54 protein-coding genes (2 of these 54 running past the window's edge) are annotated in these 57,671 nt (G+C 39.8%); 27 read left to right on the top strand and 27 right to left on the bottom strand.

Features of this window, described 5'->3' with window-relative positions; genetic code table 11:
• On the top strand, positions 1–304 hold the final stretch of the coding sequence (locus B1202_RS01080) for a phosphodiester glycosidase family protein (protein WP_228145116.1). It extends 473 nt beyond the left edge of the window; the window shows 304 of its 777 coding nt (coding positions 474–777); its start codon lies beyond the left edge, outside the window; it ends in the stop codon at positions 302–304.
• Between the two features lie 56 nt (positions 305–360).
• On the opposite strand, the gene B1202_RS01075 is transcribed toward B1202_RS01080, so the two are convergent.
• The 4 genes from B1202_RS01075 to putA form a co-directional block, all read right to left on the bottom strand.
• Positions 361–609 (bottom strand): hypothetical protein, encoded by a 249-nt coding sequence (locus tag B1202_RS01075; RefSeq protein ID WP_078188680.1) that lies wholly within the window; start codon positions 607–609, stop codon positions 361–363.
• A gap of 263 nt (positions 610–872) precedes the next feature.
• On the bottom strand, positions 873–1,097 hold the full coding sequence (locus B1202_RS01070) for a hypothetical protein (RefSeq protein ID WP_078188679.1): 225 nt from the start codon (positions 1,095–1,097) through the stop codon (positions 873–875).
• A 252-nt stretch (positions 1,098–1,349) separates the two neighbouring features.
• On the bottom strand, positions 1,350–2,432 hold the full coding sequence (trmA, locus tag B1202_RS01065; protein ID WP_078188678.1) for a tRNA (uridine(54)-C5)-methyltransferase TrmA: 1,083 nt from the start codon (positions 2,430–2,432) through the stop codon (positions 1,350–1,352).
• Between the two features lie 229 nt (positions 2,433–2,661).
• Positions 2,662–6,393 carry a trifunctional transcriptional regulator/proline dehydrogenase/L-glutamate gamma-semialdehyde dehydrogenase gene (gene putA / locus B1202_RS01060; protein WP_078188677.1) on the bottom strand — a complete coding sequence of 1,244 codons (3,732 nt, stop codon included), beginning with the start codon at positions 6,391–6,393 and terminating at the stop codon, positions 2,662–2,664.
• A gap of 133 nt (positions 6,394–6,526) precedes the next feature.
• Here putA and B1202_RS01055 point away from each other — a divergent pair, with 133 nt between their 5' ends.
• Positions 6,527–7,021 carry an Lrp/AsnC ligand binding domain-containing protein gene (locus B1202_RS01055; protein ID WP_078188676.1) on the top strand — a complete coding sequence of 165 codons (495 nt, stop codon included), beginning with the start codon at positions 6,527–6,529 and terminating at the stop codon, positions 7,019–7,021.
• Positions 7,022–7,084: 63 nt separating this feature from the next.
• Here the strand turns inward: B1202_RS01055 and putP are convergent, their stop codons facing one another.
• Positions 7,085–8,587 (bottom strand): sodium/proline symporter PutP, encoded by a 1,503-nt coding sequence (gene putP, locus B1202_RS01050; protein ID WP_078188675.1) that lies wholly within the window; start codon positions 8,585–8,587, stop codon positions 7,085–7,087.
• Positions 8,588–9,010: 423 nt separating this feature from the next.
• Between putP and aspA the strand changes: the two genes are divergently transcribed.
• From aspA to B1202_RS01025, 5 genes are all read left to right on the top strand, one after another.
• Positions 9,011–10,459, top strand: a complete 1,449-nt coding sequence (aspA, locus tag B1202_RS01045; protein WP_078188674.1) for an aspartate ammonia-lyase — start codon at positions 9,011–9,013, stop codon at positions 10,457–10,459.
• Positions 10,460–10,792: 333 nt separating this feature from the next.
• Positions 10,793–11,149 (top strand): hypothetical protein, encoded by a 357-nt coding sequence (locus tag B1202_RS01040; RefSeq protein WP_078188673.1) that lies wholly within the window; start codon positions 10,793–10,795, stop codon positions 11,147–11,149.
• Between the two features lie 179 nt (positions 11,150–11,328).
• On the top strand, positions 11,329–14,796 hold the full coding sequence (mfd, locus tag B1202_RS01035) for a transcription-repair coupling factor (RefSeq protein WP_078189200.1): 3,468 nt from the start codon (positions 11,329–11,331) through the stop codon (positions 14,794–14,796).
• Between the two features lie 223 nt (positions 14,797–15,019).
• Entirely contained in the window at positions 15,020–15,454 is a 435-nt protein-coding gene (locus B1202_RS01030; RefSeq protein ID WP_067762788.1) for an HIT domain-containing protein, read from the top strand.
• A gap of 61 nt (positions 15,455–15,515) precedes the next feature.
• On the top strand, positions 15,516–16,982 hold the full coding sequence (locus tag B1202_RS01025) for an adenylate/guanylate cyclase domain-containing protein (protein WP_078188672.1): 1,467 nt from the start codon (positions 15,516–15,518) through the stop codon (positions 16,980–16,982).
• A gap of 173 nt (positions 16,983–17,155) precedes the next feature.
• On the opposite strand, the gene fdx is transcribed toward B1202_RS01025, so the two are convergent.
• From fdx to B1202_RS00985, 8 genes are all read right to left on the bottom strand, one after another.
• The gene (gene fdx / locus B1202_RS01020; RefSeq protein ID WP_078188671.1) at positions 17,156–17,494 is read right to left on the bottom strand and encodes an ISC system 2Fe-2S type ferredoxin; all 339 of its coding nucleotides are present in this window, start codon (positions 17,492–17,494) and stop codon (positions 17,156–17,158) included.
• Between the two features lie 16 nt (positions 17,495–17,510).
• Positions 17,511–19,370: a Fe-S protein assembly chaperone HscA gene (gene hscA / locus B1202_RS01015; RefSeq protein ID WP_078188670.1), complete on the bottom strand. Its 1,860-nt coding sequence runs from the start codon at positions 19,368–19,370 to the stop codon at positions 17,511–17,513.
• A gap of 39 nt (positions 19,371–19,409) precedes the next feature.
• The gene (hscB, locus tag B1202_RS01010; protein WP_078188669.1) at positions 19,410–19,925 is read right to left on the bottom strand and encodes a Fe-S protein assembly co-chaperone HscB; all 516 of its coding nucleotides are present in this window, start codon (positions 19,923–19,925) and stop codon (positions 19,410–19,412) included.
• Between the two features lie 104 nt (positions 19,926–20,029).
• The gene (gene iscA, locus B1202_RS01005) at positions 20,030–20,350 is read right to left on the bottom strand and encodes an iron-sulfur cluster assembly protein IscA (protein WP_078188668.1); all 321 of its coding nucleotides are present in this window, start codon (positions 20,348–20,350) and stop codon (positions 20,030–20,032) included.
• A gap of 37 nt (positions 20,351–20,387) precedes the next feature.
• Positions 20,388–20,774: a Fe-S cluster assembly scaffold IscU gene (gene iscU / locus B1202_RS01000; protein WP_078188667.1), complete on the bottom strand. Its 387-nt coding sequence runs from the start codon at positions 20,772–20,774 to the stop codon at positions 20,388–20,390.
• A gap of 104 nt (positions 20,775–20,878) precedes the next feature.
• Positions 20,879–22,096 carry an IscS subfamily cysteine desulfurase gene (locus B1202_RS00995; protein WP_078188666.1) on the bottom strand — a complete coding sequence of 406 codons (1,218 nt, stop codon included), beginning with the start codon at positions 22,094–22,096 and terminating at the stop codon, positions 20,879–20,881.
• 1 nt (position 22,097) lies between these two features.
• On the bottom strand, positions 22,098–22,571 hold the full coding sequence (locus B1202_RS00990) for an Rrf2 family transcriptional regulator (protein ID WP_078188665.1): 474 nt from the start codon (positions 22,569–22,571) through the stop codon (positions 22,098–22,100).
• A 112-nt stretch (positions 22,572–22,683) separates the two neighbouring features.
• A complete protein-coding gene (locus B1202_RS00985; RefSeq protein ID WP_078188664.1) occupies positions 22,684–23,331 on the bottom strand; it encodes a hypothetical protein in 648 nt (215 codons plus the stop codon).
• Between the two features lie 207 nt (positions 23,332–23,538).
• On the opposite strand from B1202_RS00985, the gene B1202_RS00980 reads away from it, so the two are divergent.
• From B1202_RS00980 to B1202_RS00960, 5 genes are all read left to right on the top strand, one after another.
• Positions 23,539–24,009 carry a phasin family protein gene (locus tag B1202_RS00980; protein ID WP_078188663.1) on the top strand — a complete coding sequence of 157 codons (471 nt, stop codon included), beginning with the start codon at positions 23,539–23,541 and terminating at the stop codon, positions 24,007–24,009.
• 166 nt (positions 24,010–24,175) lie between these two features.
• Complete coding sequence (locus tag B1202_RS00975; protein WP_078188662.1) at positions 24,176–24,448, top strand: HU family DNA-binding protein; 273 nt, start codon at positions 24,176–24,178, stop codon at positions 24,446–24,448.
• A 132-nt stretch (positions 24,449–24,580) separates the two neighbouring features.
• Positions 24,581–26,446: a SurA N-terminal domain-containing protein gene (locus tag B1202_RS00970; protein WP_078188661.1), complete on the top strand. Its 1,866-nt coding sequence runs from the start codon at positions 24,581–24,583 to the stop codon at positions 26,444–26,446.
• 186 nt (positions 26,447–26,632) lie between these two features.
• A complete protein-coding gene (locus B1202_RS00965) occupies positions 26,633–27,970 on the top strand; it encodes an Ig-like domain-containing protein (RefSeq protein WP_078188660.1) in 1,338 nt (445 codons plus the stop codon).
• A 251-nt stretch (positions 27,971–28,221) separates the two neighbouring features.
• Positions 28,222–29,139, top strand: coding sequence for an alpha/beta fold hydrolase (locus B1202_RS00960; protein WP_228145115.1), 918 nt, complete (start codon positions 28,222–28,224; stop codon positions 29,137–29,139).
• 78 nt (positions 29,140–29,217) lie between these two features.
• On the opposite strand, the gene B1202_RS00955 is transcribed toward B1202_RS00960, so the two are convergent.
• Positions 29,218–30,087, bottom strand: coding sequence for a DUF2797 domain-containing protein (locus tag B1202_RS00955; protein WP_078189198.1), 870 nt, complete (start codon positions 30,085–30,087; stop codon positions 29,218–29,220).
• 34 nt (positions 30,088–30,121) lie between these two features.
• Here B1202_RS00955 and B1202_RS00950 point away from each other — a divergent pair, with 34 nt between their 5' ends.
• Positions 30,122–30,592, top strand: coding sequence for a DUF6231 family protein (locus B1202_RS00950; RefSeq protein ID WP_078188659.1), 471 nt, complete (start codon positions 30,122–30,124; stop codon positions 30,590–30,592).
• Positions 30,593–30,704: 112 nt separating this feature from the next.
• Entirely contained in the window at positions 30,705–31,331 is a 627-nt protein-coding gene (locus B1202_RS00945; protein WP_078188658.1) for a YidB family protein, read from the top strand.
• A gap of 98 nt (positions 31,332–31,429) precedes the next feature.
• Here B1202_RS00945 and B1202_RS00940 read toward each other — a convergent pair whose 3' ends face one another.
• The 3 genes from B1202_RS00940 to B1202_RS00930 are packed head-to-tail and all read right to left on the bottom strand — an operon-like array spanning position 31,430 to position 33,385.
• The gene (locus tag B1202_RS00940; RefSeq protein ID WP_078188657.1) at positions 31,430–32,038 is read right to left on the bottom strand and encodes an OB-fold-containig protein; all 609 of its coding nucleotides are present in this window, start codon (positions 32,036–32,038) and stop codon (positions 31,430–31,432) included.
• A 16-nt stretch (positions 32,039–32,054) separates the two neighbouring features.
• Positions 32,055–32,381 carry a Rieske (2Fe-2S) protein gene (locus B1202_RS00935; RefSeq protein ID WP_078188656.1) on the bottom strand — a complete coding sequence of 109 codons (327 nt, stop codon included), beginning with the start codon at positions 32,379–32,381 and terminating at the stop codon, positions 32,055–32,057.
• Entirely contained in the window at positions 32,381–33,385 is a 1,005-nt protein-coding gene (locus tag B1202_RS00930) for an adenosine kinase (RefSeq protein ID WP_078188655.1), read from the bottom strand. Before B1202_RS00930 ends, B1202_RS00935 begins: the two co-directional genes overlap by 1 nt.
• A 274-nt stretch (positions 33,386–33,659) precedes the next feature.
• Here B1202_RS00930 and B1202_RS00925 point away from each other — a divergent pair, with 274 nt between their 5' ends.
• The 4 genes from B1202_RS00925 to B1202_RS00910 all read left to right on the top strand — a co-directional run bounded on the left by B1202_RS00925 (position 33,660) and on the right by B1202_RS00910 (position 39,307).
• On the top strand, positions 33,660–34,109 hold the full coding sequence (locus B1202_RS00925; RefSeq protein ID WP_078188654.1) for a GNAT family N-acetyltransferase: 450 nt from the start codon (positions 33,660–33,662) through the stop codon (positions 34,107–34,109).
• 167 nt (positions 34,110–34,276) lie between these two features.
• The gene (locus tag B1202_RS00920) at positions 34,277–35,050 is read left to right on the top strand and encodes a hypothetical protein (RefSeq protein ID WP_078188653.1); all 774 of its coding nucleotides are present in this window, start codon (positions 34,277–34,279) and stop codon (positions 35,048–35,050) included.
• Positions 35,051–35,191: 141 nt separating this feature from the next.
• On the top strand, positions 35,192–38,131 hold the full coding sequence (locus B1202_RS00915) for an insulinase family protein (protein WP_078188652.1): 2,940 nt from the start codon (positions 35,192–35,194) through the stop codon (positions 38,129–38,131).
• Positions 38,132–38,149: 18 nt separating this feature from the next.
• Positions 38,150–39,307: a phospholipase A gene (locus tag B1202_RS00910; RefSeq protein ID WP_078188651.1), complete on the top strand. Its 1,158-nt coding sequence runs from the start codon at positions 38,150–38,152 to the stop codon at positions 39,305–39,307.
• A 376-nt stretch (positions 39,308–39,683) separates the two neighbouring features.
• On the opposite strand, the gene B1202_RS00905 is transcribed toward B1202_RS00910, so the two are convergent.
• From B1202_RS00905 to ilvA, 4 genes are all read right to left on the bottom strand, one after another.
• A complete protein-coding gene (locus tag B1202_RS00905) occupies positions 39,684–41,021 on the bottom strand; it encodes a TrkH family potassium uptake protein (protein ID WP_078188650.1) in 1,338 nt (445 codons plus the stop codon).
• A gap of 52 nt (positions 41,022–41,073) precedes the next feature.
• Positions 41,074–41,733: a potassium channel family protein gene (locus B1202_RS00900; RefSeq protein WP_078188649.1), complete on the bottom strand. Its 660-nt coding sequence runs from the start codon at positions 41,731–41,733 to the stop codon at positions 41,074–41,076.
• A gap of 104 nt (positions 41,734–41,837) precedes the next feature.
• Positions 41,838–42,326 (bottom strand): hypothetical protein, encoded by a 489-nt coding sequence (locus B1202_RS00895; protein WP_078188648.1) that lies wholly within the window; start codon positions 42,324–42,326, stop codon positions 41,838–41,840.
• A 173-nt stretch (positions 42,327–42,499) separates the two neighbouring features.
• Positions 42,500–44,038: a threonine ammonia-lyase, biosynthetic gene (gene ilvA / locus B1202_RS00890; protein ID WP_078188647.1), complete on the bottom strand. Its 1,539-nt coding sequence runs from the start codon at positions 44,036–44,038 to the stop codon at positions 42,500–42,502.
• 107 nt (positions 44,039–44,145) lie between these two features.
• Here ilvA and rpiA point away from each other — a divergent pair, with 107 nt between their 5' ends.
• A complete protein-coding gene (gene rpiA / locus B1202_RS00885) occupies positions 44,146–44,817 on the top strand; it encodes a ribose-5-phosphate isomerase RpiA (protein WP_078188646.1) in 672 nt (223 codons plus the stop codon).
• Between the two features lie 170 nt (positions 44,818–44,987).
• Positions 44,988–45,668 (top strand): SprT family zinc-dependent metalloprotease, encoded by a 681-nt coding sequence (locus tag B1202_RS00880; protein ID WP_078188645.1) that lies wholly within the window; start codon positions 44,988–44,990, stop codon positions 45,666–45,668.
• Between the two features lie 73 nt (positions 45,669–45,741).
• On the opposite strand, the gene B1202_RS00875 is transcribed toward B1202_RS00880, so the two are convergent.
• On the bottom strand, positions 45,742–46,065 hold the full coding sequence (locus B1202_RS00875; protein ID WP_078188644.1) for a ribonuclease E inhibitor RraB: 324 nt from the start codon (positions 46,063–46,065) through the stop codon (positions 45,742–45,744).
• A 215-nt stretch (positions 46,066–46,280) separates the two neighbouring features.
• Here B1202_RS00875 and argC point away from each other — a divergent pair, with 215 nt between their 5' ends.
• From argC to B1202_RS00850, 5 genes are all read left to right on the top strand, one after another.
• The gene (gene argC / locus B1202_RS00870) at positions 46,281–47,327 is read left to right on the top strand and encodes an N-acetyl-gamma-glutamyl-phosphate reductase (RefSeq protein ID WP_078188643.1); all 1,047 of its coding nucleotides are present in this window, start codon (positions 46,281–46,283) and stop codon (positions 47,325–47,327) included.
• Between the two features lie 79 nt (positions 47,328–47,406).
• Positions 47,407–48,156, top strand: coding sequence for a hypothetical protein (locus B1202_RS00865; protein ID WP_078188642.1), 750 nt, complete (start codon positions 47,407–47,409; stop codon positions 48,154–48,156).
• Between the two features lie 18 nt (positions 48,157–48,174).
• Complete coding sequence (gene clpS / locus B1202_RS00860) at positions 48,175–48,588, top strand: ATP-dependent Clp protease adapter ClpS (RefSeq protein WP_078188641.1); 414 nt, start codon at positions 48,175–48,177, stop codon at positions 48,586–48,588.
• A 12-nt stretch (positions 48,589–48,600) separates the two neighbouring features.
• Positions 48,601–50,877 (top strand): ATP-dependent Clp protease ATP-binding subunit ClpA, encoded by a 2,277-nt coding sequence (gene clpA, locus B1202_RS00855; protein ID WP_078188640.1) that lies wholly within the window; start codon positions 48,601–48,603, stop codon positions 50,875–50,877.
• A 76-nt stretch (positions 50,878–50,953) separates the two neighbouring features.
• Positions 50,954–51,307, top strand: coding sequence for a YnfA family protein (locus B1202_RS00850; protein WP_078189197.1), 354 nt, complete (start codon positions 50,954–50,956; stop codon positions 51,305–51,307).
• 52 nt (positions 51,308–51,359) lie between these two features.
• Here B1202_RS00850 and B1202_RS00845 read toward each other — a convergent pair whose 3' ends face one another.
• The 3 genes from B1202_RS00845 to B1202_RS00835 all read right to left on the bottom strand — a co-directional run bounded on the left by B1202_RS00845 (position 51,360) and on the right by B1202_RS00835 (position 53,614).
• Positions 51,360–51,836 carry a hypothetical protein gene (locus B1202_RS00845; RefSeq protein ID WP_078188639.1) on the bottom strand — a complete coding sequence of 159 codons (477 nt, stop codon included), beginning with the start codon at positions 51,834–51,836 and terminating at the stop codon, positions 51,360–51,362.
• Between the two features lie 91 nt (positions 51,837–51,927).
• Complete coding sequence (gene argF, locus B1202_RS00840; protein ID WP_078188638.1) at positions 51,928–52,848, bottom strand: ornithine carbamoyltransferase; 921 nt, start codon at positions 52,846–52,848, stop codon at positions 51,928–51,930.
• Between the two features lie 112 nt (positions 52,849–52,960).
• Positions 52,961–53,614 carry a TetR/AcrR family transcriptional regulator gene (locus tag B1202_RS00835; protein ID WP_078188637.1) on the bottom strand — a complete coding sequence of 218 codons (654 nt, stop codon included), beginning with the start codon at positions 53,612–53,614 and terminating at the stop codon, positions 52,961–52,963.
• Between the two features lie 239 nt (positions 53,615–53,853).
• Between B1202_RS00835 and prpB the strand changes: the two genes are divergently transcribed.
• Positions 53,854–54,738, top strand: a complete 885-nt coding sequence (gene prpB, locus B1202_RS00830; protein WP_078188636.1) for a methylisocitrate lyase — start codon at positions 53,854–53,856, stop codon at positions 54,736–54,738.
• A 3-nt stretch (positions 54,739–54,741) separates the two neighbouring features.
• Entirely contained in the window at positions 54,742–55,878 is a 1,137-nt protein-coding gene (gene prpC / locus B1202_RS00825) for a 2-methylcitrate synthase (RefSeq protein ID WP_078188635.1), read from the top strand.
• A 701-nt stretch (positions 55,879–56,579) separates the two neighbouring features.
• Here the strand turns inward: prpC and B1202_RS00820 are convergent.
• Complete coding sequence (locus B1202_RS00820; RefSeq protein ID WP_078188634.1) at positions 56,580–56,873, bottom strand: hypothetical protein; 294 nt, start codon at positions 56,871–56,873, stop codon at positions 56,580–56,582.
• 115 nt (positions 56,874–56,988) lie between these two features.
• Positions 56,989–57,671: the 3' portion of a fimbrial protein gene (locus B1202_RS00815; protein ID WP_078188633.1), read on the bottom strand. It continues 340 nt past the right edge of the window; only the last 683 of its 1,023 coding nucleotides appear in the window; the start codon falls outside the window, past its right edge; the stop codon is at positions 56,989–56,991.

The raw sequence follows: 57,671 nt of genomic DNA, 5'->3' as shown, positions 1-57,671 counted from the left end.
AGGCCCGATGCTGGTGGTAGATGGAAAAATCAATTCAAACTTTATCCCACAGTCAGATTCATTGAAAATCCGCAATGGCGTGGGGATCAAGAACGGCAAGTTGTATTTTGTGATCAGTCGTGAAGGCGTGTCGTTTTATGCATTTGCACAATATTTCAAGCAGCAATTATCGATTAACAATGCCTTGTATTTAGATGGATCTGTGTCTAGTGCAGATATCCAAGTGTTAAATAGACATGATTCGAGTTTGAAACCTTTAGGGCCAATTGTAGCGTATACAACAGCATCTCGATGCAAACAATAAAAGCCCGAATAATCTGGCTTCATCTGTACAGTGTTTAGATTGATAGAGACTACTGTTTATTTGCCGACTAAACCTAAAAAGGTACTTTGGGTTTGGCACATTTGAATGGCTTGTTCTTTAGATTGTTTTTTAATACTTTCTTCAAACTGTTTTTTCTGTTCTTTGATTTGCTCTTCGTTTAAGCCCATTTGTTTCGATAGGGCTTCGAGTTTATCCCAAGATTCTTCGCATTCTTTGGGGATTTGGCTACAAGCACTTAGACTAAGTATGCAGCAGGCAATAAGGCAACTTGTTAATTTATTCATGTTCATTCCTTTATTTTTTTATATCAATGCTGTTTAGAGGTCATCTGCCTCTTATTTGATGCAATATTAGGTTTTATTGTCGTGTGTTTAAAAATTAGACATCACTGAGATGCCTTGGAGCATAGCATAAAAGCTGTAAATAGCGATGTGGCCAATCCACAAAACCTGATCTGTAAATAAGCGGCATACTTTTGATTAGACTAAAAATGAAAAAGGCACTCTGTAAAACAGAATGCCTTGTTTGAACATTGAATGTTCAGACTCTACTGTAGAGGTAGATGCTGGATTTCATTTAATTCCTTACGGCTATAACCGCGCGAAGCGAGTACTTTTTTAATACCGAGGATAACATCTTCATCCGTTGCCTTTGTAAGAGCAGCAATAAGCTGTTCATTGGTTTTACAAGAGCAATCATTTTCAACACAGGCAATTTGATTCTTATGCCCGTTTTGCTGTTCTTTAGCGAACAACTTATGCCAAAAACTCATAGAGCCTTCATTTGCGACCTAACATAGGACGAAATATAACCAATCCAATAAATAAAGCAAGACTACTAAAGTGATATTTTAGCCAGTTGAATGATCATTTTTTCGATTGGACTTTTAGAATCTTTGCCTAATTGATATAGCAAGGCATCAATTGCACTGCATGTGGCGAAAAAATATAGCTTTTTTAGCATATAAAAAAGGAGCTTTTAGAAAGCTCCTTTTATGACAGTAACATGACTTGAAATAATTTGTTTAAATCTTCTCAAGAAACACGCCAGACTCTACATGGTGTGTATAAGGGAACTGATCAAACAAGGCAAATTTGCTGATTTTATGCGTTTGTGAAAGCAGTTTGAGATTGTCATGCAAAGTATCTGGGTTGCATGAAATATAGATAATGCGTTCAAAACGTTGTAACAGTTTTAATGTTTCATCATCGATACCTGCACGCGGTGGATCGACGAATACCGTATCGAAGTTATAGCTTGAAATTTCAATTTCAGCTTCTTCAAGGCGGCGGAATGTACGTTCAGCATTGTAGGCTTGGGTGAACTCTTCAGCAGATAGACGAGCGACTTGGATATTATCAATGCCATTTTGCTCAATATTCCACTGTGCGGCATAGACTGAAGACTTGGCTAATTCTGTTGCCAAAACGCGATTAAAGCGTGTTGAAAGAGGCAGCGTGAAATTACCATTACCACAGTAAAGCTCAAGTAAGTCTTGGTCTGAGTGATCGGCAGCCTGACATGCCCATTCCAGCATTTTTTGACATACACCGGCATTTGGCTGTGTGAAGCTACTTTCGATTTGCTTGTACTGATATTTACGGTCAAACACTTGGAGTTCTTCAACCACATAGTCATCAGTTAAAATCACGCGCTGACCACGACTACGACCATAAATCTTGATATTGAGCTTTTCAGATAGGGCTTTGGCAGCAACTTCCCATTCAGCATTGAGTGGGCAGCGGTAAACCAATGAAACCAGCATTTCACCTTTCAGCGTCGCTAAGAAATGAACCTCAAATAGACGGCTCGATAAGATCTCTTGCGCCTTGAGTTCATTTAATAATACGGGCATTAAATCATTAATGCTTTTATCTGCAATAGGGAAATCTTTAATTTCTACAACTTGTTTTTCATTGTCTGCATTGCGTTCAAACATTGCATAGAACATATCATTTTCAGTATGCCAAATTCGGAATTCCGCTCGCATACGAAAGTTTTGTTCAGCAGAAGGAAAAACTTCTAAAGAGGGAGGGTTGTATTCTGAAAATTGAGCCGTAATGCGGGCAACTTTGGCATCAAGTTGTTGCTGATAAGTTGAAGTCATATGCAGTAAAAAATCGCAAACATATTAAAAAAAGTCATGTTAGCAAAATTCACCTTATAAGACTAAATTAATTCCACTTTTGGCTGTATTTATCTGTAGAGAAGATGAGTCTGAATGCGCTAAACAGAACTTTTATATAGGGGAAGTTAAAAAAACGCTCAATCTTTATGGAACATTCATAAAGATTGAGCTAAGTGAGGAACTGATTAGTTGGAGTTCAATTCAGTGTTTAATTCATTGTCATTAAGCTGGCATTACCACCGGCTGCCGCTGTATTGACACTGATTGCCCGCTCAATCACGAAACGTTCTACAGGGATGTCATATTGGCCTGAAGCTAAATGTGTAATGCCAATAATTGCACCTTCACGAGACGCGATGACTTGTTGAATTTTTAATAACTCAGCTTTTTCACCATGATGTAAAACCGCATCAAAATTGCCATGATAAAGATCCGTGATCACTTTAAATTGGTCTACGAGGACTTTTGGCATGCTATTTAAGTGTTTCAACACAAAAGTATTGTCTGCAAGTACCACGGGCTGACTACCCACCGATAAAATCGCAGCAATTTGATGCAGTTGATCTGTATCATTATTAGCCAATGAAAGCACACCCTTGCGTGCCAAAATGGCATATTGGTTGTTTTCACCAGTTGGGCCTTGTAGCTCAAAACTTTGTCCAGCGGCTATGGCCTGCGGTGCTTGAATAGCAGTGCCTGAAAAATGCTGCTTCGCCCAAGTGTTAAAAGCCTCATATGCAGGGAAGTGTGCAGCTTGCGTTTCTGCCTGAGCTGCATACGGTGAAGCTAGTTTTTTCTCAGAAACTTGATGCATTAAACGGTACAGATATAAAGGACCGCCCGCTTTTGGACCTGTACCCGATAAGCCTTCGCCGCCAAAAGGTTGTACACCGACTACTGCACCTACAATATTACGGTTAATGTACAGGTTGCCGACTTCTGCATGACCGATAACTTTTTGAATCGTGTCATCAATACGTGTATGCAAGCCCATGGTTAAACCATAACCTTTGGCATTAATTTGCGTTAATAGGTTTTCAATCTCACCATATTTGTAGGTGATTAAATGCAATACTGGCCCAAAAACTTCACGTTCTAAATCATTTAAATTTGGCAGTTCAATCAAAGTTGGTGCAACAAAAGTTCCCGTACTTAACGCATTGCCATCAGCATTAAACATGATTTGATGTACGGGATAGCCTTTGCTACGCATCTTTTCAATATGTTTTTCAATATTTTGCTGTGCTTCAAGGTCGATCACTGGGCCAATGTCAGTTGCTAAAAGTGCAGGATTTCCGACACGAAGTTGCTTCATCGCACCTTGTAACATGGTACGGACTACGTCCAAATTATCTTCTTGCACACAGAGAATACGCAGGGCAGAACAGCGTTGACCTGCACTGTCATAGGCAGAGTTAACGACATCCAATACCACTTGTTCTGTCAATGCTGATGAGTCAACAATCATGGCATTTTGACCACCAGTTTCAGCAATCAAAACCACACTTTCGCCAAATTGGTTTAAACGCTGTGCCACGGTCTTTTGCAAGATACGTGCGACTTCAGTGGAGCCTGTAAACATGATGCCTTGGACACGTGAGTCCGCGCTGAGTTTGGCCCCAATGGTTTCGCCACGGCCAGGGAGAAGTTGCAATACATCAAACGGAACACCTGCTTCCCATAAAATATGTACAGCTTGAGCAGCAATCAGAGGCGTTTGTTCAGCAGGCTTGGCAATCACGGTATTACCTGCAACCAAGGCTGCAGCAATTTGACCTGTGAAAATAGCAAGCGGGAAGTTCCATGGGCTAATGCACAGCACAGTACCTAGGGGTTCAATTTGCGTATTCTCTGCTAGATCAATCATTTGAGCTGCATAATAACGCAGGAAATCTACCGCTTCACGGACTTCAGCAATAGCATTGGCATAAGTTTTACCACTTTCACGTGATAACAACACCATGAGAGATTGCAATTGTGCTTCCATCAAATCCGCCGCACGGTTTAAGCATGCTGCACGCTGATCTTTGGCTAAAGCTTTCCATGAACCTTGGGCATTTACCGCATTATTGAGAGCGATTTCCGCTTGTTCTAAACTGGCTTCGCTGACACTGCCGACCACATCACTACGGTTTGCAGGGTTTGTAATGTTGATACTTGCAGTATGAATTTCTTCTAAATTAGCACCCATTGCACTAGCATGCCACTGGGTATGTGCATGCTGTACTGCCGTGGTGTTGAGCTGAGATAAGTCTCGATCATTGGCTAAATCGAGTCCTTTTGAGTTGCGACGTTCTGTGCCATACAAATCTTGCGGAAATGGGATAGAGGGATGCTTAGCGCCAGTGATACCTTCTTTTTCTGCTGTCGCTAATATCGTCTGTCTTGGATTTTCAATTAAATCTTCAATTTTTAAATTTTTATCTGCAATACGGTTAACGAAAGAGGTATTCGCACCATTTTCTAGTAAACGTCGTACCAAATAGGCCAACAAGGTTTCATGGTTACCCACTGGTGCATAAATACGACATGGCACACCCAGTTTGTTGTCAGACTTCGAACCCACCACTTGTTCATAGAGGGGTTCACCCATGCCGTGAAGGCACTGGAATTCATACTGGCCTGGATAGTAAAGCTCTGGCTGTGCTAATTGGTAGATCGTAGCAACGGTTTGCGCATTGTGTGTTGCAAACTGAGGATAAATTTGCTCAGGCGCTGCCAAGAGTTTTTTAGCACATGCAATATAAGATAGGTCGGTATGAACTTTGCGCGTAAATACAGGATAGTCACTCATACCTTCAATTTGCGCTTTCTTAATTTCGCTGTCCCAGTATGCACCTTTCACTAAGCGGATCATTAAACGTTTTTGGCTACGCTTTGCGAGGTCAATAATATGGTCGACCACATAGAAACAGCGTTTTTGGTAGGCTTGAATCACAAATCCAATACCTTTCCAGTCCGCTAATTTAGGCTCAAAACACAGGCGTTCAAGTAGTTCCAAAGAAATTTCTAAACGGTCAGTTTCTTCAGCATCAATGTTTAGACCAATATTGTAATGCTTGGCTAATACAGCAAGTTCAAGCACTTTGCCATAAAGTTCGTTATGTACACGGTCGATCTGTGAGCGTTGGTAGCGTGGGTGTAGGGCAGATAATTTGATCGAAATGCCTGCGCCGTTATAAACATCCTTACCTTCAGAAGCTTGACCAATCGCGTGGATCGCATCGGTATAGTCTTGATAATAACGTTCTGCATCAGGTTCAGTTAATGCTGCTTCACCTAACATGTCATATGAATAGCGGAAGCCTTTATCTTCTAATACTTCTGCATGTTTAAGCGCTTCATTGATGGTTTCACCTGTTACAAACTGTTCACCCATCATACGCATAGCCACGTCTACAGCTTTACGGATAATGCCACGACCACTGCGTGCTAAAATACCCGTCAATAGGCTAGACAGACTTTTTTGTTGAGGGGTTTCCATCAGTTTGCCCGTCAGCATTAAGCCCCAAGCAGCAGCATTTACGAACATGAGGCTACTTTGGCCAACATGATCTTTCCAGTTACCTTGGTTGATTTTATCTTTGATCAGTAAATCACGTGTTGCTTTGTCTGGAATACGGAGTAGCGCTTCAGCTAAACACATGAGCGCGATGCCTTCCTGAGAAGACAATGAAAACTCTTGTAGCAAGCCTTGTACAATGCCTGCTTTACCTGTACCGCTTTTACGTTCACGTAATGAATGGGCTAAGTCAAAAGCCAATTGTTGAATTTGATCGCTGATCGGGGAAGGGATTTCACTGTGTGCTAATAAGTTTTCAATGCACTCAGTTTCAGCACGACGCCATGCTGTATTAATCGATTGTTCAAAGCTATTCTTGTCTTTAAATTCAGTGATGTAGTCATCGCTTCCCGTGACTTCAAATACTTTTCCATTCATGTTTCAATTTTCCATGTCAAAGTTCTATGACGAGCAAATAAATCTTGAGCTTGATCCTTTATTTAATTTATCATCACAGAATATTTAGCGAATAACTCACTATAGTTTTAATAATATTTAGAGAAAAATTCAGATGACTAGCCCATATTTGAGCTTAGACCGTATAGATATTCGTATTTTAGAGCTTCTGCAAGAAGACGGAAAATTGTCCAATATTAAGCTTGCGGAAATGGTAAATTTATCACCCACTGCGGCGTTGGCACGTGTGCAAAAATTATCTAAAGAAGGCTTTATTTTAGGCTATGAAGCACGTTTAAATCCGGTCTTACTCAACAATGGATTTGTAGTTTTTGTAGAGATTTTACTAGATAAAACCACGCCCAATGTATTGGAAGATTTTTCAGATGCAGTGCGTCAAATTCCAGAAATCGTAGAATGTCATATGATCAGCGGTGGTTTTGATTTTGTAGTGAAAATACGCTGTGCAAATATGGAAGAATTTAGAAAAATTTCAGGGCAGGTGCTTTGGCAACTGCCTGGCATCAAGGAAACGCGTAGTTATCCTGTGATGGAAGTGATCAAAGAAAGTATGCAAATTAAACTGAAACCTGCGGCTAGGCCGAAGTAGCTAATCATCAATAGTCGAGTATAAAAAAAGGGGCATTTAGCCCCTTTTTAGTGTCAAAAATTTTTAGATTTCAGACATTTCTTTCTGATATTGCGCTTCGGCTTTTTCAAAGCGTTCAACCACATCCGCGTCTGGTGCTTTGCCCAATAAGCTCACGACAACGATACTGATCGCAGAGAAAATAAAGCCTGGAATGATTTCGTATAAACCAAGGTGGCCTAAGTAGTTTTTCCACACGATGACAGTCACAGCACCCACGATCATGCCAATGATTGCTCCGTTAAGCGTCATACGTTTCCACAGCAATGAAAGAATAATCAGTGGGCCAAATGCAGCACCGAAACCTGCCCATGCATAAGCCACTAAGCCTAAAACTTTACTTGCAGGGTTCATTGCAAAGGTGATTGCAAATACAGCAATTGCCAAGACCATCGCACGTCCAATCCAAACCAATTCTTTTTGCGATGCGTTTTTACGAATAAATCCTTTGTACAAATCTTCCGTCAAGGTTGTTGAACATACCAATAACTGACAGCTAAGTGTGCTCATCACCGCAGCTAAAATTGCGGCTAAAATAATCCCTGCAATCCACGGATTGAATAGAATTTTAGTCAATTCCATAAATACCGTTTCAGGGTTGGCATTAACGACGCTTGCTAGTTCTGGGTGAACTTGGAAGTAAGCAATGCCGATATAACCCGCAGCTACAGCACCACCTAGACACAGGATCATCCATGTCATACCAATGCGACGTGCATTCGGAATGGATTTAACAGAATCGGCTGCCATAAAGCGAACCAAAATATGCGGCTGACCAAAATAGCCTAAGCCCCACGCCATGCTGGATAAAATCGCAACTGTGCTTAAACCTTCAAATAAATTGGAAGCTTGCGGGCGAGCTGTTTCTAAAATAGCAGCAAGATTTTGACTGTTATCACCTAAAGCAAGGTAGGCGATGATCGGTGTAATCAGCAGTGCAAAGATCATCAGACCCGCTTGGAAAGTATCGGTCCAACTAATCGCTAAAAATCCACCAATACAGACATAACTGATGGTTGCAATGGCACCAATCCACAGTGCTGTTGTGTAGTTCCAACCGAATAAACTTTCGAAAAGTCGTGCGCCAGCCACCATGCCAGAAGCACAGTAAATCGCAAAGAAAACTAAAATCACTACAGCTGAAATGATACGTAAAATCTTTTTACGGTCTGCAAAACGGCTTGTGAAATAATCGGGCAGGGTCAGGGCATTATTTTGATATTCGGTATGAACACGCAAGCGACCTGCAACGATCAGCCAGTTCAACCAAGCACCGATAATTAAGCCGATTGCAATCCAAGCTTCAGAAAGACCAGATAGATAAATTGCACCAGGGAGACCCATGAGTAACCAACCACTCATGTCGGATGCACCTGCTGAAAGTGCAGTCACAACACTTCCTAAACTTCGTCCACCTAAAATGTATTCGTCAAAGTTATGCGTAGCTTTGTAGGCATACAAACCAATGGCAAGCATTGCAAGAATATAAAAAATAAAGGTGACTAATGTCGGGTTTAAATGGCTCATAGGCGGTTCGTCCTTAATGAAAGCAAATCATCTCTGTCCTAGATGAAAATTTGTACTTCTGTCGTAAGTCGCAGATTCAAGCACGATTTAAAAATTACACTCTGTAACCTTTAAGCATATTTTATGTATATTTTGTGTAAATACTATTTTTTCTTATTACAAATCGAATTTTTTATTGTGCTGCTGAAATGTTGTCCAGAAGGGAATTTAAATTTTGGTAAGTCAATCTGCCTAAGACTTCTCATCACAAAAAGAGAACTGATGAAATTAGGCAAAAATTACACAATGTTACATAATGAACAAGAAATGTGCATTTGAAATATTTGGTTGCAAATGTGCATCACATCATCTGTAGTGAGATGATTTGAACAGGTTGAATATGAGGTATGCACAGTCTTGGTGCGTAATTAGAGGGAATGCGCAGTGACAACGGTTCAAATGGAAAAAACGAGAATAGAGCATGATTTATTGGGGGATAAAGCAGTCCCGCAGTCATGTTATTACGGCATACATACATTGCGTGCCATCGAAAACTTTCAAATATCAAAGCAGCATGTCGGACAAAATTTAAACTTTGTACGCGCTATTGCTCAGGTAAAAAAAGCGTCAGCAGAAACCAATTACCAATTTAACTTAATACAAGATGATATTCGCCAAGCGATTCAGCAGGCGTGTGATGCATTGATTGATCATCCAGAACAATGGGCAGATTCATTTCCAATTGATATTTATCAAGGGGGAGCTGGTACATCGATCAATATGAATGCCAATGAAGTCATTGCCAATATTGCCCTTGAGTCGCTCGGAGATGCAAAAGGCAGTTATCAACGGATTCATCCAAACGACCATGTCAATAAGTCACAATCCACCAATGATGTTTATCCAACAGCACTACGTCTAGCGACATATAGTGCTTTTGATGCTTTATTTGTGGTGTTAAATCAACTTATTGGAAGTTTACATCTAAAATCTGATGAGTTTAAACATGTCATCAAAATGGGGCGTACACAGTTACAAGATGCAGTTCCGATGACTTTGGGGCAAGAATTTCGAGCATTTGCAACATTATTAAAAGAAGATTTGAAGTTGATTGAGCAAAATCGACAGCTTTTATTGGAAATTAATTTAGGTGCGACGGCAATTGGTACTGGCGTGAATTCTCCTGCGGGTTATGCAGCGAAGGCCGTTGAAAATCTAGCTCATTTGACTGGTTTAAAATTGCAAGGTGCAGAAGACTATGTCGAAGCAACCAGCGATTGTGGCGTATTTATTTTATTATCGAGTTGCTTAAAACGTTTAGCTGTCAAACTTTCTAAAATTTGTAATGACTTACGTCTTTTAAGTTCGGGGCCACGAACAGGTTTAGCGGAAATTCGTTTACCTGAGTTACAAGCAGGTTCGTCGATCATGCCTGCAAAGGTCAATCCTGTGATCCCTGAAGTGGTCAACCAAATTGCATTTCGAGTAATGGGGAATGATTTAACCATCACTTTAGCCGCAGAAGCAGGGCAATTACAATTAAATGTCATGGAGCCGGTGATTGCATTGTCCATGAATGAATCGATTGAGCTATTGGTGAATGCGGTGAAAACATTAGACAGCAAATGCATACAAGGGATTCTGGCAAATGAGCAAGCATGTTTTGATGCTGTCATGCGTAGTGTAGGAATCGTGACCTTACTCGATCCATATTTAGGTCATGCAAAATGTGATGAAATCGGTAAGCAATGTATTGCGGAAAATAAAACCATTCGCCAAGTGGTGTTAGAGCAAGAGCTGTTAACTGAAAGTCAATTGGATGAAATTTTCTCTATTGAAAATTTAGTTTCTGAAGTGACACCATTTAGTATGCCATTGGCTCAAGTGAGTTAAATGCTTATTTAGGACTTTTAAATAGCTAAATGATGGGTAAATGACGAAGGTTAATCCTTCGTTTTTTATTTGAAGAAATCTGTGGTAAAGCTAGAGAACTAATCTGATGGCAGTGATGTGTTAATTCTCTAATAGGAACTTAATTTCTAAAAGTAAGTATTGGTTGAGAATAGGACGCTATATTTGCTTAGGATAGTAATTATAGTTCTATATATAGTCATGAAGGTTTGGATGAAAAATTTAGTGCATAGATAAAGTCAGAAAAGCTTTAACTTGCCCAAAAAAGGACGTAATCGAAGTACAATAGGTTTTTATCGTGTTGTAGATAGTCTGATGTTTAATAAATTAGTCGATTTATTCAAAGGTGCTAAAGAGTCGCCTGAGCAACTTTACTTAGAACAACACCACATTCAATATGATGAAACTCAGGGCTATGTCATTGAAGGCGTGGTTTTAAATACTTTGTCTGAACGTATGGAATATTTGTCGAATAGAAAAATGACGAATTTCGATGATTTAAAACAGCTTTATGCGACTGCAATGATTATCAATGAAAAAATAGACTTGGAAATTGCAAATCAACGCTTTGTTGCACGATTAGGCAATACTGAAGAAAATCTGTTGAAATTTAAACACTATGTCAAACTATTGAATGATTATTATCGTCAATTCATCCGTGATCGTAAGTAAGTGAATGTACTGCAGTGTTTGAGTTTGATGTGTGTGTTAAGGGTACTCATCAATAGAAAATACAATCGCAAATCCATATTGGTTAAAACACTGTATATAGTTGCTTAAATCTCGGAATGTAAAAAGCATCGTGTTAATATGATCACCAAGTGATTAAAACATTAAAAGCTATTTACATCATGTTCCAGCAAGAAATTTCACAACTCAATCTTAAACAGCTTAAAGCTGGCGAAAAGCGGTGGGTCGGAAACTTACAAGGCTCATCTGCTGCATTATTATTTAAAGAAATTAGCAAACAATCCAAACAGTTGTTTGTGATTGTTGCTCGTAATAATCAGCATCTCGGGCAGTTAGAAAGTGAGCTGGAATTTTACGGAATTAAGCCAACTATTTTCCCAGATTGGGAAATTTTACCTTATGACCGACTGTCGCCACATCAAGACATCGTTTCTGAACGCTTGGCGATTTTGTCTAATATGCCACAGCAAGGCGTGTTGTTGGTTTCGGCAACAACCTTAGCGCAGCGAGTTGCACCGGCATCTTGGGTGTTGGGTGAGCACTTTGATATTAAAGTGGGTCAAAAATTTGATATCGAACAACAAAAATTAAGATTAGTACAAGCGGGCTATCACTTGGTGGATACCGTTTATGATCATGGTGAATTTGCAGTGCGCGGCAGCATCATGGATATTTACGCTTCGGGACAAAGTTCACCGATTCGTATTGACTTATTTGATGATGAAATCGATACCCTCAAATTCTTTGATCCTGAAACGCAGCGAACAACCCAAAACTTAGATCATTTTACGGTTTTACCTGCAAAAGAATTTCCATTAAAAGAAGCGCGGTCACTGTTTCGTGATCGATATGCGGAAAATTTTCCGACGGCAAATCCAAAGAAAAATCCAATTTATCAGGATGTACAAGATGGCATAGCTTCACCGGGTATTGAGTTTTATTTTCCGTTGTTCTTCTCTGAACAAGCCATGAGAGAGCAAAGTACGCTATTTTCGTACTTACCTGATAATGGCATTGTAATTACAGATAGAGCCATAGATGACACATTGATTCAGTTTTGGTCAGACATTGTGCGTCGTTATGAAGACCGTCGTCATAATGTCGACCAACCGATTTTGCCGCCAGAGCAGATTTTCCTACAACCAAATCAAGTGTTAGAACAATTAAATCTCTGCCGTCGTATTGTGGCTTCGCCTGAGGCTTTTGATGAACGCAATGGCGTGATCAATCTTGCAGCTGAGATTCCACCCCGATTACCTGTCGATCCAAAACGTGAAAAGCCATTTTCTGCTGTTAAGCAATATATTGATGCGGCAAATTATCCAGTGCTTTTAGTGGCTGAAAGCGCTGGTCGACGTGAAACTTTAAAAGATGCATTGCGTCCAAGTTTGGGTGATATCCCAACGGTCGAAAGTTTTGATGATTTTATGCATTCTATGCATGCGATTGCGATCACCAATGCGCCCTTAGATCGTGGTTTATTGCTAACTGACAAACTCAGTGTAATTTCTGAAAATCAGCTATATGAACACCGTGTGGTTCAACGTCGTCGTAAACGCCAACAGGAAGTATCAGAAGAGTTCCTTGTTCGCAGTTTAACCGAGCTCAGTATTGGCGCACCAGTGGTTCATATTGATTATGGTGTGGGGCGATATGCAGGTTTAATTACCTTGAGTATCGATGACCAAGACCATGAATTTTTGCAGTTAGACTATGCCGATGCAGCCAAGGTGTATGTCCCTGTGACAAATCTGCATTTAATTAGCCGATATAGTGGTGGTGACCCAGATCTAGCACCATTACATAAATTGGGCACAGATGCATGGTCTAAAGCCAAACGCAAAGCTTTAGAGCAGATCCATGATGTGGCGGCAGAACTTTTACATATTCAAGCACGTCGTCACTCGAAGCCGGGTTATGGATTTGAACTGGATCAAAGTCTCTATATGCAGTTTGCCAGTGGCTTCGCCTATGAGGAAACCCTAGATCAAGCCAATGCTATTGAAGCGACACTGTATGACATGCAACAAGCGAAGCCGATGGATCGCTTGGTTTGTGGTGATGTCGGTTTTGGTAAAACAGAAGTGGCCATGCGTGCTGCATTTGTGGCAGTACAAAATAACAAACAAGTGGCTGTACTTGTTCCAACCACGTTGTTGGCGCAGCAGCACTACGAGTCTTTCAAAGATCGCTTTGCGGACTGGCCTGTACGTATTGAAGTCCTTTCACGCTTTGGTTCATCAAAATCACATACCAAAACCATTGAAGACCTCGCAGAAGGCAAAGTGGATATCGTGATTGGCACACATAAAATCTTGCAGGAAAGTGTGCAATTTAAAAATCTCGGTCTAATGATCGTGGATGAAGAGCACCGTTTTGGTGTGCGTGATAAAGAGCGAATTAAAGCTTTACGCGCCGATGTCGATATGCTGACGCTAACTGCAACGCCTATTCCACGTACGCTGAATATGGCTTTTAGTGGTATGCGTGATCTATCTATTATTGCAACGCCACCTGCACGTCGTCTTGCTGTGAAAACCTTTGTGCAAGAACACACTGGAGATTCGATCAAAGAAGCCATCTTGCGTGAACTGTTACGTGGTGGGCAAGTGTATTTCTTGCATAATGAAGTGGAGACCATTGAACGTACGGCAGAAACTCTACGTGAATTGGTTCCTGAAGCCCGAGTTGCGGTAGCACATGGTCAAATGCGTGAGCGTGAGCTAGAGCAAATCATGCAGCAGTTCTATCATAAAGAATATAACGTGCTGGTGTGTTCAACCATTATTGAAACTGGGATTGACGTGCCAAACGCCAATACCATTTTGATTGAGCGTGCAGATAAACTGGGACTAGCACAGTTGCATCAATTACGTGGTCGTGTCGGCCGATCGCACCATCAAGCCTATGCATATTTACTTGTGCCTTCGCTTAAAGGTTTAAAAGGTGATGCTGAAAAACGCCTAGATGCCATTTCTCGTGCATCGACTTTGGGTGCGGGCTTCATGTTGGCTACAGAAGACTTAGAAATTCGTGGCGCAGGTGAGTTGCTGGGTGAACAGCAAAGTGGCTCAATGCAAACCATCGGTTATAGCCTGTATATGGAAATGCTTGAAAAAGCCACCAAAGCCATTCAAAAAGGTAAAACGCCTAACTTTGACTCTCCATTGTCATTAACGGCTGAAATTAGCATGCATATGCCAGCCTTAATTCCAGATGATTATTTGGGCGATGTACATCAACGGTTATTGTTCTACAAACGCATTAGTAATACGGATACTCAAGAGAAACTCGATAACATTCGTATGGAGTTAATTGATCGTTTCGGCTTGCCGCCGCAAGCAGTCAAGCAGTTATTCTCTGTCCATCAGTTGCGTTTAAAAGCGGAACAATTGGGTATCACAAAAATTGATATAAGCTCACATGGCGGCAGTATTGAATTCTCACCAGATACACCAGTTCAAGCCATATCCATCATCCAAATGATGCAAAAGCATCCGACTTTCTTCCGAATGGAAGGTGGACAGCGTTTAAAAGTGATGGTCATGCTCGAAGAATATGACAAACGGATTCAATTTATAAATGACTTATTAGACTGTTTGCTGAAGGAATTGGCGCCAAATCAATAGATTTGGCGTATAAATTGCTTGTTTATAATGAGTAGATTTTCATGAGTGTTTTTTATATAGAAGAAACGCTTGATTTTTTTGAAAAATTTATTAGAGTCATAAGCACGCAACGTTTTATTCAAATGCAGTTTATTTGTAATGAAACGTTCTGTACAGAATATTCACACCCATAAGGATGTGATAGTATTAGCCATCATTCTAATTTTGCATCATTTATAAAGATATGTTTAGTTTACATCCACAACTTGCTCAAGATACGTTTTATGTAGGCGACTTTCCTCTGTCAACATGTCGTTTGATGAATGATATGCAATTCCCGTGGCTTATTTTGATTCCACGTGTTCCGGGAATTACAGAGCTTTATGAATTAAGTCAGGCAGACCAAGAACAGTTTTTACGTGAATCAAGCTGGTTATCAAGCCAATTGTCACGTGTATTCCGTGCAGACAAAATGAATGTAGCTGCATTGGGTAATATGGTTCCACAATTACATTTTCATCATGTAGTACGCTATCAAAATGATGTGGCTTGGCCGAAACCAGTTTGGGGTACGCCAGCAGTTCCTTATAACAATGATGTCTTGGCACACATGCGCCAAACACTAATGCTTGCACTACGTGGTCAAGGCGATATGCCTTTTGATTGGCGTATGGACTAATCCCGATTTACGGACAATATCAGGATAGTAGAAGAATGAGTGTCCGTATGGGGGCGATCGAGTGCCGTTAGACAATTTAATCAGCAAAGAGCCTAAACAGTTTGAATATTTTCATCGTTTGATGGGATATATTATGCTGTCTTTGGTGATTGTTGTCTATCACTACACTCAACCAGATACGCATTATCAAATCTACATTCCTGCATTTTTATTTTTTCTGATTTTAGTTGTTCCCAAGTTTTCTCATTGGCTAATTTATCGATATAGTAATCAAGTTAAACGCAATGTACTTTTTCTGATCGATATCATCGTTATTGCTGTACTGATGTCTGCAGTACATTTAAGCCTTGTTTTAACTTTTCTTGCGGTCTTTGCGCTGCTATATACAACCATTTATAACAAAATCAATTTCTTAATGATGTCCTTGGCAGGGATTGTAGGCGTCACTGTATTTTATTTGTGTAATATTTATGTCTTTGGTTTTCAAGAGTATTTTGAGTCAACCAGCAGTGAATTAACCGTTCTTGGCTTTTTATGCCTCATTACCTATTTCAGTGTGGGGACTTTTTATCAACATACCCAAGTTCAGTCTTTAAGCAATAAAAAGAACCATTATTATGATCAGATGAATCGTTATATGGAATTCGCCAATCAATTGAGTCGTTATGCGCCAATGCAACTTTGGCAATCGATAATGAAAGGTGAGTCTGAAGCTAAAATCGAATATAAACGTAAAAAACTCACGATTTTCTTTTCAGATATCCAAGGGTTCACAGAACTTTCTGAAACATTAATCCCAGACGATTTAGCATTTCTACTCAATGACTATTTGAGCCATATGACTGAGATTGCCAAACAGTATGAAGCGACTGTCGATAAATTTATGGGGGATGCAATTCTAATTTTCTTTGGTGATCCACATAGCCAAGGCGTAGAGCAGGATGCAAAAACTTGTTTAGAGATGGCAATGGTCATGCGTCAGCAAATGAAGTTGCTGCGTGAACGTTGGATTAAAATGGGTTATCCGCCGCTACACATTCGTATGGGTATTTCTACAGGGTATTGTCACGTTGGGAACTATGGTGCGGCTCACCGTATGGCTTATACCATCGTTGGTCGTGATGCGAACTTGGCTGCACGATTGCAAAGTGCGGCTGAAGTCGACGAAATTTTGATTTCAGACGATACGCATCATTTAGTGAAAAATGACTATTTATGTGCACCCAAAGCACCGATCTTCTTAAAAGGTATCAAAGGCCCAGTACGTACTTGGCAAGTGATGGAAAAATACACCTCACAGAAAACAGATTATCAACGTTGGTTCGACTACGAATATAAAGGCTTTAATCTATTGTTGAACTTAGATGAAGTACAAAACTTTGAATATCCTGAACTAATACATGTTTTAGAACGTATGATTCAACGCTTACAAACTCAGCAAAAAATGACCAACTCTGCTGGTATTGTTAAGCTGAATTTAGAAGATGAAGTGATCGAAGAAGTCAAAAAAACTGAATCTCACTCTTAATTTCACATATACATTATAAAAATTAGATCTAATCGTATCGCGTAAAATTTTAAAAAGAACGCAATTCATGCTTTTATCAAAACGTCTTCTTTTTTGAAATGTTGAATATATTTATGCATAAAAAAGCCAGTTACGATGAACTGGCTTTTTGATTATAGAGAACATTCTATAAATTAATGATTTTCTGAAGCATGGTTGATGGTGTATTTAGGAATTTCAATTTCCAAATCTTCATCTTCAATTTTTACTTGGCATGACAGACGAGAGTCTGGTTCTAATCCCCAAGCACGATCGAGAAGATCTGCTTCGACATCATCCATTTCATCTAGACCATCAAAACCTTTACGTACAACCACATGGCAAGTGGTGCATGCTTTAGACATATCACATGCATGTTCAATTTTGATGCCGTTTTTTAACATGCTTTCGCAAAGGTTAGCATTTGCTTCGACTTCAAACTCAGCGCCGTTTGGGCAGATTGTTGCGTGAGGCAGTACTTTAATACGTGGCATAATCTTGACCTATAAATTAATTTGAGTTTGACCAGTCATCGAGTTTTGTGCCTTTCAATGCGGCATCAATGTGCTGATTCATACGAGCTGCAGCAAATGCATCGCTATGTATTTTAAGCTGTTCTACAGCATGTTCAATAGCTTTGATATCTGTCGTTTCAAGTGCAGCATCTAAAACTGTGCGTGCAGCGGTGAGGGAACTGTGTTCCTCTTGGCTGAGAAGTTGAGCATCCACTTTAAGTGCTTGATCAAGTGCTTCAAGTTCACGTTTTGCTTCAACTTTGGTTTCTTGAAGATGGCGTAAGTTTTTGTCTTCTTCAGCAAACTTATAACCATCAATCAGTAAGCGTTCAGTGTCGGCATCAGATAAACCATAAGAAGGTTTGATGTCAATTTGAGCATGCACACCAGAAGTGGTTTCTTTGGCTGACACCGTCAGTAAACCATCTGCATCAACTTGGAACGTTACTTCAATACGCGCTTGACCTGCAGTCATCGGTGGAATACCACGAAGCACGAAACGACCTAGACTACGGCAATGTTCAACTAGATCACGTTCACCTTGTACAACATGAATCAACATCGCTGTTTGACCATCTTGATAGGTAGTGAATTCTTGGCGACGCGCCACTGGAATGGCTGTATTACGCGAAATAAGGCGCTCAACCAAACCGCCCATGGTTTCTAAGCCTAAAGAAAGCGGTGTGACGTCTAAAAGCAGTGAACCATCTTTAGAGTTACCAATAAGCTGGTTCGCTGTAATCGACGCGCCAATGGCCACAACTTCATCAGGGTTGATGGTGCAAAGCGGTTCTTGATTGAAGACATCTTGAACGGCTTTTTGCACAGCATACGATCGGGTAGAACCACCGACCAATACCACATTTTGAATATCGCTGAGCTCGAGCTTGGCATCACGCATGACACGTTTACAAACGCTGATGGTTTTATCCAAAGCAACTTTGATGATTGATTCAAAAGTAGGGCGGTCTAAAGTCAATGATTGATCAAGAACTTTAAGCTCTACAGATTCAGCCTCGGTTAATGCTTCTTTTGCTTTGCGTGCAGAAACGATGAAATGAGCATATTCAGCGTCATCTAAAGTTTCAATATTCAGTTGTTTTTTTGCCCATTTTACAATCAGACGGTCTAAGTCATCACCACCAAGCGCCGTGTGGCCACCCGTTGCTAGAACTTCAAAAACACCTTGAGAAAAACGTAAAATTGAAACGTCAAAAGTACCACCACCCAGATCATAGATCACATAGTTTTGATCATGTGCAAGATTGGTGACTTGGTCTAAGCCATAAGCCACTGCCGCAGCAGTCGGTTCATTTAAAAGACGAAGTACATTTAAACCTGCAAGCTGAGCCGCATCACGCGTTGCTTGACGCTGTGCTTCATCAAAATAGGCAGGTACAGTAATCACAGCACCATTAACAGGATTATTTAAGCTGCTTTCTGCACGGTCTTTGAGTTGTTTTAAAATTTCAGCAGAAATTTCAACGGGTGTTTTACGACCTTGTGCAGTTTCAAAAGCAGGCATTTCATTCGCTTCACCGACTAAGCTGTACGGATGTTGGAATTTAATATCTGCCTTAGAGCGACCCATAAAGCGTTTTACAGAAACGATGGTGTTTTTAGGATCAGTCGTTAAGAATGCCTTTGCATCGTCACCATATTGCGCAGTGGATTCGCCATAGTGTGCAATAGAAGGGAGTAACACACGACCATGTTCATCGTTAAGCACTTTCGCTTTACCAGAAAGTACCGTGGCTACTAAAGAGTGTGTAGTCCCAAGATCGATACCAATTGCGATGCGGTGTTCATGCGGCGCACTTGATTGACCAGGTTCTGCAATTTGCAAGAGAGCCATGTGTGTTACATCCTTTGAACGTCAAATATAAAAAATAAATTAAAAATCATCGTCTAAATCAAAGCTATCGTCGTCTAAGAAGCGATCTTCAGCTTTATCGATGTCAGCCATCACTTTTTGGAAGAAGCGTAATTTACGTACGGTATCACGTGCTTCTGCCCAGTCTTCGTCGTCATAATCAATCTTGAATTCACGAACCAAACCGTCAATCCATTGCTGAACTTCAGTTTTAAGTGAAGTGAGGTCATCAGCAGAGCCTGCCTCATCTAACTGTTCACGAATTTCTAAGGCATCTTGTAGGAACTCAAAATCACTAATCGATTGATCAAGGTGATAATCTTGTTTTTTAAGACTTAAAAGATATGCAGCGCGGCTATCAACATTAGATAAAGCTTTAAATGCTTGATTAATCTCACTAGATTTAATCAGGGCTAGATCTTTGTCTTCGGCTTTATCTGGATGATATTGTTGCTGCAACTTTAAAAATTCAGATTTTAAAACTGCTAAATCAATATCGAGTGCTACAGGTAAGTTAAACAACTCAAAATGATTCATGGGAGATGGTGTCCACAATAGAGGTGCAAAAAGTGTTGCTTTAAATACAATTAAAACAGTGAATTTTACACTGTTTTAATGCGAAAAAGGAGCGTGGAAATGGCTTAAACCGTAAACGATTCGCCGCAGCCACATTCGCCTTTTTTATTCGGGTTATTAAATTCAAAACCTTCGTTTAAACCATTTTTCACATAGTCCATCTCCATACCTTCAAGATAAACTAAGCTTTTTGGGTCAACGAATACTTTTACGCCAAACTGATCAAATACTTGGTCATGCGTGTCAATATCATCGACAAACTCAAGTACATAAGCTAGACCAGAACAGCCAGAAGTTTTCACGCCAACGCGAATGCCTTCACCCTTACCGCGATTCTTGATGTAATTGCTGATATGAGTTGCAGCATTTTCAGTTAAATGAATCATGAAAACTCCGTTAATCTTTTTTAAAACACGTAAACAATTAAGCTTTTACTTTCTTGCTACGGTAGTCTTCTACAGCAGCTTTGATTGCATCTTCAGCAAGTACAGAGCAGTGTACTTTTACTGGTGGAAGTGCAAGTTCAGTTGCAATATCAATGTTCTTAATTGCTTGAGCTTCATCAAGAGTTTTGCCTTTTAGCCACTCTGTTACTAATGAGCTAGATGCAATTGCTGAACCACAACCGTAAGTTTTGAAGCGAGCTTCTTCAATTACGCCGTTGTCATCAACTTGAATCTGTAGACGCATAACATCGCCACAAGCTGGTGCACCGACCATACCTGTACCAACGTTTTCTGCATTTTTGTCTAAAACACCAACATTACGAGGGTTTTCGTAATGATCAATTACTTTTTCGCTATAAGCCATGACGCTTCTCCAAACCTCGGGGTCAGCCTTAAGATTAATATGGGGGTGAAATTACGTTAATCAATGAGATAGCCTTAAAATAAAAGCTATCTCACCGGGATGAATTAGTGTTCAGCCCATTCTACAGAATTAAGGTCGATACCTTCTTTGTACATGTCCCAAAGCGGTGAAAGATCACGTAGTTTTTCAACTGCTGCTTTAGTAATTTCAAGTACATGGTCAATATCGGCTTCAGTGGTGTATTTACCAAAGCTGAAACGAATCGAGCTATGAGCCAATTCATCTGAAAGACCCAATGCACGAAGTACATAAGATGGTTCTAAAGTTGCTGATGTACATGCAGAACCAGAAGATACTGCGCAATCTTTAAGTGCCATCATTAACGATTCACCTTCGACAAAGTTAAAGCTGACGTTTAGATAGTTTGCAACGTTGTATTCTGGGTGACCGTTCAGGAAGACTTGTTCAAGACCTTGCAAGCCATTCCAAAGTTTGTCACGAAGTACACGAATACGAGTTTGTTCGGCATGTAGGTTTTTGCCTGCAAGTTCGAACGCTTCGCCCATACCCACGATTTGGTGAGTTGCTAACGTACCAGAACGCATACCACGTTCATGACCGCCACCGTGCATTTGCGCTTTAATACGTACACGTGGTTGACGACGTACATAAAGAGCACCAATGCCTTTAGGACCATAGATTTTGTGGCCAGAGAAGCTCATCAAATCAACTTTCATTGTTGAAAGATCAATTTCTACTTTACCTGCAGCTTGCGCAGCATCTACGTGGAAATAAGTTTTGTTTGCACGAGTCAATTCACCGATTGCAGCTACATCTGTAGTTGTACCGATTTCATTGTTTACCATCATCAAAGATACAAGAATTGTATCTGGACGAAGGGCAGCTTGAACCATTTCAGGTGTAATTAAACCTGTTTTTGCTTCTGGCTCAAGATAAGTAATTTCGAAGCCTTCTTCTTCAAGCTCGCGGCAAGTATCAAGAATTGCTTTATGTTCAATTTTACTTGTAATAATGTGCTTGCCTTTAGATGCATAGAACTGAGCAATACCTTTAAGCGCAAGGTTGTCAGATTCAGTTGCACCAGACGTCCAAACGATTTCGCGTGGATCAGCTTTTACTAGATTAGCAACTTGTTCACGTGCATATTCTACTTTTTCTTCTGCCTGCCAGCCGTAAGCATGAGAACGAGAAGCTGCATTACCAAAAGTACCGTCAAACGTTAGACATTCCATCATACGTTCTGCGACTTGAGGGTCTACAGGTGTAGTTGCTGCATAGTCAAGATAAATAGGACGCTTCATGTCAAATACCTGTAACCGATAAAAGGGCTGAATCAAAGTTTGCTGAATTTTGACGAATAGATACGGTTTGAACGTTATCGCGTGCTACAAGGTCAGCAAGGGTGATTTTTGCAAGATAATCGGCAATGTGGTGGGAGAGTTCCTGCCATAAATCGTGAGTCAAGCACATTGCGCCATTTTGGCAGTTGCCTTTGTGGTCACAACGGGTTGCATCAACTGTTTCATTTACAGCTTCAATAATTTCCAAAACAGTGATGTCTTCAGCACTACGAGCTAGGTGATAACCACCGTTTGCTCCACGGATGCTGGAAACTAAGCCGTGACGCTTTAATTTTGCAAATAACTGCTCAAGATAGGCCACTGAAATGGTTTGACGAGCTGCAATTTCTGCAAGAGTGATCGTTTGTTCAGTTGGCTGCAAAGCTAGATCAAGTAGAGCAGTCACTGCGTAGCGACCGCGAGTTGTTAAGCGCATGATTCGATACACATGTTAAGTCTAGATGTGCAGATTTTATGAATCCTGACTAAAATAGTCAAGTTTTTTTGAGATTGTTTATTTGTTTTATTTTGTCTGAAAAATTATGTATTTATTTGAACCACACATTATACACTAATAACGTTATTAAAAGAACAGATATTAGACTAAAAGCGATATTAATCCGCTTTTGACGACGTTCGATACGCTTAATACGGTTTTTGTATTGTTTAACTTCAACTTGCAGTGTGTTGATTTTAGAGCGTTGCTGTTCGATTTTTTCTAAAAGTGGGGCAATACGTTTTTTAGACGCAACGATATCGTTTTCTTCGACAGGTTCAGACAGCCAGTGTTTCCAGTCAGATAAAATTTTCGGCACACTAAATAAAGAAACCAAATCACGAAATTCATCTTTTAGAACCACATCACCATCGATCCGCATGGTTTTGATGCTTTTACGATTACCAAATACAAAAATTTTCACCAAATCCATTAGTGTCGTGCGGACATCAAGGTCGATGGCTTTATCTGGAGATTTCGTGTCGAACAGAATACCGTGCTCAGTAAACTGAACATAAAAGTCAAAATAAGGGATGTAGCTATTTATTTTCAGTGCGACTTTTTGATCAACAAATTTTTTAGCTTGTAATGCTACAACACGGTCATGTTTTAAAATGAAAGTAAAAATCGTTTCTAAAACAATCAGGGTCATAGTAAGCAACAAATGTGGTTGAGCTTGTGTTTGTTGCGTATCACTCATAAAAAAAATGTCCTTGTTAAAATCTGAAAGCACTGGAAACTGAGCATCCTGCTCTAGAGGAACTTAGAATATACCAAAAAGTTGGTAATTCACCAGCTTTGTAGAACAGTTTAATCAATCTATCAAGTCATATGTTTGCTATTATGTTGTTAAAATGAAGAATCACATGTTGCTGTGCACATAAAATAATCAGGAGAAGTGCGGATTATGGAAAATACAGAAAGCATAATTGACGATGCACAAGAGACATCAGAAAAGCCCGCTAAAACTCGCGTACGTAGTCATTCTGATCGTCGCTCTAAAATGGATTTTCGCAAATATACCAAACAGATTTGGTTGGCTGGATTAGGTGCTTTTTCACGTGCTGAGGGTGAAGGAAATAAGCTTTTTGACTCTTTAGTCAAAGTTGGAGAGGAGCTTGAGTCCAAAACGATTGATATTGCAGATCAAACTGTCGAAAAAGTTTCAGAAAAAGCCAAAGAATCTGTAACCGATACGAAAGATAAAGTAGAAAAAATTTTAGATAATGGTGTTAATCATTCTTTAAACCGTTTAGGATTGGTGACTGTAAAGGATTTACAGCACTTAGAAAGGCTTATACTTCAATTACATACTAAAGTTGACCAATTGGCCGAAGAAAATGCCCAACTGAGGGCCGAAATACTAAAAAAATACTAACTTTTTTACTATTATCGAATTTTCAAGGTTTTTTTCGTCAAAAAATTCTATAAAAAGAGGTTGAGGAGTATTGCGTTTAACCCTAAAGCATTGCTATAAAGGCGTTATGGCGTTTTATACAAATTCTTGAACCTTAAATAAACGATATTAAGAGGACGTAATTTTCATGAATAAATCAGAATTAATTGATGCAATTGCCGAAAATGGGGGATTATCTAAGGCCGATGCCGGTAAAGCTTTAGATGCTACAATTGCTGCAGTTACCAATGCATTAAAAGCTGGTGATACAGTTACTTTAGTTGGTTTCGGTACTTTCAGCGTTAAAGAACGCGCTGCACGTACTGGTCGCAACCCACAAACTGGTGCGACTTTAGAAATCAAAGCAAGCAAAGTTCCTAGCTTCAAAGCTGGTAAAGGCTTGAAAGATTCTGTAGCTTAATCTTATTAAGCACATGAGACGCGCCATTATTTGGCGCGTTTTTTATTGGTAAATGTGATTAATTGATATATCGCATTCATTCATCTCGGGTTTTCGGTTAAAATTCACCGCAAATAAAATATTGGAATACTTATGGAATCGTTTCGTAAAGTCATTAAGGGTTGGCTGGGCAAGGTCTTGCTCGTTTTGTTTTTGACCCCTTTAGCACTTGTAGGTATTGAAGGATATTTTAGTGGTGGATCTAAAGATGCAGCAAAGACTGTAAACGGTACTGAAATTTCTCAAAAAGAACTCGAAGCACTGACGAACTCATTAAAAGAACAATATCTGGCATATGCTCAGGGTGATGAAACATTATTGAATCAAAATTTCATTAGCAATAAAGCGATGGATACTTTGATTTCACGCCAATTGTTATTGCAACAAGCTGATAAATTAGGCATTAGCTTGAGTGATGCACAAATTGTGCAAATGATTCATCAGCAGCCAAGCTTCCAAGTTAATGGCCAATTTTCAGATGAAGCGTTTGGGAGATACCTCGAATCGATTGGTATGACGAACCGCACATTCATTGATAATTTACGTAAAGACCATGCTTTAAAAATGTTGTCTACAACATTTATGGAATATGCATTGGTGAGTAAGCTTGATATCTTGCAAATTGCGAACTTACAAACGGAACAACGTAGTATTCAGTTGGCGAGCATTAATCTTGAAAATTACAAGAAAAATGTAAAAGTATCTGATGCTGAAATTGCCGCTTATTATGAGCAGCATAAAAACAAATTTAAGCAAGCAACTAGTGTTGATGCAGATTTTGTCGTATTAACACCTGCCAATATTACAGCACCTGTAGAAGCTGCAACTGATGCTGAATTGAAAGAAGCGTATAACAGCTTTGTTGAGAATGCACAGAAGTCAGTTAAACCACTCGTTAAGCACATCATGATCACTGCGGACAGTCGTTCAGATGCCGAAGCTAAAAAATTGGCTGAAAGTGTTCAAGCTAAAATTAAAGCGGGTTTAAGCTTTGACCAAGCTGCAGCGCAATTCTCTGAAGATCCTGAATCTAAAGCAAAAGGTGGTGAACTGGTTGCTTATGAAAAAGGTGTGTTTGGTGATGCGTTTGATGCTGCAGTTGAAGGTGCTCAAGCTGGTCAAGTGACAGCTCCTGTGAAAACAGACAGTGGTTATCACTTGATCGAAAAAGTGGTGCCAGCTGTAAAAGTGGCTTCATTTGAACAAGAAAAAGCACGTCTGCAAGCAGAAGTCGCTGCTTCGAAAAAAGCCAATGTTTTTTCTGATACTGTAAACAGCCTCAATGATATGGTTGTGAGCAGTGATGCCCTCGATGTCGTGGGTCAAGAAGTGAAAGGCGTAAAAGTACAATCATTGAACGGCTTAACATTAGCATCGCAACATCCAGTTTTAAGTGATGCAAACGTCAAAGTTAAATTGTTTAACGATGATGTTAAAAATGGTGAACGTAATGTTTCATCGAGCATTCAGTTGAAAAACGGTGATGTGGTTTGGGTGAAAGTGCGTAACTATCATGCTGCAGGTGTTCAAACCTTAGCTGAAGCGAAAGCGCATGTGAAAACTCAGCTGATTGAAAAGAAAGCGTCTGATGCTGCAAAAGCCCAGATTCAAGCGACATTGAAAGAGTTTGCTGCAAAACCTGCTGCTTCAGTTGCAAAAGGCAGTTTAAACTTTGAAAATGCGGGTACATTCACTCGTGCGGATGGTTTGTTGAAACGCGAAATTCAACGTGCTGCATTTAGCGTAAAAGCGCCGAAAGCAGGTCATTGGTCTGTTACGACCACCAATCTACCAAATGAATTGGTTGTGGTTGCTGTGACTGCAGTGAACAAACAATCTGATGCGGCATTAACGGGTGAGCAGTTAGATGAGTTAACAAAACTTTATCAACAGCTTCGTGGTCAACAAGAATTTGATGACTACACACGTTATCTAAAAGATCATGCCAAAATTAAATAATTAAGGCAGCTTTAAAAAAACCAGCTTTCGAGCTGGTTTTTTTATGTTTAAGTTTAATGCATCACACTTTAAGAAAAACTTTTAAAAACAAAGATTAAATAAAATTGACTATTTAAATAATTCTCTTAAATTGAGTTTGGGAAGGCTGTTTCCTAAAAAAATATAATGATGTGATTTGAGGGTGTTATGCAAAAGATAAGAGATTTAAACGGTATTTTAAAAAATATTTTGGGACAAGTTGAAATAAAGCAGTTGCTGATTCAGGGGAAATCGCAGCATCAGCATATTCCCTCAACACCAGAAGTGACAGGACTAAATGACCTTTTAACTGGCACGGCAGAGCCAAAAACTTGGGTGATCATTTCAGTCGGTGAAACTGTTACACGGGTCAAAGTGGATAAACAAGGACATTGGCAGATTGATAATCCAGTTAAAGAGGGCGAAGTTGCCACAATTTATGCGGTAAATCATCATGGTGCAAGATCAGAGGCAATAATGATTGCACCAATTGCAGAACCAAGTGTGCTACCAAAGATGCCAGAAATTCTTGAAAAAGGTGAATACTTGATAGGTAAAGCTGAAGCAGGAAATACGGTAGTTGTGACCTATGGTGAGCAAGAGTTTATAACAGTTGCTGATGAAAATGGCGATTGGTCGATGCTTAATCCTTTAACGACCACTGGTGCAATAAGTGTTGTGGCAATAGATCAGGATGGTCATCGTTCTGAGGTGTTGCATACAGCGCAAATCATTTTACCGCAAGCTGTTACGATTTTAGAGTCTGGCGCGGTGATATCAGGTACTGCCGCACCAAATACGACTGTTGTGATTGAGTCGGATCAAGCGGTCTATCGTATTCAGGTTGATGAAAATGGTGATTGGTCAATAGAAAATCCAGTGGCACAAGGCGGTACGTTGATGATTGTTGTTGAAGATCAATTTGGTCAGCAATCTCCTGCGATTGGCTTGGCATTTCCATTTATTCAGACCCCGCCTGAAAATCCAAGCTATGTACTGCCGGCGCCAGAAGTGACGCTAAACAGTGAAAAACTCGAAGGAAATGCATTTCAACAGGCTAAAATCATTGTGACAGCCAATGGTCAAGAGTACGTGACCTATGCCAATGAAAGTGGTTTCTGGTCGATGGATAACCCGATTCAAAATGGTGGCTTTGCAACAATCGTGGCTGAAGACAGTCGTGGTGTTCAATCGTCTGAAATCTCAATAGCTAAACTGATTCTTGCACAATCTGAATCATCTGCTGAACTTACAGAGATTTTACTGGTAAGTGATGAACAAACTGAAAACCAAATTGATAGTCCAAATGAGCCTATCCAATCTGTGATCAATCTAGATACGCTTTTGCAGGATGCGAATGAAGTCCCAATTGTATTGCATACCGAGGAACAGGATTTGATTGCATTGGGCAGCGACGTTTCAAATCCGCCATCTATGCTTCCTGCGCTTGAATATTCAAGCTTACTCATTGAAGCTCCACTGACACCGTCCGATTGGCTTGCTTAGAAATTTGAACCAGCTTCCGAGCTGGTTTTTTTTGGCTTAAATTGACAGATATAATTTTTATTTAAATGATTTGGCAAATGAAATATCGACTCTAGCATCGTAGATTGGTGTTCTCAAAAAATAATATAAAGAAGAAATAACTCATCACGACAAGGATTAAGCGGATGACATCTCTGTATATGCCTCAATGTAAACGTTTAAAAAACCCGCTATTGCGGTGGATAGATCATTATTTTAAGCACATGATATTGATGCTATTAACGATTAGTGTTGCCAGTTGTATCCAAGCTGCAGAACTGAACTTTCAAAAAGTTCTAGAGCAGGAAAGAGCTTGGGCGGGCTTGAGCAGTAAAAAAGTCAAAAATAATGAAATCGAATGGACATACAGTGAAGGAGGAGATCCACGAAAACCGACGCTGTTGTTGCTGCATGGTTTGTCAGGCACGCGTGATAATTGGAACCGCGTTGCCCGTTATTTAACGCCAAATTATCATGTCATTATTCCTGATCTGCCAGCGCATGGAGAAACCCTTGTTGCAGATCAATTTGATCTATCAATTCCTAATTTAACTGAAAAATTACGACGATTTATTGATGTTGCAAAGTTAGATCCAAATTTACATATCGCAGGGCATTCGATGGGTGGTGCAATAGCCATGCTCTATAGCGCTCAGTATCCCTTAGAAGTGAAATCTTTATTGTTGGTGGATTCGGCAGGTGTCTTTAAGTCGAGCAATACAGTGTATTTAAAAGATACGGCAAAGCTTGCAGAGCTAGTGGTCAGAAAAACTGGTGATTTTGATCGCGTGATGAAGGTCGTGATGCAATCTCCGCCTTTTATTCCACAAGAATTAAAAACTGGGCAAGAAAAGCTGATGATAGTTCAGTCTAAGCAAACCAATAAAATGGTGGAGCAACTGCAAAAAATGGCGACCTTGTATACGCCGGAGTCCTTTGCTTTAGCTGCACGAGGCATTGATTCACCTGTGTTCATTATCTGGGGGAAGCAAGATCAGATTATCAATGTTGAAGTGGCAGAAGAACTGAGACGCTTATTTAAAAAAGCCGAAAAGCCTCTGATTTTAGACCATGTTGGTCATATGCCTATCTTAGAAGCGGAGCAGTTAATGGCGTTGCCATATTTAAAGTTTCTTTCAACTGTTCAATGAATAAAATCGGTAAAGTGGGTGAAAAAAAGCGAGAAATATCTCGCTTTTTTTTAATTGAATCATACACTTTGAATCGATTTAAGTTCGTACTTTAATTTCATAGCCCGTGTATTTACGAATATTGATCACACCGGTATCCAAAATCAGATACTGACCTTTAATCCCTTGTAATTTTCCTCGAATAATTGGGGTTTTGTCCAAATTATGCGATTTGATTTTTTCAGGATATTCATCTACAGGGTAGATAAATTGGCGTGGCAATTCATCTTCTAGCAGTTCAACTGTTTCATTAAACTCTAAATTTTGGCTAAACTCTTCGCGAATGGTCTGAATTTTTGGTGCGAATTCTTCTACCAATTGGTCGCGAATTTCGATCAGGTTGATGGGTTCTGCTTCACCTTTGAGCAATTTACGCCAATCGGTTTTATCGGCCACTTGCGTACCAAACATGACTTCAAGCTGACCAGATAAACGACGTGAACCAACTTTCATAATAGGCAAAGCTTGCGTCGCACCTTGGTCTAGCCAACGTGTAGGCATTTGACCCAATCGGGTAATCCCGACTTTTAAGGCACTCGAATTGGCTAAATAGACAATATGCGGTTGAAAGCAAACTTCATGGGCAAAATCATCTTCACGGCAAGTCCCGAGATGATAATGACAGGTTTCAGGCTTCATGATGCACATATCACAAGAAGCCTTAGTCTTCATGCATTTGAAGCAATGACCTTGTGAATACGATTTAGGTGTTTTTGCGCCGCAAGAAATGCAGTAGATATTTCCAGTGGCTTCGATTTCAATTTCTTGACCAAGGCTAAACGGTAGATCAACTTCTGAGCGATCTAGAATAAATTTATACTCAACATTTGCCTTGTGTGTATGTTGATCAGTTACACTAAGGTCTTTAAGACCTGCATGCATTTTATGGCAAATGCCTTGTAGTTCCATACGAATACTCACTTCATTATTAAGGATGCGGTCAATGGCTGAACAAAATGTCATCACTTCTATGCTAGACGATTTGTCAAAAGAGCAGCCCATTTCAACCGCAATCTGTATTGGTCAGGATCTTGAGCAATACAATCAATTTCATCCAATTCAATGGCAACATTTTAACGTAACTGAGTTTTTAAATCTGCCTTTTACCCAGCGTTTTGACCTTGGATTTGTGATTCTTGATACTGAAACGATGTTGAGTTTGGATCAGCAGCAGAAAACGCAGATGTTGGTAAAATTGCGTGACCTATTTGCCAAACGCATCGTGGTGGTGAGTAAATTACACGATGAACAATTATTACGTGCTTTAGGCTTTACTCAGCTTATTGATAAAACCACGCATGAAAGTGATTTTGCTTTATGGCAGTTTAATATTTTGACTTATAAACATATTCCAGATTGGTTTAACTCTAAATTTTGGGCAAATCCTGAAAACTGGGATAAATTCCGTTGGTAACAAATACTTAGCCTGCGAAAAATTGCAAAAATTAACAAACATTTATGATAAAACTGTCTTTTCCCACGTATGCTGTATTTAAGTTTATCTAGGTTTCACTGGGAAAAATAAAATGACAAATTTAAATAATATTGTTGAGATTTTAGCAAAGCAGGCCCTTGGTGGTGCAAACAATCAAAATCAACAAGGTGGCTTGGGTGGTATTTTAGGTTCGGTGCTGGGTCAATTGGGTGCAAATGCAGGCACTCAAAATACCCAAAACAATGCTCAAAACCAAGCGGGTGGTTTGGGTGGAATTCTAGGCTCTGTGTTGGGCCAACTGGGTGGTGCAGCTCAACCGCAGCAACGTAGTAGCGGTGGTAATGCATCAACCATTTTAGTTGCAGTGTTACCTCTGGTGCTGGCTTGGATTCAAAAACAAGGTGGACTACAAGGTGCTTTGGATAAATTACGTGGACAAGGCTTGAGCAGTCAGGTTGATGATTGGGTATCTACAGGTCCTGGTGATAATGCTGCTGTGAATAATCAACAAGTACAAAATTTATTTGATGATGCCGAAGTGGAGCAAGTTGCACAAGAAACACAAACTCAGAAACAAGATGTGTATAGTGCAATTTCAACAGTATTGCCGCAAATTATTGACTCATTGACGCCACAAGCTGGACAAACCAATCAGCAAGAAGCGAATGCAGATATTCAACAAGTAATGAATTTAGTTTCAGGTTTTCTTAAGCGTTAATCAAAATATCGCTTTAGATATTTGATTGAATATAAGCCAGTGAACACTGGCTTTTTTATGGCTTGAAAAATGATAACAATGTGTCGCTAAGATTGTCACTAGGATGGATTAAATAGACGGTTCGACACACTGATTTTTTTGCCAATATAGTGTGATTTTTTTTGACGAATCAAAATGATTTTTGACTGAAATTCTAACTCACCAAACTCTGGTTCAACTTGCACATAATGTAGTTGACCAAACTCATCACGCACACGCGCTTGAGCTGAAAAGCCGGGACGGGCATTTCCACTTGAAATGGTTGCTAGACGACCAAGTAAATTAACCGTTTGTTTTTTATATTTGGGCGGTACGACTTGATCTAAACAATGAATCATAAATACCGTAAAAAATATGGCAATAATCAACGCAGGTAAAATAAGATAATAGGCGGGAACGAATTGACCTTCTTTGGCGTGGATACAAAACTGAAGTACATAGCCTGCAAAGCTAAAATTCATCAGTAGGAAGAACAAAATCAGGGTCTTGGAAAATTTGACATTTAATAATGCCAATTCTTGTATGCGCTGTGGGGCAATTCTTTTCAAAACTTGGCTAGGACTAATATTGATGTAATAGCCAATGGTTTCAACCATGCCCAATAACAGTACGGCCAATAAACTTAAATGAAAGGGTATTAAGTTATAGTCTGTTAAAAATGTGGACATGGTTGTATTCCAGTGTTTATTCTTCTGTGAGGTAGATTCCACCATCAGAATGCACGTTAATGTTCACTTTTTCAAGGGCTTGACCTTGGCATGGGCCAGAAATACATTCCCCAGATTCGACCATAAACAGGGCGCCATGTGTTGAGCACTCAATAAATTCTTGGTCACGATCTAGAAACTGATTTTCTAGAAACTCAAGTTCCACGTGCAAGTGTGGGCAGTTATTTTGATAAGCGTAAAACATGCCATCACGTTGGGTGATAAAAATTGTTTCACCTTCAGGCGTTTCGAATGATCGTGCTTCACGTTCAGGAACATCATCCGTCATGCAAATTTTAAACATTAAGCACATTCCTTTTGAAATGATTGTAAAAGCTGAGCATAGTCTTCAACTGCTAGGCGTGGACCAAACTGAGCCACAACTTCACTTGAAATCAAGATGGCAAGTTCAGCAGCCGTTTGATAGTCATGACCTGCGTTTAGTGCATATAGGAAAGCACCAGCAAATGCATCACCAGCACCATTGGTATCTACTGCGGTAACTTTACGACCTGGCACGGTAAATGTTGCTGCTTCATTATGAATTAAGGCACCTTTGGCACTTAATGTAATGACAATGTGTTTGCTTAGTGATTGCAATTTAGCAAGTGCAGCATCTAAATGATCTGTTTCTGTGTACATCAGCGCTTCTTGTTCATTACAGAACAATAAGTCCACGCCATCATCGAGTAACTCATCTAGACCTTGACGTGCATATTGCACCATTGCTGGATCAGATAAGGTCAATGCAATTTGTACACCATTGGCTTTGGCGATTTGACGTGCTTGTTTTACCGCAAGGCGTGCGCTGTCTGAAGTAGAAAGATAACCTTCGATATATAACCATTTCGCAGTATTTAAGCTGCCAAAATCAATTTGGCTATCAGTCAATTCAGCAGTAATACCGAGGTAAGTATGCATCGTACGTTCAGAATCAGGGCTGACCAATACCATACATGTGCCAGTTACACCTTCACTGATTGATTGAGTTGCAGTTTGGATACCAGCGTCGTTTAAACCATTTAGGTAAATTTGCCCTAAGTCATCATTGCCGACACGACAACCATAAAATGCAGTTCCGCCTAAAGCACTAAAAGCAACCGTTGTATTTGCTGCAGAACCACCAGAAGCTTGACCTTTATATTCTTGAGTCGCTTTTAGATTGTTATAAAGGGCTGCTTGAGTATCACCATCAGTCAGTTGCATCGTACCTTTTTGCAGATTGTGTTGAATTAGGAATTCGTCAGAGACTTTAAATTCTTGGTCAATAAGTGCATTACCAATTGCAAAAAGGTCAACAGTTGCCATGTTGTATGTTCACATCAAAAAAATGAAAGTGCTAAGTTTACACGAATGCTCAGGATTGCTGTAGTTTGTTGAAGAAAATTCAATTAAAGGACAAGTGTGTATAAAAATCGGGCAAATCCATTATATTTTTACATTTTTTTTGAATTAGTTGCCGTTTTAATCAGCTTTGCTATTGTGCAAATCGAAAAATTTTACTTTTATAGAGCTATAGGGTGCAGACTGAATCAAGATGTTTTGGTCTTCATAATAGATAACAGATTAAAAGTGTGAATATATGGAAATTACGATTCGTCCAGCAGAGCAACTTCCTGCTCAAATCGAAAATATTGCTGCTTTGGCGCAGCATGAAGGCTATACATTTATACACCGTTTAATTGAAGAATATCAAAGTGGTAAAAATCGTTTTGACCAAACGGGTGAGCAATTATTGCTTGCTTATGATGGCGATAAATTGATTGCTTGTGGCGGTTTAAATCAGCAATGGGGTGATACTGGTGTAGAAGAACGGATTGGTCGAGTTCGCCGTTTCTATGTGCATCCGCAGTACCGTCAGCATGGCGTGGGTAAGCAGCTATTGGTGGAATTGGAAAAGGGTGCGAAAAAGCATTTTTCTGCACTGTGCTTAAATACAGAACTTAAAAATGCTGCAAAATTCTATCAAAAACAGAATTATGTCTATGTTGAAAGCCATCCAAATTATAATTATTTCAAATATTTGGTTTAGTTTTAAATGCAAAAGTAGACGGTAAACACTGTAAATGAAGCATCCGATATCGGGTGCTTTTTTTTGTGACAATTCTAAAAAAAGAGTACCTAATTTTAAGCAAAATTTTAAGCAAAAATTCATTTCAGTTATCGAAGATATAAGCGTCAAAATAACTGCATAGAGTGATGCATATGCAAGTGCATGAGCTACAAGACTACGTTAAAAAAGTCCCCGAGATTACCGCACTGTTTTGGTTGACCAAAATATTTGCGACCACCTTTGGTGAAACCAGTGGTGATGCATTGTCCATGTCTTTAAATTTGGGCTATCTACTCAGTACCTTTATTTTCGCAGGCATATTTATCAGTCTGCTGTATTTTCAAATACAGTCCAAAGCCTATAAACCTTATTTATATTGGGCCACGATTATTGCCAGTACTACGGTCGGTACGACTTTAGCGGATTTTGTAGATCGTTCTTTAGGCATTGGCTACTTGGGTGGTAGTTTGCTGTTACTGAGTTTGGTGCTCGTATCACTTTTTAGTTGGTATCAGGTCGAAGGATCGATCAATCCAAGTGTAGTGAATTTGCCGCGAACACAGATCTTTTATTGGTTGACGATCACATTTTCTCAAACATTAGGTACAGCTTTGGGTGATTGGACTTCCGATAGTGCAGGATTAGGCTATAGCGGTGGCATTTGGCTATTTGGTGGTCTAATTATCTTGATGGCGTTGTTGTACTTTTTTAGTCAGGTCTCAAAGACGATTTTATTTTGGGCTACTTTTGTTTTGACACGTCCATTGGGCGCAGTTGTCGGCGATTTTCTAGATAAGCCAATCAGTTCAGGTGGATTGGATTTAAGTCGCTTTATGGCTTCTTTTGTATTGTTATTGGCGATTGTGATTTGTGTCTATTGGTCAACACGAAATGATAGGCAATCCATAAAACCAGTCTAAATGTTTTAGTGCGAAAACAAGTGATTTTTAAAATTAAAGTTCAAGTTGATTAAAACAGTTGGAAATGTTGTTTCGGTGAATCTAGTTGTGATTTTTTAAGGTATACTTTGCCTAATTTAAATGAATAGATTAGGAGCACACATGACTGTAGATGTCACTGAAACCATTTCTCAAACTGTACATCCTGCGTTTCAGTTGATTCGTCAACATCATGTTGAAGCTTTAGACATTTTAGTGTCTGAATATAAACACAAAGTGACTGGCGCAGTGCATTATCACTTAGCCACAAACCATGACGAAAACGTATTTTTAGTTGCCTTCCGTACACAGCCGATGGATTCAAAAGGTGAGGCGCATATTCTTGAGCATACAGCACTGTGTGGCTCAGAAAAGTTCCCTGTACGTGACCCATTCTTTTTAATGATTCGTCGTTCACTCAATACGTTTATGAACGCGTTTACCGCAGCGGATTGGACGGCATATCCATTTGCAACGCAAAACAAAAAAGATTTCCAAAACTTGTTAGAAGTTTATATGGATGCTGCTTTTGCTGCGAATTTGAACCCGCTTGATTTTGCGCAAGAAGGGATTCGTATTGAGCTAGAAAATGGCGAAGCGGTATATAAAGGCGTGGTATTTAATGAAATGAAAGGTGCAATGAGTTCACCTTCAGATCAGTTGTATCACCAACTTGCCCATCATTTATTCCCAGAAACGACATATCATTACAACTCAGGCGGTGATCCGAAAGACATTCCTGACTTAAGTTATGAAGAGCTAGTAAGCTTCTACAAATCACATTATCACCCAAGTAATGCCGTGTTCATGACCTTTGGTAATGAGCCTGCTTATAACTTACAAGAACAGTTTGAAACGCTTGCTTTGTCTAAATTTGAAAAAGGTCAAACGCTGTATTCAAAACCTGAACGTCGTTTAACTGCGCCTGTAACTGTAACTGAAACGTATGCAGTTGATGCTGAAGACCTCAAAGACAAAACCTATCATGTACTTTCTTGGTTATTGCCAGAAGCAAGTAATATCAAATTACGTTTAGGTATGCGTTTGGTTGAGGGTGTATTGCTTGAAGATTCTGCTTCACCATTACGTCATTATTTAGAAACCTGTGGTTATGCACAGTCTACTGGTCCATTCATGGGCGTAGATGACTCAAACTATGAAATGACGTTCTACTGTGCAATTCAAGGTTCAAACCCTGAGCATGCAGAACAATTTAAAAATGGCGTGTTTAAAGTATTAGAAGACGTTGCGGCTAAGCCTGTTGATCCGGCTTTAGTTGAAGCGATTTTACATCAGATTGAATTGCATCAGCGTGAAATCAATGGTGATGGCACACCATATGGCCTAAGCCTAATTCTCAATGGTTTAAGCAGTGCGATTCACCATTCAGACCCTGTGGATGTTTGGGATGTGGATACGGCCATTGAACAAGTGAAGGAAGAGTTAAAAGACCCAATGTGGTTATCTAACTTAATCCAAACTTACTTGCTTGATAATCAACATCGTGTGCAATTAACTTTGGTTCCAGATGCTGAAAAAAATGCTTTGGAAGCGGCAGCAGAAAAAGCACGTTTAAAAGACATTGATGCGAACTTAACTGAAGCGCAAAAAGCAGAGATTATTGCGCAGACTGAAGCACTGAACATTCGTCAAGATACGCCTGATGATTTGAATCTATTACCTAAAGTCGGTTTAGAAGACGTGCCTGCGCAGTTACAGATTGTACAAGGCCAATTACGCGAAATTATCAGTAATGGATTGGACACGCCGTTAAATCTTTACCACGCAGGCACCAATGGTCTTTACTACCAACAAGTTTTGATTCAGATTCCTGATGAAGTGGTGCAATCGCCGTATTTCAATCTCTTGTCGATTTTGATGGGTGAAGTTGGTGCAGGTGAATACGACTACTTAGAGCTACAACAGTTGCAAACAGCTGTGAGTGGCGGTTTGGGTATGGGTGCATCGCTGCGTTCAAAAGTGGATGATAAAGGTCAAATTAGTGCTTGGCTGACTCTAACCACCAAATCATTGGTGAATAATCTTGAAGCCATTCGCTTATTGAAATTGGCTTTTGAACAGCTACGTTTTGATGAAAAAAATCGTATTGTAGAGTTATTGCAACAACGTAAAGCACGTTGGCAGTCACGTGTATCTGGTTCTGGTCATAGTTATGCAATGCAAATTGCAGGTCGTCAACATAGTGCATTGGCGCTACGTGATTATCATAATACAGGCCTAGGCGCGCTGAACTGGTTGTCAGAACTTGTCAGCAAAATTGAGCAAGACGACACGGCTTATAATGCCTTGATTGATGAGCTTAAGTTAATTCATAACCGTTTGCTTAAAGCACCAAAACAATTCTTGGTGGTGTGTGAAGAACATCATTCAGACCGATTGGTTGAGGAAGTTCAAACCATTTGGGATAAAGTGGCGATTGATGATAACCCGCATGCTTTAACCCAAGTGAATTTTGCAGATAGCAACAATGACGAGGCTTGGCTCATTCAAGCCAATGTTCAGTTCTGCGCTTCAGCATATCCTGCGGTGGAAGTGTCACATCCAGATGCAGCACCTTTGATGATTTTGGCGGCTTATTTGCGTAATGGCTTCTTACATAGCGCGATTCGTGAAAAAGGTGGTGCTTATGGTGGTGGTGCAAGCTATGACGGTAATGCATGTTCATTCCGTTTCTATAGCTACCGTGACCCACGTTTAGCTGAAACGTTTAAAGATTTTGACGCAAGTGTGCAATGGCTACTCAATGCTGAACAACAACCGCATCAGCTTGAAGAAGCTATTTTAGGTCTGATTGCCAGCATGGATAAACCGGGTTCACCAGCGGGTGAAGCCATTACAGCGTGTTATGCTTTATTGCATAAACGCACGCCAGCTTTCCGTCAAATGTTACGTGAACGTCTGTTGAATGTAACTTTGGATGATCTAAAACGTGTTGCAGTGGCGTACTTGGTTGAACAACAACCGACAAAAGCTGTGGTTGCACCCGTGGCGAAGCGAGATGCTTTGGTTGAGCTTGGTTTCGAAATAAAACAAGTGAATTAAAATAAAAAAGGGGTTTTTATGGCGTTCAAATCTCTTGAGCGTACGACATTGCAACTGAGCCTCATTGCGCTCAGTTCAATGTATGTCAGTACTGTAAATGCACAAAATGCGGAAGTGGCTGCAAAGCCTGCAACCGCAGAAGCATGTGTGGCACTTGAGTCAAATGCAGAGCGATTATCGTGTTATGACGCTTTGTTTAAAGTGCAACCTGCTGAAAAAGAAATGTTGGTTTCTGAGCGTCAAGCCGCACAAGAAATTAAGCCGGAACCGACTGAAAAGCTAACCTTCAAAGAAAAAGTCAGTCATGCGTTTACGGACCGTTTATTCGCTGTAGAAGCACCGAACCTCAATCCAAATCTTTCATTATTGGATAGTCGTTGGGAGCTTTCTCCAGAAAGTAAATTGGGGACGTGGAATATTCGTGGTTATCAACCTGTGTATTTAATGCCGGGATACTGGACTTCGGATAAAAATGAACGTCCATCAAGCCCGAATGAAAACAACACGGTACAAGCCGATCAGGAACAAAACCTGAAATCGATGGAAGCCAAGTTCCAATTGTCATTAAAAACCAAAGCTGTTGAAAACTTATTTGGTGATAATGGTGATATCTGGTTGGGCTATACCCAGTCTTCTCGTTGGCAAGTCTATAACGAAGACGAATCACGACCATTCCGTGAAACCAACTATGAGCCTGAAGCCAGTCTGGTTTTTCGTACCAACTATGAACTGTTGGGTTTGAACTGGCGTATGCTAGGCTTAACCTTTAACCATCAGTCTAATGGGCGTTCTGATCCCTTATCGCGGAGTTGGAACCGTGTCATGTTAAATCTAGGATTTGAACGTGACAATTTTGCACTGATGTTACGTCCTTGGTATCGTTTCGAAGAAGATACCAAAGATGATAACAACCCTGATATTACCGATTATGTGGGACGTGGGGATTTAACAGCATTTTATCGTCATAAAGATCATGACTTTAGTTTGATGTTACGTCATTCACTGAAAGGTGGTGATGATTCACATGGCGCTGTGCAGTTTGATTGGACTTTCCCAATCAATGGTAAATTGCGCGGTACAGTTCAATTGTTTGATGGTTATGGTGAAAGCCTGATTGACTATAACCATCGTGCAACCTATGTCGGTGTCGGTGTGTCATTAATGAATTGGTTTTAATGATTGCTCAATAATTAATTTACGGACGTAAAAGTAATTTCGCATTTTTAAGATGCTTTTAAGTCTAATCGACGGAGTCTTATATCTAGGGATTGAATAAAGGGATTAGCCTTCGGCTGGAGGTACTTTTGTTTCGGCAAAAGTACCCAAAACCATTGTCATCCGCAAAACTCGCTCTCTAGCGTCTATTTATTTAAAGTATCGCAAAAACATTTTTGATTAGAAGTCATCCTGTCTCAAACACTTGCGGATGACCTTACCGCGTATCGTTCTTTCATTTGAATCAAATTACGCTACTGATGTTACTATGTAACATCAGTAAATAAAAAAACCACGCTAAGGCGTGGTTTTTTATGACTGTGAGAAAATGTACAAATCAACCAATCTGAATCTCAGAAGGCGGGTGTTTTAAGCGACTCTTCTTCGGTGTGGCAATCAGATAAGCCAGTGTTAAGGGTCCAAGACGGCCTGCGAACATCAATAACATTAGGGCGACTAAACTGGCAGGTTGTAAGTCACTGGTGATGCCACGAGATAGGCCTACTGTACAGGCAGCGGACACTGCTTCAAAGAGTAAGTCTAAAAAGCGTTTGTCAGGTTCGAGTAGTAATAGACTGAAAAAACCAATGAATATCAACGTCACTGTAATGAAAATCACCGCTAATGCTTTGAAGGTGGTTTTTTCTGAAACAGAGTGGTTAAACACACGCAGTTCATCTTCACGTCTTAAAAAACTGACCACACTGAGTACAACAATAATAAACGTCCCGACTTTGATGCCACCAGCTGTACTGAGAGAACCACCACCAATAAACATTAATAACATCGTGATCAGTGAGGACGCATCGCTCATGCTTTCCATGGGTAAGCTGTTAAAACCCGAAGAGCGCGGAACCGTTGCATGGAACCACGCGTTGAGGGCTTGGTCACCAAGTGACATCGTAGCTAAGGTAGCAGCATTATTGGCTTCTAATAACCAAATGGTGATGAAGGCAAAGACATTTAAACCCGCAATAGTCGATAAAATCAGTTTGCTATTGGTGCTGAGTTTTTTCCAACTTTTATTGCGCTTAATGTCCATCAGTACCAAAAAGCCGATACCACCAATGATGTAAAGCATACTAATGGTAAACGTAATGAAATAACGGTCAGCAAAGCTCATTAAACTATTGGGAAATAGTGAAAATCCACCATTATTAAATGCAGAAACACTATAAAAGGCAGCATAAAACAGGGCCTGGTTAAAATTGTATTCTTGCATCCAAGCGATGGTCAAAATTACCGTACCTACCATTTCAAAAAATAGTGAATACAGCAGTACGCCTTTAATAGTCATGGTCACTTTGGCAAGGCTGGTCTGTCCAATGGTTTCTTGAGCCATAATTTGTTGTTTTAGCCCAATTTTAGGGGACAAACTCATAGCGGCCAATATCGCAAAGGTCATAAAGCCGAGGCCGCCGCATTGTAGTAAACCCATAATCACGACTTTACCAAACACAGTATAGGCTTCGCCGACATTCACAACTGAAAGTCCTGTAATGGTTACGGCAGAGGTCGCTGTAAAGAGGGCATTGATCCAACTTAAATCGCCATGATGTGAATAAGGGAGTTTTAACAGCAAGGTGCCAATGATAATAAGCCCAAGAAAACCCAATGCCAAAATACTGGGTGGACTGAGATTAATGGTATTACGCTGTTTATTGTGCAGTTTCATGTTTTTCTACTGTCATCTTGCGTGATTATGTACAAAAGGAGCACGACGCTGATTACAAAGTTGCTTTAAAGTGTTTAGCCAGTCGACGTAAATGTTCGAGTAAACCTTCAACCACTAAAATATCGCCTGTTTGTAAAATCAGGTTTGGATCTAAACTATATTGAAGCTCGGTGCCACGTTTATGCAAAATCGTCTTCACTTCAGGGACATGATCCATTATTTGATTTAAACGCGTGCCTTGTTGTGATTCTTTAATTTCAACTTTCACCAAATAATGATCATCTTCGAGCACCATGTAGCGGCTCACCATTGGATAACTCAGTGACTGTGCAACACGGACACCCATATCTTCTTCAGGATGGATGATTTTGCTGATGCCTAAATGGGTTAAAATCATGTGATGTGCTTTGGACTTGGCTTTGGCCCAAATTTTGTTGATCCCCATGTTTTTAAGATGGAGCACACATAAGATGCTGGCTTCAATATCTTCACCAATCGCAACAACGACGGCTTCACAGTTTTGAATATTGAGTTCTTGTAAAACGTGCTCATCTGTTGCATCAGCAATCACTGCATGGGTCAGTTGGTCCGAAATACTTTCAACAAACTTTTTGTTGCTATCGATTCCAATGACATCGTGTTTTAAACCCATGAGTTCAGTAGCTACAGTTGCGCCAAAACTTCCTAAGCCAATCACAGCGAATTGAGCCATGCCGTATTCCTAAATTATTCTAAAGTTATTGAATATGTTGATGTTAGCTTGTTCAGCCTAGAGCGGCTATGAAAATTTACATAATCCATCTAAACCGAAAAGCTCTAATTTTTAATTTCTTCAGCATTTTGATAGGCATAAAGTTCAGCAATATTGGGGCAATTATCCATAACTTGTTGGTATTTAAAAATTTCATAGCCTAGTTTATTTTTTAGAATATATTGAAATTGATGTTGATCTTCTTTAATGACATTTAGAGTGGCTTTACGAACAAGCTCGGAATTTTTCTTTAAACGGTTTAAGCCATCGCATGAAAATTCACGGATGATGGCTTGAACAGGTTCTGGAGCGGTTTGATCATTTAGCTCATCAAAGCGAATATATACAATATAATTTGGATATTGATTCAGCATTTCAGCCTGCGCGGTATAGCCGTAAATATATTCTAGATTTTGCGTACAGGACTGATTTGGAATTTGTTTCATACTTTGACGAATCTTATCTTCCTCTTGCTTAAGTTGATAAGCCGGATATGCATAAAAATATCCACCTAAACCCACAATGGCGATCATAAATAAGGCATAAATATTCAATTTTAATTATCCATTTTGTTTTATTTTCAATGGATTATAGGGCGTGGAGAATTTAACAACAATGACAGCGTTGATGAATTAAATTGATGAATATGTTTATTTTGATGCAGAAAAGAATTGATGCAAATAAAAAAGCTGGAACCTAGATCCCAGCTTTCATATAGACGTTTTATTTATTTCAAGAAACGTTGATAACCGAGGTTATTGGTAATCTCAACATATGGGTAGGTAATATTTTCCAATGTTTCAATTAAACCATCTGGGTTTTGTTTGGCATCCGTTGCTTCCATACCCACCAATACACGACCTTCTGCAGCACCGTGGTTACGGTAATGGAATAGGGTGATGTTATGGGTCGGGCCAAGACGTTCTAAGAAAGTCAGCAATGCGCCCGGACGTTCAGGGAATTCCACACGGAATAGGCGTTCATTTTCAATATCGGCATGACCGCCAATCAAATAACGGATATGAAGCTTAGCCACTTCATCATCAGAAAGATCGTCTACATCGTATTGGAATTTTAAAGTTTCAAAAATTTCCTGACGTTCTTTTTCGCCATTTTTTAGACTAATACCCACAAACACTTGAGCGGCACTTGAGTTACTTGCACGGTAGTTAAATTCAGTGATGTTACGGCCTTGTAGTGCGCGGCAGAATTGAAGGAATGAACCTTTTTCTTCTGGAATGGTCACAGCAAAGATCGCTTCTTTGCGTTCACCGAGTTCTGTACGTTCCGCAATGTAGCGCAGACGGTCAAAGTTCATATTGGCGCCGCATACAATCGACACCATATTTTTGCCTTCTAGACCATGCTCAGCTACATATTTCTTGATTCCTGCAAGCGCCATCGCACCTGATGGTTCTACAATGCTGCGGCATTCATCAAAAGTATCTTTAATTGCTGCACAGATTTCATCTGTATTCACCAAAATAACGTCACGCTCAACAATTGGGCCTGAGTTATCTGATTTTTGTAGCTGAATCACTTCAAATGGTTTTTCACCAATTTGTGCAACTGCTGTACCGTCGGCAAATAAACCTACAGATGGCAGAATGACACGTTCATTGGCTTCAAAGGCTGCTTTTAAACATGCAGATTCATCATATTCAACTGGAATGACTTTAACATGCGGTGCCACATCACCTAAGTAAGCGGCTACACCGGCAATGAGACCGCCACCGCCTACAGCAACGAATACGTAGTCCACATCACGCCATTGACGCAAAATTTCGTTGGCAATGGTTCCTTGACCGGCCATAACGAGTTCGTCGTCATAAGGTGGAATAAAGGTCATCCCTTCATCTTTTGCACATTGGATTGCGTATTTATTGGCTACGTCAAAAGAATCGCCATGCAGAACTACTTCACCGCCTAAGCGTTTAACCGCTTGTACTTTAATGTCTGGTGTGGTTTTAGGCATAACAATAATGGCGCGAATACCTAACTTTTTACCAGATAAAGCCACGCCTTGAGCATGGTTACCTGCAGAAGCAGTAATAACGCCACGTTCCAACTGAGATTTCGGTAATTGACTAATACGGTTGTAGGCACCGCGTAGCTTGAAAGAAAAGACAGGTTGTAAATCTTCGCGTTTAAAGCGAATGTTATTGTTTAGTTTTTCACTAATTCGTGGCGCTGCTTCGAGTGGGGTTTCGATTGCAACGTCATAGACCGTTGCCTGTAATATTTGTCGAACCAAACGAGACAGCATGTTAATTTTCCATCTAACAGTTTAAAATAGGCGTTCATTGTAACAAACACCCGTACATTTGGGCTGTAAAATCAGTAACAAATGTCAAAAAATAGTTGAGCCAAGTTATGAGTCTGTATGCTACCCAAGATGAAAAGAAACAAGCTGCCGCAAAAGCTGCGTTAAAGCATTTGCCAAAGGGCGGTATTTTGGGTGTTGGTACAGGAAGTACTGTGAACTTCCTCATCGAATTATTGCCAGAGCTTCAACTCGAAGCAGCGGTTGCCAGTTCTGAAGCAACTGCACAACGTTTGAAAAAATTAGGCATTGAAGTGGTTGATATGAACCACGTTGGCGGTTTAGATGCCTATGTGGATGGCGCGGATGAAATTGACCGTCATATGCACATGATTAAAGGCGGCGGTGCTGCGTTGACTCGTGAAAAAATCGTTGCATCAATTGCGAAAAAATTCGTTTGTATCGTAGATGATTCTAAATGGGTTGATCAGTTGGCACGTGAATTTCCGCTTCCTGTAGAAGTGATTCCAATGGCACGTTCTGCTGTGGCACGTAAAATCGTTTCTTTAGGCGGTGACCCTGTGTACCGTGAAGGCGTAGTTACAGATAACGGTAACGTAATTTTAGACGTACACAACTTAAATATCTTAAATGCATTAGAGCTTGAAAAGACTTTGAATGACATTCCGGGTGTAGTGTGTAACGGCATCTTTGCTTTGAACAAAGCGGATATTGCTGTTGTTGCAACTGATAACGGTATTGAAGAGCGTACTGCGGTTTAATAGGCTAATATTTCCCTCTCCTTTTAGGAGAGGGTTAGGGAGAGGTTTCTTTTTAATAGCTTCCTCATCCTAACCTTCTCCCAGAGGGAGAAGGAACCCCCAATATACTTTTTGAAAACTGCTTAAAATTCAATTTATGCATTGTTTAAAAGCTTTTAATAAAAAAATAAATGACTTCAAACCTTCCTGAAATTCAAATCACCCGAAAATTACGTGCCACACGCTTAAGACTGCGTGTAGAACCAACTCAAATTAAATTAACGGTTCCCCAGTTTTGTACACAGCGCCAAGTGCAAGATTTTCTGAAACAATCAGAACAATGGATGATCGAGACATGGCAGAAGCAGCAGGAAAAAACAGGGCAGATTGATAAAACGCTTCCAGTAGAATTAGAACTTTTCAATTTAGAACAGCCTCTAAGCATTGTTTATAAAGTTCAAAAACATTCATTTATCTTGGATGAAGAAAATCATCTACTTTTCATCAGTGATCGGCAGCCTGAGCAATATTTAAAAAGCTTTGTGATTACTTATGCCAAAGAGTATTTACCAATTTATTTAAAGCAAGTGAGCAGTGAAATAGGCTTGAAATATGGTGAGTGCTCGATTCGTCAGCCCAAAACTCGCTGGGGGAGCTGTTCTGCTAGACATGACATTATGCTTAATAGTGGTTTGGTGCTTTTTCCGCAGGAAATCACACGCTACGTGGCAGTGCATGAATTGGCACATACCAAGCACTTTGATCATAGTCTGAATTTTTGGGAGGAGGTGGAGAAGCATGATTCAAACTATAAAGATCATCGGAAAACTTTAAAAAGTACACCGATGCCTTGGTGGTGGGGTATTTCCTAACATCCAATTAAGATGGGTAATTACATTTAGAAAAATAGCCTAAGTAAATTATTTATTTAAAATATAAACAAACTTAGCCCATTGTTCCAAAACCATCACTATAGCCGTCATAACTTTGCGCCAAAAAATGCAGTTTTCTTTCAATTTCTATTACATTTTCAAAAGATGGAATAATGACTTTAGAACATTCGCAAGTCCAACTCCTATCTTCATCATCTTGATATATCGACGCTTTAAAACCCATATTAAAGACTTCTTGTGAGATTTGAATTGCCGCCCCTTGGTTGGGCAACCAAAGCTGAAAATCAAATAGACGAGGTTGAGTTAAATCAAGTCCCGCATTGGACATTCTATTTAGTGTATTAAGTGTTGAGGCTTCATCAATTTCGTTTTGCATAAAGGGGATCTTTTTTGTTATTTGTGATGAAAAATAGCAAATCAATGCAAGAAATCAAGTGATTAAAGACCAGTGGCAGATAATTTTAGAAAGAAGTGCTGATGCTTTAAGATGTTAAAAAAACAGTCAAATCCAAGCAAAACAGTTCAGAAATCCTCAACTTCCTGTCATACTACGCAGTCATCAAATGGATACTTTGAATAGAGGTAAAGAGCGTGATTTCAGTAGGTATTGTCGGCGGTACAGGTTACACAGGTGTTGAATTACTGCGTATTTTACTGCGACACCCAAATGCAGAAGTGAAAGTTTTAACTTCGCGTACTGAAAATGGCCGCCGTGTGGATGATATGTTCCCAAGCTTGCGTGGACATACAGACCTTTGCTATTCAGATCTTAATATTGAAGAACTAAAACAATGTGATGTTGTATTCTTTGCGACGCCGCACGGTGTTGCAATGAAACACGCAGAAGAGTTAGTTGCTGCAAATACTAAAGTGATTGACCTTGCTGCTGATTTCCGTTTGCAAGACTTAGCTCAATTTGAAAAATGGTATGGCCTAGACCATGCTTGCCCAGAATTATTAAAAGATTCAGTTTATGGTTTGTCTGAATTAAACCGTGAAAAAATTCAAAAGGCTTCAGTGATTGGTAACCCAGGTTGTTACCCAACAACTGTTCAGCTCGGTTTAGCGCCAGTATTAAAAGCTGAAGGATTAGTGAAACCTGAAAGCATTATTATTGATGCAAAATCAGGTGTGTCTGGTGCAGGTCGTAAAGCCAGCCTAGGTATGATCTATTCTGAAAATGCAGATAACTTTAAAGCTTATGGTGTAGCGGGTCACCGTCATCATCCTGAAATTGTAGAAGCCTTAGAAAATATTTCAGGTCAAAAAGGTGTGTTTAACGAAATTTTATTCGTACCGCATTTGGTACCGATGATTCGTGGCATGCTCAGCACAATCTACATTGAATTGACTGACGCAGGTGCTTCTGCGGATTTACAAAGCATATATGAACAGTTCTATGCCAATGAGCAGTTTGTAGATGTGATGCCTGCAGGTAGCTCACCTGAAACACGTACTGTGCGTGGTGCGAACCAATTACGTATTGCGATTTGCAAACCTCAACCGAAAAAATTAGTGATTTTGGTGGCTCAAGACAACTTGGTGAAAGGTGCAGCAGGTCAAGCCGTACAAAATATGAACTTGATGTTTAGTTTTGCTGAAAATGCAGGACTTCAAGGCATTGGTTTATTACCATAAGAAACGATTTAAAACTTCACACACATTTAAAACTGGATTTAAATGTGTGCCTTGAGTGAACTAAAAATAAGAGATGACGATGTCGAATACAGAATCTAATTTCAAGTCAGAACCTGAAAACAGTGAAAAAACGCCTTTTATGAAGACGAATATGCCACTGGCGATTGGTGCAGTTGTACTTGCATTGAGCAGCGGTTTGCTCGGATATAGTATCGGTCATCGTCAGGGCTTAACTGTGGTCGGTTATGATGCAGATGCAGAGCAACTTGTTGATGTAGTGCAAAAGCAAAAAACTGAATTAGCAGGCCTAAATAAAAGTTTGAATGCGGCAATCCAAGAGCGTGATGTCGCTGTAAGTAATTCAAATGATTTATATTTGGCTGTTAAAAAAGCACGTGATGATCAAGAATTAACGGGTAATTTAGGTGTTTTGTATCGTGAAGTATTACGCCAACGTGGTGGTATGCCTCTTGCAGTACAACATTTAGCGATTAAACCTTTACCTGAAAATGCGTATGAATACCAACTTGATCTCGTTCAAGTTAGCCCATCAAAAAGTAATGTATCTGGAAGTGTTGAGCTGCGTCTAATTAAGGGTACAGAAGTACTTGCAGTGCCTCTAGAAGACAAAAACTTTAACTTTAGCGAAAGTGAACGACTCACTGGACGTTGGACCATGCCTAAAGGCTTTAGTCCAGACTTTATTGAAGTGCGTTTAACCGGTTCTAAACCCGTTATTCGCCGTTTTAGCTGGTCGAAAGGTCAGCCTGTTGAAAATCAATCTGCCTTCCTTTCAGAAATTCCTCAAACTGAAGCAAGTGCAAACTAAGTGTGAAACCTAAATCCTATGCGAACCAATAAGCGTCAAACGTGTTTATCTGACATTAAAAATTCATTTTACCAATCTGGTTTAGTGGACTGGCATCTAAACCCGACTCTCAGCCAAGGTACGCAGGATGATGGTGATTCAGACATTCAAGTATTGACTGCGCCACCTGAGTTAAAGCGTCCTCCTATGTATGCTGTCGTTTTAATGAACGATGATTACACCCCAATGGACTTTGTAATTGAAATTTTACAACAATACTTTGCTTTGAATCTTGACCAAGCCACTCAAGTAATGCTAACTGTACATTATGAAGGAAAGGGTGTTGCAGGGGTTTATCCGCGAGACATCGCAGAGACTAAAGCAAATCAGGTCAATAATTACGCTCGGTCGCAAAGTCATCCATTACTTTGTCAGATTGAGCCAAAAGATTAATAAGGGGATTACATGCTCAGTCGTCAATTAGAAGTATCACTACGTTTGGCTGTCAGCATGGCTCGTCAAAAGAGACATGAATTTTTGACGGTAGAACATTTATTATTGGCTTTACTGGATAATGATTCCGCTGTTAATGCATTGAAAGCATGTGGCGCAGACATTATTGTGCTTCGCAAAGAACTTGAAGAATACGTAGAACAACATACCCCTAAGCTTGGCGAAAATAGTGATCAAGCGCCACATCCTACAGAAAGTTTTGATCGTATTTTGCAGCGTGCAATTTTCCATGTGCAATCGAGTGGTAATGACCGCACTGTAGAAGGTGCAGACATTTTAGTTGCGATGTATTCAGAACGTGATTCATTTGCGGTGTATTTACTTAAACGCCATCAAATCAACCGTTTGACATTAACGCAGTATTTGTCTCATGGCACACGTAAAGATGAAGTTCAAGCTGAAGAAGAAATCGAAGAGCTCGATGGTGAAAGCACCACGTCTTCAAATTCTGGCCCATTAGAGCTATATACGACCAATCTTAATGTTGAAGCTCAAAAAGGCAAAACAGATCCACTGATTGGTCGTGAAAAAGAGATTGAACGTACAGCTCAAATTCTATGCCGCCGTCGTAAAAACAACCCGCTTTTGGTAGGTGACCCAGGTGTAGGTAAAACTTCGATTGCTGAAGGTTTGGCTTGGCTCATTGTAAATGGTAAAGCACCTAAACCGCTTGAAAATGCAGAAGTGTTTAGTTTAGACATTGGTGCTTTAGTCGCTGGAACTAAATACCGTGGTGATTTTGAAAAGCGTTTAAAACAACTGCTAAATGCCTTGAAGAAAAAGCCCGAAGCTATTTTATTTATTGATGAAATTCACATGATCATCGGTGCAGGCTCAAGTATGGGCAGCACGATGGATGCATCGAACCTCATCAAGCCAGCTTTGGCGAATGGTACTTTGCGTTGTATCGGTTCAACGACTTTCCAAGAATACCGTCAAGTCTTTGAAAAGGATCATGCATTATCTCGTCGTTTCCAAAAAATTGATGTCAATGAACCATCTATTTCAGAAACGATTGATATTCTGCGTGGCTTAAAAGGCAAATTTGAAGAATTCCATCATGTGAAATACGAAGATCAAGCGTTGGTTTCTGCGGTAGAACTATCAGCGAAATTTATCAATGATCGTTTCTTGCCTGATAAAGCCATTGATGTGATTGATGAAGCTGGTGCGCAGCGTCGCTTAAAAGCTGAGCAAGATGATACGGTCATTTCAGTTGAAAACATTGAAGACATCGTATCGAAAATTGCACGTATTCCACCGAAAACAGTCTCTAAAGATGACAAGAGCGTTCTTGAAAATCTTGAGCGTGATCTGAAACGTGTGGTGTTTGGTCAGGATGAAGCGATTGAAGCGCTTGCATCTGCGATTAAATTATCTCGTGCAGGTCTTAAAGCGCCAGATAAGCCAGTGGGTAATTTTGTCTTTGCAGGTCCTACAGGTGTGGGTAAAACTGAAGTCACTAAGCAATTGGCGAAATTATTAGGCGTCGAGCTTGTACGTTTTGATATGTCGGAATACATGGAGCGTCATGCAGTATCTCGTTTAATTGGTGCGCCTCCGGGTTATGTCGGTTTTGATCAAGGTGGTTTGCTGACCGACGCGATTCATAAAAATCCGCATTGCGTACTATTACTAGACGAAATTGAGAAAGCACATCCAGATGTCTTTAATTTGTTACTGCAAATTATGGATCATGGTTCATTAACCGATAACAATGGCCGTAAGTCTGACTTCCGTAACGTCGTGTTAGTGCTGACGACTAATATTGGTGCAGAATCAATTTCACGTGTGAGCATTGGTTTCATGGATCAAGACAACAGTAATGATAACCAAGACGCGATGAAAAAAGCCTTCTCTCCAGAGTTCCGTAACCGTTTAGATGGTGTCATTCAATTTAAAGCATTGCCAACAACGGTCATTGAAAGTGTGGTTGATAAGTTCTTAACAGAGCTTCAGGCACAGTTAGATGATAAGAAAGTGGTTCTTGAGGTTGATCAAGATGCACGTGAATGGATGGCAGAGCAAGGATACGATCGCTTGATGGGTGCTCGTCCAATGCAGCGTTTAATTCAAGAGCATTTGAAAAAACCGCTTGCTGAAATGATTCTGTTTGGTGAACTTGCGGAACATGGCGGCAATGTTGCAGTTTCAGTGAAGAAAGAAAATGGCAAAGCAGTGGGCTTAAAACTCGAAGTGTTTGAAGACCAAACCGCTGAACCCGCTTAAGTAATTTATTTAACGAAAACCCGTGCTTGCACGGGTTTTTTCTATTTATTCGACGATAGATTTGGATTTTTCAATGATGGACATACCATTAACAAAAGTGCTGACCACATTTGGTTTATTTGCACTGACTGCACTGATGGAAATTTTAGGCTGTTACTTCCCATATTTGATTTTAAATCAGCAAAAATCGCAGTGGTTATGGATTCCAACAGCGCTTGCATTAGCTGCATTTGTTTGGTTATTGACGTTACATCCAGCGGCTTCGGGCCGTATCTATGCAGCCTATGGCGGAATCTACATTTTCTCTGCATTGCTGTGGTTGCGTTTTGTAGATCACGTAGTTCTAACACGTTGGGATATGTTAGGTGGCATCATCGTATTGGTGGGTGCAGCTGTGATTGCATTACAGCCTCAAGGTTTAATTCGTTAAGTTAAAAAACATTGCAGAAGTTAAAAACCAAGAGCTGTAAGAAATCAGATGTTTATTTAAATTTACATTCAGTGTTGTGGATTTTTATTTCGTATTTCTGTTGAGGTGAAGATAAATCCATTTCTAATACATATGGATTTACACGTTGAAATTGATGCTCAAATAACAATTCACAATTTTGTAGAGAATTCTTTTTGATCAGTTGTTTGACTTGTTGTTGACCCACCGACTCTGCAAATTGTGTAAAGTCCGGTGTGGTGATAATTCCTTCGATTTCTATTTTATCTGCTGAAACTTCCATTTTTTCCATCAACATATTTTGGTCGACTTGAAAAGGAAGAGTGCGAGAGTCTTCGTCACTTATTGCAGAAAGTATTTCATCTAATGCAGCTTTATTTTTGATTTGGTATGCAGCATCCAAAATTCCTTTTTTTACGAGGTATTGATCTAACTCAGTTGGAGATGCTGCAAATGTAACGGTGCTTAGGCCCAAAGAGACTAAAAATAAAAAGCTGTTTTGAATGTGCATATTTTAAATCACTTATAAAAGTTATGGTTTTATTAAAGCATGCAAAAACAAAAAAAGCACCCGAAGGTGCTTCATTTATCTAAGTAAAACCTTAGTCTTTTTTAAGATTTTCGTTAATTAAAAATTCAACAAGTGCTTTTTGTGCATGTAAGCGATTTTCAGCTTCATCCCAAACCACAGCATTTTTGTGGTCAAGCATATTTTCAGAAATTTCTTCGCCACGATGCGCAGGTAAGCAGTGCATAAATAAGCAGTCAGCGTGAGCAAGATCCATCAGGCGTTCATTCACTTGATAATCAGCAAACGCTTTTTCACGAATTTTTTGCTCTTCTTCTTGGCCCATACTTGCCCAAACATCTGTCACGATTAAATCTGCATTAACCGCAGCATCTTCGGCAGAATCAACAAGTTCAACACAGTGTGCAAATTCAGATAAAAATTCAGCTTTAGGTTCATAGCCCTTAGGTGCAGCGATTTTTAATTTAAAGCCCCACATATGAGCAGCTTCAATATATGAGTTACACATATTGTTGCCATCACCAATCCAAGCAACGGTTTTACCTTCAATAGAACCACGGTGTTCAACGAATGTTTGAACATCGGCAAGTAATTGGCAAGGGTGGTGGTCATCTGTTAATGCATTGATAACAGGAACTTTTGAATAAGAAGCAAAACGTTCAACAATGTCATGACCAAAAGTACGAATCATCACAATATCAAGCATGCTTGAAATCACGCGTGCAGAATCTTCTACTGGCTCACCACGACCTAATTGAGAGTCGCGAGATGAAAGGAAAATTGCGCTACCACCAAATTGGCTCATTCCTGCTTCAAACGATACACGTGTACGGGTGCTCGATTTCTCAAAAATCATGCCCATGACTTTACCAACGAAAGGTTGGAAAACTTCATTGTTATGCTGTTTGCGCTTGAGTTTGATACCGCGCTGTACAATTTGGTTAAGTTCTAAAGTCGATAAATCGCGTAAAGTTAGAAAGTGACGTAGAGCCATTGTTACTCCACAATAATTGCTGAATCAAAGAACAAAACAACAATTAGTTGTTGGTTGGTTAGAGAAAAAGGAATCGATTAATATACTATAAGAGAGGTAAATTGCAAAAAATCTAGCGCTTTTGGTGACCGTCTAGGAAACGATCGACGCAATAACTGATGTAATTGATTGTTTCTTGATCATTTTCATCAATGGTGATGCCCATGAGAACGCGCCATTCTAAATTACGCAAAATTCCAAAATAAAACTGAGCCGAAAACAGCGGGTTTTCACAATACAGCAAACCGTGTTGATGCGCTTGATTTAAAATTTCTGCAACAGTGTTCTGAATTTGTTTTGGGCCTTGCTCATGAATATAACGTGCTATTTCAGGATTACGTCCTGTTTGTTCTAAGACTAAACGCATGAATGCCGCATTTTCAGGCATCACAATATGCTGATGAAAGTCACTTAAAGTATTGATGAGATAAGCACGAATATCGGTGTCAGGGCTGACCGTAAATGGTAGGCAAATATCTTTGAAAAATAAGCAGCGACGATAGTCACAAATAGCCTTAAATAATCCGTCTTTATTACCAAAATATTTATAGATCGACGCTTTTGAACCACCCGCATGATTCACGATGTCATCTAATGAAACTGCATCAAAACCACGTTTTAAAAAAAGCTCCGTAGCACTTTCTAAAAGCGCAACACATCGTTCATGTCCGCGCCGCGTTTGTGGCTGGTCATGCGTTAAAGGTTCAATGTGTATTAAATCTTGCATAAAGTGATAATATTTAACAAAAAAAGAGCTGATTTGACGATAATTATAGCAAAAAATTCAGTACTTTTCTGCTTTGCTCATAAATAAGGGATCTTTGACTAAAGAATAACAACAGATAGGTGACAAGTGAAATATTTGACTAAAGTTTTAGAGTTAATATTCTACAAAGCCATAGAGTTGGAAAAAAATATGGATATACTCAAACTTCGAAAATTAAAGTAAATGCCGTGGAAAGGAATATGACACAACAAACGTCTGCAGGCTTAAGATTTAGACAAGCATTGGAAGTAGAAAAACCATTACAAATCATTGGCACAGTAAATGCCTATGCAGCAATGATGGCAAAAGAAGTTGGCTATAAAGCCATATATTTATCTGGTGCAGGTGTTGCGAACTATTCATATGGTTTACCTGACTTAGGCATGACCAGCTTAGACAATGTTTTGGAAGATGTTCGTCGTATTACCGAACGTGTAGATACGCCATTACTTGTCGATATCGATACAGGTTGGGGCGGTGCATTTAACATTGCTCGTACTGTGAAACAAATGATTGCTGCGGGTGCCGCAGCGGTTCATATCGAAGACCAAGTCGCACAAAAGCGTTGTGGTCACCGTCCGAACAAAGAAATCGTGTCACAACAAGAAATGGTTGACCGTATTAAAGCGGCTGTTGATGCAAAAACCGATTCAAACTTTGTCGTGATGGCACGTACAGATGCATTACAAAAAGAAGGTTTGCAAGCAGTGATCGACCGTGCATGTGCATGTGTAGAAGCCGGTGCTGATGCGATCTTTGCTGAAGCAATGACAGACATCACCATGTACAAAACTGTCTGCGATGCAGTCGGTGTGCCTGTATTAGCCAACATCACAGAGTTTGGTGACACCCCTTACTACACCAAAGAAGAATTAGGTGAGCAAGGCATTTCAATGGTGCTTTATCCATTATCACCAACACGTGCAATGCAAAAAGCGGCACTCGAAGTGATGCATGCGATCCGCAATGACGGTACACAAGTCAATGTACTGGATAAAATGCAACAACGAAAAGAACTCTATCAATTCCTCGATTATCACACTTTTGAAAACACCTTAGATAAATTGTTCACTGAAGGAAAATAAAAAATGGCTGAAGGAAAAGTACTCACGGGCGCAGGACTGCGCGGACAAGTAGCTGGTAAAACTGCATTGTCAACTGTAGGCAAAAGTGGTGCGGGCTTAACCTATCGTGGTTATGACGTTCAAGACTTGGCAGAAAACTGTCAGTTTGAAGAAGTTGCGTACCTCATTTTCTTTGGTGAATTGCCAACAACAGAACAGCTTGCAGCTTATAAAGCAAAATTGAAATCACTACGTCAATTACCACAAGCGTTGAAAGAAGTATTAGAGCGTATTCCTGCTGACTCACACCCAATGGATGTGATGCGTACAGGCGTTTCAATGTTAGGTAACTTAGAAACAGAACAGTCATTTGATGAACAGCAAGATGTCGCAGACCGTATTTTGGCAACGCTACCTGCGATCATCTGCTACTGGTACCGTTTCAGCCATGATGGCGTACGTGTAGAAGAAAATACCGATGATGATTCAATCGGCGCTCAATTCCTACATTTACTGCGTGGCGAAAAACCAAATGAATTGCATGAGCAAGTGATGAACGTATCACTGATTCTGTATGCAGAGCATGAATTTAACGCATCTACATTCACAGCGCGTGTATGTGCATCAACATTGTCAGATATGCATTCATGTATCACAGGTGCAATTGGTTCACTACGTGGCCCATTACATGGCGGTGCAAATGAAGCTGCAATGGAAATGATTGAAAACTGGACGTCTCCAGAAGAAGCTGAACGTGAAATGCTCGGCAAACTTGAACGTAAAGAAAAGATYATGGGCTTTGGTCATGCGATCTATAAAGACAATGATCCACGTAATGGCATCATCAAAATCTGGTCTGAGCGCCTAGCTAAAGACGTGGGTGATACCGTACTTTACCCTGTATCAGTTCGCTGTGAAGAAGTGATGTGGCGTGAGAAGAAATTGTTCTGTAATGCAGACTTCTTCCATGCATCGGCATATCACTTCATGGATATTGCAACCAAATTATTCACGCCAATCTTTGTGATGAGCCGTGTAACAGGCTGGGCAGCACACGTGATGGAACAGCGTGCAGACAACCGTATTATCCGCCCAAGCGCGGACTATACAGGCCCTGAACTGCGTAAAGTGGTGCCGATTGCAGTGCGTGAAGCCGCATAGTGCAGTGTTATTGAGAGTAGTTCGCTGATGAATATTGATTATTAAAATAGAGTCAGCAAAATGGCTGGAACTAACACCAGCCATTTATTGATAAAACAAAGGCCCAAAAATTACGAATACTAATTCCATATATAATCTGCAAATCAAAATGTAAACGTATAGGTATTGTTTATCAGAAAAGCAAAGTTATAAATTAGTATAACGTTAGAATCTGAATGTAATGATGAGAGCGATGTTCTAGTACTCTATAAAAAATGTAACAAACTAATATGTGGCACCATTCGACACCACTTGTCTGTAAGTTATAGATTTCAAAACGAATTATTCTACATTGACATCGTAGAGGCCAGCAGTTCGAGTCTGCTCGTATCTATAAGTATATTCAAATTCTTACTATAAAGTAGACGTTTGTAAGCTTTTTACACATTAAATAAATATTAAAATTTATCGTTAGTTCTAATAGAAGGGGATATTGAGTTTAAGTATTTTTTATTGTTAGATAGCCTTAAAAACTTATGATATATCTTATTAAATTAATTAATCCAATTAATATGTCAGAGCACAATAAAATGAAAAAATAAAATTTAAAGTGAGTCTTATATATATTATAAAATTGGTAATTATTTTAATTCAAGAGATTGGAATAGACAACGCTAAGCCCAAATCCATTATTCAGACTTTGCGAATTAAACTGAATCTGATCAATGATAATTAATAACCATTACTTTACGGTTTTGATTTTCAGTGTTTTCAATAGAAATATCCGCAGTCTTGGAAGTTTGTTTGTTCAATGTAGAATGATCACTAGAATCTTGTTGAATCTTTAGTTTTGTAATTGCTTTATTCAAATCTAAACAAGCCTGTTCCGTCGACTGCTGCGCACAGGTAAATTCTGAAATTGTACCGTTAAAATTGATTTGCTCAGCATGGCATAGCGGCCCAACGCCACAAAATACAAGTGAACCAATTAAAGTTATATATTTATTTAACTTCATCTCTTTTCCCCATTATTGAGATGTTTAGTTAAATAAATACACGTCTATATTGTTAATAACAAGATAAATTCATTCAATGCATAAAAAAAACTTATAAAGAGTGATTTACATCAAATTAATCGTATTCAATTGTGACAGTTGCCATACCTCGAACAGTTCCAGGTGAAACAGTTGGCTCAGTTTGATAATAGCGCGCCTTCATTGGCACATTATATTGCAACGTTTGATTAGAACTTAGTGTACCAAGCGCTAGTTTATCGCCTTTGGCAATGACCTTGTTTTGATTTTGATAATTCCAAAGTATTTGTGTACCGACACCGCGTGCACGGGTATTTGCAGGTGCATCATTATTAATGACTTGATTATTGGTATTTGCCGCAGCATTGTAATCAAAGCTTAAACTGATTTTATTGCTTTCTTCATATCCTGTTGGGTTTTTACCGCCATTGCACAGAATATTTAAATCAAATGCTTGTTCACCTTGAGTAGAACCTACACCTTTAAAGTCTGCTTTATTAACAGTAGGTAATTGGACCACTTTATTTATGTTGCCTTGGATTTCACATGAAGAAGAGGCAATGGTAATCGCGTTACCATAAACTGTACTGGTGAGCAGGGGCTGATTCGCATAGCCATTTACATAATAGCTGCTGTATTGACCAGGGACTAATGTGCCAGAACCCGTTGTAGGTGCAGTTTTTACAATTTCGACGACGAAATAGCCATTCGCTAAGTTGTAAGTAGTATTTCTAGACAAAGCGCGTGAATACGGATAATAGCCTGAAAATCCTGAAGCAC

This window comes from Acinetobacter amyesii (assembly GCF_002018365.1).
Lineage (GTDB): Bacteria > Pseudomonadota > Gammaproteobacteria > Pseudomonadales > Moraxellaceae > Acinetobacter > Acinetobacter amyesii.
The sequence above is the reverse complement of the archived record's forward strand: the minus strand, read 5'-3'. Positions and strand labels throughout refer to the sequence as shown.

Coding starts and splice junctions, on each gene's coding strand:
- B1202_RS01075 (WP_078188680.1), bottom strand. CDS start 609: ATGAATAAATTAACAAGTTGCCTTATTGCCTGCTGCATACTTAGTCTA.
- B1202_RS01070 (WP_078188679.1), bottom strand. CDS start 1,097: ATGAGTTTTTGGCATAAGTTGTTCGCTAAAGAACAGCAAAACGGGCAT.
- trmA (WP_078188678.1), bottom strand. CDS start 2,432: ATGACTTCAACTTATCAGCAACAACTTGATGCCAAAGTTGCCCGCATT.
- putA (WP_078188677.1), bottom strand. CDS start 6,393: ATGAATGGAAAAGTATTTGAAGTCACGGGAAGCGATGACTACATCACT.
- B1202_RS01055 (WP_078188676.1), top strand. CDS start 6,527: ATGACTAGCCCATATTTGAGCTTAGACCGTATAGATATTCGTATTTTA.
- putP (WP_078188675.1), bottom strand. CDS start 8,587: ATGAGCCATTTAAACCCGACATTAGTCACCTTTATTTTTTATATTCTT.
- B1202_RS01040 (WP_078188673.1), top strand. CDS start 10,793: ATGTTTAATAAATTAGTCGATTTATTCAAAGGTGCTAAAGAGTCGCCT.
- mfd (WP_078189200.1), top strand. CDS start 11,329: ATGTTCCAGCAAGAAATTTCACAACTCAATCTTAAACAGCTTAAAGCT.
- B1202_RS01030 (WP_067762788.1), top strand. CDS start 15,020: ATGTTTAGTTTACATCCACAACTTGCTCAAGATACGTTTTATGTAGGC.
- fdx (WP_078188671.1), bottom strand. CDS start 17,494: ATGCCACGTATTAAAGTACTGCCTCACGCAACAATCTGCCCAAACGGC.
- hscA (WP_078188670.1), bottom strand. CDS start 19,370: ATGGCTCTCTTGCAAATTGCAGAACCTGGTCAATCAAGTGCGCCGCAT.
- hscB (WP_078188669.1), bottom strand. CDS start 19,925: ATGAATCATTTTGAGTTGTTTAACTTACCTGTAGCACTCGATATTGAT.
- iscA (WP_078188668.1), bottom strand. CDS start 20,350: ATGATTCATTTAACTGAAAATGCTGCAACTCATATCAGCAATTACATC.
- iscU (WP_078188667.1), bottom strand. CDS start 20,774: ATGGCTTATAGCGAAAAAGTAATTGATCATTACGAAAACCCTCGTAAT.
- B1202_RS00995 (WP_078188666.1), bottom strand. CDS start 22,096: ATGAAGCGTCCTATTTATCTTGACTATGCAGCAACTACACCTGTAGAC.
- B1202_RS00990 (WP_078188665.1), bottom strand. CDS start 22,571: ATGCGCTTAACAACTCGCGGTCGCTACGCAGTGACTGCTCTACTTGAT.
- B1202_RS00985 (WP_078188664.1), bottom strand. CDS start 23,331: ATGAGTGATACGCAACAAACACAAGCTCAACCACATTTGTTGCTTACT.
- B1202_RS00980 (WP_078188663.1), top strand. CDS start 23,539: ATGGAAAATACAGAAAGCATAATTGACGATGCACAAGAGACATCAGAA.
- B1202_RS00975 (WP_078188662.1), top strand. CDS start 24,176: ATGAATAAATCAGAATTAATTGATGCAATTGCCGAAAATGGGGGATTA.
- B1202_RS00970 (WP_078188661.1), top strand. CDS start 24,581: ATGGAATCGTTTCGTAAAGTCATTAAGGGTTGGCTGGGCAAGGTCTTG.
- B1202_RS00965 (WP_078188660.1), top strand. CDS start 26,633: ATGCAAAAGATAAGAGATTTAAACGGTATTTTAAAAAATATTTTGGGA.
- B1202_RS00960 (WP_228145115.1), top strand. CDS start 28,222: ATGCTATTAACGATTAGTGTTGCCAGTTGTATCCAAGCTGCAGAACTG.
- B1202_RS00955 (WP_078189198.1), bottom strand. CDS start 30,087: ATGGAACTACAAGGCATTTGCCATAAAATGCATGCAGGTCTTAAAGAC.
- B1202_RS00950 (WP_078188659.1), top strand. CDS start 30,122: ATGGCTGAACAAAATGTCATCACTTCTATGCTAGACGATTTGTCAAAA.
- B1202_RS00945 (WP_078188658.1), top strand. CDS start 30,705: ATGACAAATTTAAATAATATTGTTGAGATTTTAGCAAAGCAGGCCCTT.
- B1202_RS00940 (WP_078188657.1), bottom strand. CDS start 32,038: ATGTCCACATTTTTAACAGACTATAACTTAATACCCTTTCATTTAAGT.
- B1202_RS00935 (WP_078188656.1), bottom strand. CDS start 32,381: ATGTTTAAAATTTGCATGACGGATGATGTTCCTGAACGTGAAGCACGA.
- B1202_RS00930 (WP_078188655.1), bottom strand. CDS start 33,385: ATGGCAACTGTTGACCTTTTTGCAATTGGTAATGCACTTATTGACCAA.
- B1202_RS00925 (WP_078188654.1), top strand. CDS start 33,660: ATGGAAATTACGATTCGTCCAGCAGAGCAACTTCCTGCTCAAATCGAA.
- B1202_RS00920 (WP_078188653.1), top strand. CDS start 34,277: ATGCATATGCAAGTGCATGAGCTACAAGACTACGTTAAAAAAGTCCCC.
- B1202_RS00915 (WP_078188652.1), top strand. CDS start 35,192: ATGACTGTAGATGTCACTGAAACCATTTCTCAAACTGTACATCCTGCG.
- B1202_RS00910 (WP_078188651.1), top strand. CDS start 38,150: ATGGCGTTCAAATCTCTTGAGCGTACGACATTGCAACTGAGCCTCATT.
- B1202_RS00905 (WP_078188650.1), bottom strand. CDS start 41,021: ATGAAACTGCACAATAAACAGCGTAATACCATTAATCTCAGTCCACCC.
- B1202_RS00900 (WP_078188649.1), bottom strand. CDS start 41,733: ATGGCTCAATTCGCTGTGATTGGCTTAGGAAGTTTTGGCGCAACTGTA.
- ilvA (WP_078188647.1), bottom strand. CDS start 44,038: ATGCTGTCTCGTTTGGTTCGACAAATATTACAGGCAACGGTCTATGAC.
- rpiA (WP_078188646.1), top strand. CDS start 44,146: ATGAGTCTGTATGCTACCCAAGATGAAAAGAAACAAGCTGCCGCAAAA.
- B1202_RS00880 (WP_078188645.1), top strand. CDS start 44,988: ATGACTTCAAACCTTCCTGAAATTCAAATCACCCGAAAATTACGTGCC.
- B1202_RS00875 (WP_078188644.1), bottom strand. CDS start 46,065: ATGCAAAACGAAATTGATGAAGCCTCAACACTTAATACACTAAATAGA.
- B1202_RS00865 (WP_078188642.1), top strand. CDS start 47,407: ATGTCGAATACAGAATCTAATTTCAAGTCAGAACCTGAAAACAGTGAA.
- clpS (WP_078188641.1), top strand. CDS start 48,175: ATGCGAACCAATAAGCGTCAAACGTGTTTATCTGACATTAAAAATTCA.
- clpA (WP_078188640.1), top strand. CDS start 48,601: ATGCTCAGTCGTCAATTAGAAGTATCACTACGTTTGGCTGTCAGCATG.
- B1202_RS00850 (WP_078189197.1), top strand. CDS start 50,954: ATGGACATACCATTAACAAAAGTGCTGACCACATTTGGTTTATTTGCA.
- B1202_RS00845 (WP_078188639.1), bottom strand. CDS start 51,836: ATGCACATTCAAAACAGCTTTTTATTTTTAGTCTCTTTGGGCCTAAGC.
- argF (WP_078188638.1), bottom strand. CDS start 52,848: ATGGCTCTACGTCACTTTCTAACTTTACGCGATTTATCGACTTTAGAA.
- B1202_RS00835 (WP_078188637.1), bottom strand. CDS start 53,614: ATGCAAGATTTAATACACATTGAACCTTTAACGCATGACCAGCCACAA.
- prpB (WP_078188636.1), top strand. CDS start 53,854: ATGACACAACAAACGTCTGCAGGCTTAAGATTTAGACAAGCATTGGAA.
- B1202_RS00820 (WP_078188634.1), bottom strand. CDS start 56,873: ATGAAGTTAAATAAATATATAACTTTAATTGGTTCACTTGTATTTTGT.